Below are 56,130 nucleotides of genomic sequence, written 5' to 3' on the forward strand. Positions count from 1 at the left end.
AACAATTGATTCGCTTTTTTCATCCAACCAGTTTTGATAGTTGGAACGATAACTTTTCACAATTCCATAACCTTTAGAAATGGCAGCCCTTCGAAGATAAGAAGGAAACTTATAAAATGTTGCGTCAAAATCATACTTTGGGCAGGGGTTCGTTTTGGTGTGATGTGTTAATTTTTCTACAGCGTTTACCAACTCTTTTGTGCTTAAATTTTCTAAAACAGACCATTCCGTATTGATAACATCTACCAGAAAAGATAGTGCCTTCCGATAGATAGCAAGTGTAGGTTCGAAGGTTTTCGAACTGTGAGAGGTTATTTTATTTTTAATCGTTTTCGTCTGTTGCATCAACCAACCCTCCCTTATATATGTGTTATAATCACATTATAAAACAAACCGTTTTAAAACGGTATCCTCAAGATATATACGAACGGAATTCGCTGTATTCTTAGCGCCATATTATTGGAAACCTTATTTTTGGAGTAGAAGCTATCTTATCCTTTCGACAGGAGGAGCTTCTTTAAAAGTAATCAAAAACTATATCGAAAACCAAGACCGTGAAGGCTGACCCCCACTAATTGCTTTTCAATTTGAAGGGGACTGCGCCTTCACTTTTTGTTCAATAGGGGGATCTACTTCATAGCCATCTTCCTTCAGTTGTTTATTTTTTTGATCCACCTTCTCCCTGTTTTCTTGAGGGAACCCAATATGAAACGTCTTCGAATATTGAACATCTTTTCCTTTTTAAGCGCAAAAACCTAAATAGAACGTTGTTTTTTGACAGAGAAAAAATAACAAATACCGCCGGCCATCCAAAATGGCTCCCAAAATACTAATCTCCAAAAGGTTGCATGAACTTCTAAATTCATATCTAAAATAGCAAAGGCACTCAGCGAAATAGTGATAAAATTTAATAAGCCATATAAAAATAAGAATACCCCTGCAATTTTTATAAGGTAATAAAGTACTTTGGAAATAGCGGCGTTTCTCCATGGAACAGGTAGAAGTAATAATAACACTGCTCCTAATAATTTCGCAAAGCCCGTCAGCCACACAATCAGAATAAAAGAAGGCTCCGGATCAAATGACATTTCGTAAATCGCTCCCCCTAGAGATCTCACACCAAGCATTCCACCCATTGCCCAATAAAAGCTCATACCAGCAAAAATAACTGACCAAACAACTCCTAAAGTAAGCCACCATGTGTTAACTCGCAAAGTCAATCCTCCCCTTTACATAGTTAATCTTCCTCCCAATTTTGAAGTAATGTTTTCAGATAGCCGGGCTTCTGCTTTAATAATTTTGATAAGAATAATAGCTGTGGAAAAGGCTCTAATACTAAATCCTTGTTAAATCCTTCTGTTAATATCGCCCGGCCTTTTTGCTGTATCAGTTCATTTAACGTTATTGTCTGATTACAAATAACTTCCATCTCTTTTGGAGACAGCATTAAAATCCCTTTTGACTCTGAAGAAGGCATTGGCTTACTCTCTGCAAAAGACATATACATAACAGTAAATCCTTCTTTTTGATTTCCCTTAATCAGAACGGGATTGATCTGCTCTTTTAGCTGGACGGTACCTCCTTTTTCATCCCAATTATTCAAAAGGTATGTGACCGGAGAGTCTACCGGGGTTATTTGCATAGCAGCCTCCTCCATCACTTCTCTTTCAGCTGTCTCTAAAGCTTCTTCTCCTTTTTCTCTATGTCCCCCCAACCGCACGACACCAAGTTTATTGCCTTTTTTCGTCGGACCAACTTGAAAAACAAACAGATCATTATAAAAAACATAAGCTCCTGCTGTTCTTACATTTCCCATAATAGTATCCATCATGCTCAGCGCCCCTTATATCTGAATTTTCAAAAATACTTTCAAATAAAAAAACCAAGAATTTATAATCTCTATACATTCTTGATTCTCCATACTCTGTCTCTGCTTAAAAACTATACTCTCAACATGCCCCGGAATCCTCTGGAACCATAGTAAGAATCCGCTCCATTATGATATAAGAAAACACGGCCAAAACGAAAATCGCAAAAGACCGCTCCGCCAAGTTTGCGAATATCATCCGGTGTCTTCACCCAGGTCGATGTTTTTGCATCAAATGTTCCCAGCTTCTGAAGCTCCCGGTATTGTTCTTCTGTTAAAATCTCAATACCCATTTCTGCCGCCATATCTATCGCATTATTTTCCGGCTTATGCTTTTTTCTCGATTCCAGCGCCTCACGGTCATAACAGATACTTCTTCGTCCTTTAGGGCTTTCTTTAGAGCAGTCAACGAAGATATATTCATCCTTCTCCTTATCATAGCCGACCACATCAGGCTCTCCTTCCGTTTTTTCCATTTTGTATAGAGTGCTTAGTTTTTCCGGATTACTTTCCAGCCTTGCTTGAATTTGATTCCAGTCAAGGTCTTCATGACGATCTATATTTTTCTCAAAGCGGACCTTTAATTTGTTCAGTAATTCTTCCTGTTCTTCTTGAGAGAGTTCTATTTTATTTTCTATTGTCATATCTATTCTCCTTTTTGCTTCTTATTTATTCATTATTATATCCATATAAGTTAATAATTTCATTTCTTAGTATATAGATTTTTAGTTTAAATTACATACGACATATCCTATAGTTATTTAAAGAAAAAATCGCCCATGTAAAAACATGGACGATGATAAAGGCTAAAGGTTGAATAACGCCAGGATACTATAATAATTGTTTTTATCTAAAAAGAATACTAGTGTGGTCTTACTTCAGTACCTTCACCCCAAGTATCGGTGATAAATATTTTTCGCTTCCAGCTGATCCATTGTCCCATGAACCAATGCTCTTCCGTCCTGAAAAAGAACAATCCGGAAAGAATCCACTTCAAATGAAAGCAAATAAGGATTTTGAAACAATTTAATTTGTTTATTTTTCTGAAGCTCTTTGGCCACTTCATCCAAATCTGCTCGTTTACGATTAGGACGCAGCTGGACTGTATTTCTTCCACATAGCACAGCTGTTTTCAACCGGGAATTATAGGCTAAGTTTGGATAACTTCTTTTCGAGGAGCATGATGGGCAATCTGGTTTGCGTAATGCTGCTGCCTCCATTTCCGTATGCTCATTTTTCCAAAGATCAAAGGATATAAGCTTCCCTGATAAAGCTGCTTCATTACCTGTTAATAACTTCAGCGCCTCTGTTACTTGCTGGGAAACTACCTTTTGCACAACAGGCTGGATAATACCGACACTGTCACAGGTAGCTCCGTTAGCAGGAATATACTCCTGCAGACATTGTAAGCATGGCGTTTTTTCAGGAAGTACAGTAAAGGTAACTCCGTAGCTTGCTACAACTGCTCCGTAAATCCAGGGCTTCTGATACTTCTGTGCGATATCATTCAGCAAAAGTCTTGTCTCAAAATTATCGGTAGCATCAATGATTAAATCTGTCTCAGGTACGATTTGCCTTAGTATATCTATCTCAGCATCTCCAACAATTGCGTCTATTTTTACATGGCTATTCACTCCAGAAAGCCTCTGTTTGGCAGCAACCGCTTTTGGCATCTTCTGCTCCACGTCCGCTTCACTAAACAGCTGCTGCCGCTGCAGATTACTTTCTTCTACATAATCCCGGTCAATTATTGTTAGCTGACCAACACCGGCACGGGTCAACGCTTCAGCACTGCTTGATCCCAATGCACCTGCACCGACAATCAGCACATGGCTCCGGATCAGTTTTTCCTGACCGGCTTCCCCAATTGGAGCAAATAATATTTGGCGGTGATAACGATTAGTTTCCAACGCTGATCCCTTCCTCAGGGCTGCTGGCTACTGCATAGTCTTTCTTAGGAATCCTTCCTGCTTCATACCCGAGTCGGCCTGCCTCTACTGCATATTTCATCGCTTCAGCCATTTTCACAGGATCACCCGCTCCAGAAACTGCTGTATTCAATAAAACGCCATCCGCTCCCATTTCCATGGCATAAGCTGCATCTGCCGGCGATCCGATACCTGCGTCAACAATAACAGGTACTGATGACTGCTCGATAATAAAAGAGAGATTTAACGGATTGATAATCCCCTGACCACTTCCAATTGGTGAAGCTCCGGGCATCACTGCATGCGCACCTGCTTCCTCCAGTTTTTTGGCCAGCACAACATCATCTGATGTGTAAGGAAGCACGGTAAATCCTTCTGCCACCAGCTCTTTTGTAGCTTTTAATGTCTCAATGGGATCTGGAAGCAACGTTTTATCACAGCCAATAATCTCCACCTTCACCATATCACATCGTCCCGAAGCAGCAGCTAATTTTGCGATGCGCACCGCTTCCTTTGCATCCTTTGCCCCTGCTGTATTCGGTAAAAAAGTATACCTGTTTACATCAATTTTTTCTAAAAAATTCGGCAGTGAAGGATCGTAAATATTCATCCTTCTTACAGAAAAGGTGAGTACCTCTGTCTCTGATTTATCTACCGCCTGCTTTTGAATATCGAAATCTGGATATTTCCCTGTTCCTAAAAATAAACGAGATTTAAATTGATAGTTTCCAACTTTAAGCATTTGCTTAACCCCCTCCAACAAAATGAACGATCTCAACCTTGTCTCCATTTTCCAGTACTGCTCTTTCATGCTCTTCCTTTTGCAATATTTGCTGATTATGCTCAATGATCAAAGGTTTATCTTCCAATTCCAGAAAATCAATTAAACCCTTGATGTGCTTTACCTCTTCCTGAATTTCTAATCCATTGCCATTCACTGTTATTTTCATTGTGACTCACCTGCCTTTTCCAGTTTATTGCCTTGACGATTCAAGCTAAAGCTATCGTAATAAAATGGATTAACCGGTTTATTCTCTATTAAATCTGCCATATAGATTCCAGTGATCGGCGATAGCAGTATGCCATTCCGGTAATGTCCCTTTGCCGTATATAAACCAGCAACACCAGGAATCTCTCCCAAGTATGGAATTTCATCAGCTGTGGCAGGTCTGACTCCCGCCCAAAAACTGCTTATCATCGCTTCTCCCAGCTGCGGAACCATTTTCTGTGCTCGTGACAATAGCTTGTGAACGCTTGCAGCATGGACATGATTATCTGTTTTGCCGGATATGGAAGACGCTCCAACAATCACTTTTTCTCCTTGCTTCGGTACAAGATAACAGCCATCCATCCAAAGTGTAGATTGAAATAAATGCTCTTCCAATTCCAGCAGCAGACATTCCCCCTTCACTGGAATAGTGCCATAACCTCCTGGCAGCAGTTCATCTCCAAATGCTCCTGTTGCAATAACGACTTGATCAGCATAATAAGCTTCCTTTGTTGTCTGGATTCCATGAACTGCTCCATCTTCTATCAACAGCCCAATTACTTTTTCCTGCTCATGTAAAACTGTACCATGATGATAGGCAGCCAGAGAGAAAGCCTCCGTAAGATAACGGGCAGAAACCTGACCATCATTGGGCAGATAAAGCACAGCATGAAGATTCTCTGTTAAGCCTGGTTCCATCTTTCTTGCTTCTTCTGGTGACAGCAAATAAGCAGGATTATCCTCTTCTCTCTGAAATGCAGCGATTGTTTTCAGCCTGTTGTACTGGTGCTGATGAAAAGCAAGCTTCATAATCCCCTTATGAATATACTGAATATCAATCCCTGACTTTTCATGCAGCTCTTCGGATAAACTTTCAAATAATGCTCTGCTCTCCTGTGCAAATCGGAAAAGAGGACTCTTCTCTGTAAATTCTCCTTGAGCACCCAGCATTCCAGCCGCAGCACTTGATGCCTCACATCCGATTTGACCCCTTTCTATCATCAGCACACGATAGCCTCTTTTAGCCAGCTGATAAGCAATAGAACAGCCAATTACTCCTCCGCCAACAATAATTTGATCAAACTGTTTTTTCACCTTCACCCACCTTCCCAAGTATCCAACACATGCCGGTAAGCCTCGACAGTTTGCACGGGGTTATCCGCCTTCCAAATACCAGACATTACAGCGATTCCGGCAGCTCCTGCTGCAATAACTTCTTTTGTCCGCTCAGGAGTAATTCCGCCAATAGCATAGACTGGAACGGATAATACATTGGTGATTTCCCGAAGGTCAGCTAATCCTCTCGGCTGCTGATTCGGCTTGGACCTGCTGGAGTAAATATGGCCATACAATAAGTAATTTGCACCTTCCCGTTGAGCCTGTTCTGCTTCCGGTAAGGAATGAACAGATTTCCCTGTTAAAAGCGTAGAAAAGCAATTTTTCACAAGCGGCACGGAAGGACTGTGATAAGCCAGCTGAACACCTGCACACTGTTTCATCACAGCAATATCAGCCCGGTCATTTACAACTACTTTCTCTAATGGAAATTCGATGCTTTCTAATGCCTCGATTATTTCCAGGATTTCTTTTGCAGTCTTCTTTTTTTCACGGATATGCAGAAAATCAATACCTCTATGAATCCGCTTAATTATTTGCAAATGCTGTTTAGAAAAATTCCCATCACTGACAAGATGTAATTGGCTGCCCATGCCCATTGCTCCTTTCTTTCATTTCCCGAGAATCAGCGGAAGAAACGAAAAAGACCACTCATCCATTGGATAAGTGGCCCTGATTATATAAAAATTCAGCGATCGAATTATATATCGTCATGTTCCTGCCACTTCCCTACGCTAGTGCTAACCAGATCAGGTTCAAAGGGTCCGAATAATCGTCTCAGCCAAAGGCTCCCCTAGTGTTGACTATTTAATTTTCGAATTACAATTAAAGAATAACACATAATTTTTTATTTTCAAAGTTATTTTTACAGTCTCTCTTTTTTCTGCTAATGAATAATTTGTCTAGCCTTGCTTTGCGTAATTAACAGAAGCAGCATACAAATAATAAGCTAACCCCGTTTGTTGATGCTCTAACATATTTTTGTGAAATTCATCAGTAATAAAAAACCATGTTGATTCAACAAACCCTTGTGAGTCTACTTTCATAATGTTGGCATTGATATACTTAATATGCTCAGAGATAAGCTGCTTCACCCGTTCATCATTTACTGCCCATCCCTTTTTTAAAGCAAAAGCCATTTTATCCATAAACGCTTTCGATTCTCTGGCGGATTCATTTAATTCCTCCGCTTCAATATTGTCTACAGGAATTTCGTATTGATAGGTTTCCTGCAAATATGCATTTTGCTCTTTCAACTGTTCCTGCCATTGTTCTTGATTTAACCCTTTAAACATGTTTTGGTTATCCATTACTTCCCCACGCTCCTCAAAATAGATAGTTTCGTTAAGAGTATTTAATATCAGATTCATTCGTTCTCTCTTGTCTTCTATCAGTTTCTTTTGTTCCATTAACATATCGTAGCGGCTTTTTTTCTCATACAATATTTTCTGAATAGACTCTAATGGAAAATCTAATTCACGATAGAACAAAATATGCTGTATTTTTTCTAATTCGTTTTTTCCATATAAACGATATCCAGCTTCTGTGATTTCTCCCGGCTCTAACAGTCCAATCTTGTGATAATGATAAAGTGTTTTGATTGTTATACCGGTTAAATCAGCTACTTGTTTAACCGTCAGCATAGGAAACTCACCTCCTCATAAATAAACAATAGACTCCTACCTAAGGTAAGAGTCAATTACTATTTTGATATTATGTTAAAAAACATTTCTCAATAAACCATTAAAAAAATCCCCTATTGCTATTTTTGCTAACAATAGGGGATCAATACATTTATTTCTGCTACTCTGTCAATCCTTCAATTTCCATCACTTCAATGGTTGCTGTACCGTTATCCAGCAGCTGTGCTTCTGCCTCAATATTATCTCCCTGCTCCAGAAAGATTGCCAATGGAGCCTTGCTGGCATTTACAGTATAGATCGTTGTATCGTCTTCAAGTAAAAATTGGATAATCTGCCCCTGCTCTGTTGAGTTCACCACCACACGGCTGACGGTCCCTTGAACCGTCTCAGTGACAGTATCACCAGTAGCTCCCGTGTTTCCAGGATCCTGTAAGAGAGCCATCCGATAGGCGTCCAAAGCAGCATTTGCGGTATCACCAAACACGACAAAGTCTGAATCATTCGCTTTAATGTAGGCATACTGCTTATGCAATCCATTCGGATCCAGTACATTGACAACCCAGGTTGGATTCCCGTCAACATTGTATAGAACAGGCATATAGCCTTCCCATTTCTTCTCCGGGAATTCCTTATTAACGATTTGTTTTGCACCTTCACTGTCCATAATACCGTTGTTCTTCTCACCGCCATAATAGGTCAGCTCTCCGGTTCGTGCATTAACTAAAGTATAACCTAATGCAGAATCAATATTTTCTTTCGGAGAAGTCATATCGGTAAAATAAAACATATCTCCATTCTCATCAAACATTGGTGTCACGCCAGATTCCGTGCCAGATTGGTTAGGCAGCTTCACATCTCTCTTGCCGAAAACGCTGTTTAACCAGCCATGAACATATTTTCCATAATAATCATTCGTTAACGTAGCCATATCGGAGCTTACAGATCCCTCGATGAAGTCTGGAGCATCGTCTGTCTGATAGGCATTCATTTCTCCGGTAACCGGATCAATCACTACAACCTGAAGCTTATCTAAATTAGGTTTATTTGTAATGTGCATCGGTTTATAAATGGTTTGCACATACCAAGGCTTTCCGTCATCATCCACTTCAATTTGTGCCTCTCCACTTTGTATATACTGCGGAAATTTATTATAGATTACACGCTTTACATACTTATGAAAATAACTGGAATTTGTATATTCCATAGGTTCCTCTTCAAACGTCGGCTGGGCATTTACATTTGTTGCAGAAATCGTAAAATATCCGGCTGTTTCTTTCCCTCGAAGAAACTTCCAAAAATCAGCGAATTCAACAGGAGCAACATAAACAATTTCATCCCCCACCTGCTGTACCTGTAACTTGCCCAGGTCATAAAATTGCGCATTCGGCACAACACTCATTGCCTTTTGAATTTTATTACGTGCAAATTCAGGAGCAACTGTAATTGGCGTTTCATCCTTTGATAAAGGCTTTGCCTCAGCCTCTTCTTTTACAGTAATCGTATTATGAGCGTTATCCAATACTGTAAAGCTTGTAATGATAACAGCGATAAATAATAATAGTCCTAATCCAAAAATGCTGAACAATGGTATAAATAGCTTTTTCTCCATAAAATTATTTGGCTTTAATATTGCCGCCAAAGCCGGTATAAGAATAATAGCTGTAATTAAATTAATCACCAGCATATTCGGAACAGTAATCGCCGGCATCATAAAATAGTTGACAGCGACCATAACGATAAATCCAAAAATAAATAAACCAAAAGCAAATTTCAGCACCCGTCCTGTAGGTGCGGATGATGCAACAGCTGCTACCACTGCTCCAATCACATATAATATCAAGCTCATTAAAGTTGCTAATAAAATTCCCATTTGCTGCTCTTCCTCTCTTATTGCTGCATCTATATTACGATAGAGCACCAAAAAAGGATTCATTTTTTATGTAAGTTATTACCGGGATTTCTTAGAAACTGTTAATACTAATAAAAAAGACAGTACCCTTTACTAATAAAGGTACTGCCTTTTTCTATACAGCTGATTATTGATTTCCTTTTTTAACCCATTCAGCAGCAGTAACTGTACGCTCAGCCTGATGCTTAACAGCAGCTTGTACATCTTCAACCATTTTCCCGTCCTGATCCACAGTAACGCTTGTGCCGTATGGATTCCCGCCAGCTGCGAATACAGCTGGATCAGAATAACCTGGTGGTACGATGATAGCTCCCCAGTGCATCATGCTTGTGTATAATGAAAGAATTGTTGCTTCCTGACCACCATGCGGGTTCTGTGCAGAAGACATCGCACTGACCACTTTATTAACTGTTTTTCCGCTCGCCCAAAGTCCGCCTTGAATATCTAAGAATTGTTTCATTTGCGAAGGCATGTTTCCAAAACGTGTTGGTGTGCTGAAAATAATTGCATCTGCCCACTCAAGATCTTCTGAAGCTGCAACGGGAACGTCTTTTGTTGCTTCAACAGTTGCTTTCCATACCGGGTTTCCTTCAATAACTGATTCAGGCGCTAGCTCCTGCACTTTTAATACTCTTACTTCAGCACCTTTAGCTTCAGCTGCTTCTGCTGCCCATTTTGCCATTTGGTAGTTGGTACCACCCATACTGTAAAAAATAACTGCTACTTTTGTATTTGACATACTTTCCATCTCCTTTGATTCATTCGATTTTCCAAATAATTTATCTAAAAATCCCATTTGCTGCACACCTCTTTCAACGCAGGCCCTGTCCTCCGATATCTGACATCACTCTTTTTATGCCTCATTCATTAATTTTTATACCAAATACCATTTATTTTGCTAAATCAGCATACTAAGGTATCAGGTTGGATCATGAGGCTTTATAAGCTTCGCCGATGATTCTCAGAAAATCCAGGGGCCATATGAGAACAATGATTCGTTTTAAAGATAATTATTCTTTTCAATTAACTTTAATTCAATTTTGTTTAATTCATTTATATTGAATTAAATATAATTATAGCCTCTCTATTTTTATTTGTCAACAAATGATTAACTACACCTTTTGTAGCGCAAATAAAGAAACAGTCTACAATGAACTCACGTAGTACAGACTCTATTTAAAATTCCCGTATAAATTAGCGTAAATCAGAGAACATAAGGCTAAGCTTCGATCAAAATGATTAAAAAATTGAGGTGTTATATATGAACCAGCCTTACCAATGCCCGAGATGTAAAACAAACCGTTCCCGCTTTAATATCATCGAACAGGTAGCAAAGCCGGTCAAATTGGATGCTAATACGGGTGCGGTGTTAAACGATTATGAGCAGGATCCATTAGAGGTCTTTCATATTGCTTACAATGGCCCTGACAGAAGGATACAATGCGGAGCATGTGGTTTAATTGAGGATGAGAATACTTTTGCAAATACAAATACGCAATAATTACAAATACGGAGGATGGATATAAATGACCAAAAATCGAAAAGGACCAAAGCAACAGGAGCAGCCTGATTTACCTCAAAGTCCAAAGCAGCCTTATGGTGAGCCTTTAGCAGGATCTCATAAAGTGAAAAACAAAAATCATTCCAGACAAAAAAATAATGCGTCACATGATATGTGACGCATTACCAGTTATATAATATACCATTTTACTTCGGCATTATAAGCCTCGAGACATTAATTATTTTTGTCTATTAAAGCTTGTAGCGTTACTTCAAGACCTTTTTGAAAAGGAGTTGCTGGAATGGCACCAATTCTTTTTTCATATTTTTCTCCGCTCAAAACGAATCCTTCTTTGGTAAGGTACATGATTTCAACTATTTCTCTCATGAATTCATCGAACAAACCAAGCAGACGGATAACATTTTTAGTCAAAGGAATAACAGCCTTCTGGTTTCCTGTTACTTTCCGGGCGATTCGGATAATCTCTTTACCTGAAATCAATCCGGCTCCTGGTATATTCCAATTTTCACCATAGGAATCATCTTTTTCTGCTATATTTACAATCATTTTAGCCGCATCTGGTAAATAAACATATTCACGGGGTGTTTTTAAATTCCCAATAAAAATGGATGTTTTACCTGCAGCCACCCCATCAAGTGTAGGCTGTAAATAAGAATTTTGTGATGTTGGTCCATAATAATCCGGTAATCTGACAATTAGAGCCTTTGCCCTCTTCCATTTCCCGCTAAATATCAGCTGCTCGAATGCTACTCTAAGTTTACCCTTTTTCGTATGCGGATTTTGAGGATGATTTTCGTCTCCTTTCGCTACCTGATGTCCATATACATAAATCCCATCAACAATCACAATTCTTTTTCCCAAAGCGTCTGCCGCTTTCATTACACTTTCTCCCAATGGCATCAGTTTTTCTGCCATTTCCTGATATTTAACATTCGCACATTGAAAGATAACATCTGCATCTTTAGCAGCGTCTACAATTGTTTGGTAATCAAATATATCTCCCTGCTTATAGGTAAGATTCAAATGATGATTGTGCCTGGCCATTAATGCTTCCAATTTATTTTGGGAACGCCCGAAAGCAATGACTTCTATTCCTCTGTTTAACAGTTCCGAAACAATCACTTGACCAGTTCCTCCAGTGGCTCCTAATACGATTGCTTTTTTCATTTTCAAAACTCCCTTCCATTTAGTTAGTGATTAATCAATAAATAACTAATAAAAAATAAATAATCAACTTTATTGATTACTTATTTTCTTTTTCATCAATCAGCTCAGGAAGGTCTAAGAAATAAGATATATTACAAAGCATTCCTCTTGCCAAAAACGTACTGGCTTCTCTTTCCGCATCCTTTATTCCGGCAGTCTTGAATCTTTCCAAAGTATAGCTTCTAATTTGAGATAATCCTTTTTTCGCAATGTCCTGTATAGGCTTTTCGGTTACAGAAATACCTATTACCTGCACAGCAATCTCATTAGGATGTGACTCGGACAGCTCCTCATAAGCTTCAATCATTTTTCCAACAAGCTGATCCGGATTTGCTTCCACATTTTTAAATGTTTGAAGAATCCTTTCAAATGCCCGATCTAATGCGGCGATAAATAATTCTTCTTTTGTTTTGAAGAATCTAAACACATAAGGCTGAGAGATAGCTGCTTTTTCCGCAACCTGAGCGGTAGTTGCATTATAGTAGCCTTTTTCTGCAAATACTTCCAATCCTGCCTCCAGGATCTCTTCCTTACGATTTTCCTTTGTTGATTTTGCCATATTAGTGCACCTGCCCAAATTTAGTGATTAATCAATTACAAAAATAGCTTAACTCTTTTTTTAACTCAATGCAAGTATGATACAAAAATTTTTAATAAAAAATGAGAGGTATAAACTGCTGGAAAGCTTTAAAAAGAAATTGATTCCACTCGTTTCTTTCCCGGAAAATATCCAGGCCATATCTAGATTTAATTCCACTATTTCCAGTTACTCTCTCACTTCTGATTACTAGCTTTATTCAGGATAACATATACAGGTCGTTCGTCAGCAGATACATTCATCAACAATAGCAATTAAAAAATGCTGTAAAAGGTATTTGACATCCATTTTATCTTATTTTACAATAAAAGTGTAAAATATGTTTTACAATTAGATTTGAATTTGAAGGTGCTGTTTATATGCAAAATAGAATAAAAGAATGTAGAGAGAAGAAAGGGATTTCTCAAGGAGATTTAGCTGATTTATGTCATGTAAGCAGACAAACTATTAATGCAATTGAAAATAACAAGTATGATCCGAGTCTAAAATTAGCTTTTAACCTGGCGAAAATCTTGGAGGTTAGAGTCGATTGTTTATTTTTAAATGAGGAGGATGTTTCATGACCACCCGAAAAATTGGCGCAATCATATTTGGTATTACTACTCTGATTATGATAGGATACACCATCTATAGATTATTAACAGGAAAAAACGTTGGCTTCAATGAAATCATTGGAATTTCAATAGCACTAATGCTGTTTTTCTCTGTAGCTGCCTGGGGAAATAAAAAGGAAAAAGACGGTATATATCAGGATGACGAATTGGGGCAAAAAATTACAGAAAAAAGTTCAAAAATAAGTTATTTTATTCTGCTCTTTGTTATATTGGCCGCTGTGGCAGCTGATCAATTAGTGAATGGAATGGTAAATATATTTTTGTTGGCTGCGTTAGGTTTAGGAATAATCATATTACCTGTTGTTGAATATGTTATTGTCAAAAAATATCAGTAGGTTTCCATTACTGACTACGTAAAAAAGCTTCATTCTTTATTGAATGGAGCTTTTTTATATCTATTTTTGTCTTTTTTAAGGTATTCCATTTTCCCAGTCACTAGATATACTTCCCATTTCAATCAAAGTCACTTTTAACAAACAGCAAATACCTTTATTCTTCCGTAGGATTCTCCGGCCCATTTAATTCTAATTGATAAAAAGCTAAATCTCTCCATTGGTTAAATTTAAAGCCGGCGTTCTTTATAGTTCCTGCATGTACAAATCCAAATTTTTTATGCATAGCAATGCTCTTCTCATTTGCTGCATCAACCCCTGCAACCATTGTCTTGTATTCTCTTTCTCTGGCTACAGCAATAATTTCTTTCATTAAAGAGCTGGCAATCCCTTTTTTCCGATACTCTTTGTCTACATAAACAGAATGCTCAATAGAATATTTATAAGCAGGCCAGACTCTAAAAGGACCAAATGTTGCAAATCCTGCCACTTTGCCATTTTGTTCACTTACGAGGATTGGATAACCCGCATCCATTTTTTGTTTATACCATTCCTGCCTGTTTGCCAGAGTCTGCGGTTTATAAGTATATACAGCAGTAGTATGAAGGATGGCATCATTATATATATCTAAAATGCCTGCTAAATCTTCTGGAGTTGCTTCTCTTATCATCTTATTCTTCCTTTCAAATCGTAATAACAAATCGTTATTAAAATATATGGATTATTTTATTTTTCATTATAAGTTAAATTCAATATAATACAATTAACACTTGCAAAATTAACCCAGGGTTATATTTTAGGAGGAGCAGTTATGAAACATCATGTAAAAGATATTTGGAATGCAGATTTATACGATGGGAATCATTCATTTGTATCAAAGTTTGGCAGTCATTTATTAGAGCTTTTGTCCCCTGTAGAAGGAGAGCAGATTCTTGATGTGGGCTGCGGAACCGGAGACCTGGCAAATAAAATCTATCAGTACGGCACTTATGTAACAGGTGTAGATAAATCCGAGAATATGGTTCAGCAGGCAAATAATAAATACCCAGATATAACATTTATGGCAAAGGATGTTTTAGAGCTCGAATACAAAAATACTTTTGATGCTGTCTTCTCAAATGCAACACTTCATTGGGTAAAGCAGCCTGAGGAAGCACTTCAACATATTTATAACAGCCTGAAGCCCGGCGGGAGATTTGTTGCAGAGTTTGGGGGTAAAGATAATGTTCAAATCATTACAAATGAAATGATCCACCAGGTTAAACAAGCTGGCATTTCCTATACACCGGAGCAATTCCCCTGGTACTTCCCAAGCATAGGCGAGTACACTACCTTAATGGAGCAAATCGGATTCAACGTGACGTTTGCCCAGCATTTCGACCGGCCGACACCTTTAGAAGGAGACAAAGGATTGCGGAACTGGATGAAAATGTTCTGTGGAAATATCTTCGAAAACCAGCCGGCAGCTGTACAGGAGCACGTAATGATACAAGTAGAAAATAACTTAAAGGAAGCTCTATATCAAAATGGTCAGTGGGTTGCCGATTATAAGAGACTTCGTGTCGTCGGGGTAAAGAAGAGTTGAAAATACGATTGGTCCAGAACAGGGAGATAATTTGATTAAAACTATCTGGCAGAAATCTATTTTGAAAAAGATTTCTGCCTCATAGATTTACATATACTATAACCGGCAGCTTATTTAAAGAAACGGGAACGGCTCCACGATTTCCTCCCCCAGCAGCATATTCTTCACCTTGAACTGATTATTTTTTACTTCGTTTTCTCCGATAATAATCACATTGCGGATTTTTTCCTTATTTGCTCTTTCCAGCGCTTTACTTATCTTTTTATTCCCCATCTCCACCTCTGCTTTGTATCCTTTATTTCTTAAGAATTTCGATACTAATAAAGCTTCTTTTTGTGTGCCTAACGGGATAATATAATAATCTATTTCTTTGCCAGATTTTCGGCTTGCACCGGCTACAGACATGGCTGTATAAATCACATCCAGTCCAAAAGAGATCCCAACGGTAGAGAAGGTTTCATCCGTCCCCATCAGTCCGCCGATTGCATTATCATATCTTCCGCCGCTTCCTATGCTGGATGTAATAAACTGATCAGTTAAGAATACTTCATAAACAGTACCTGTATATATCTCTAATCCCCGTGCTAAAAATGGGTTAAATACACACTGTTCACTGATATCAAGATAATCCAGATACGACTTTAGCTCTTTCAGCTCCTGCAGCCCTTGTTTCACCTTTTCATTTTGGACGGAGAGTGATTCAAAGTAGCTGAAATTAGTGTTATTTTCATCCGTCAAAAACTTCCTGACCAAACGAATCGATTCACCTGACAACCACAGCTCATTAAGTTCGCCTATAACAGCATTCACTCCAATTTTTTCTAGCTTATCCAATATCAGCACCGTCTTGTTTATATTGGCTTCTTCTACACCAAATAGTTCAAGTACTCCAGTTAATAATTTTCTGTTGTTATATTGAATGTTCACTTTTAATCTAAGTTTATCGAAAGCATCCAGTGCCATCATCATTAATTCCGCTTCTGCTATTTGTGAATCTACGCCGACAATATCCACATCACACTGGGTAAATTCCCGTAATCTTCCTGTTTTTATTGGCCCGTCTCGAAATACCTTGCCAATTTCATACCGCTTGAAGGGCATTTTCAATGTCGGATTCATTGCTGCCACTTTTGCAAATGGAATAGTGAGATCATACCGTAACGCTAAATCTCTTTCTCCTCTGTCCGTTAAAGTATACATCTCCTCTAATATTTCCGCACCGCCACCATATTTAGAAGCAAGTAACTCCGTGTAATTTAAGATAGGTGTTTCCAGAGGCTGACAGCCGTATTGGATAAATACATCTTCCAATGTCCTTCTGATATTTCTTCGTATACTTTCCGACTCTGGTAAATAATCCTGTGTTCCTTTTACATTTTGATAATTCATCTTCTTCATTTTCCTGGCCTCCTGTTTTATAGACAAAAATCGCATTTGAGTTAAGTGTTAAACTTAATTCAAATGCGATTTCATGAATAATAGCCTTCCTAATTCGATTTTTTTAAAACTTAAAATCGGTTAGCAAGGCTATCTGATATGATGTAATTGTGAGAATGAATATATTGTGTTGACAAAATCCATAATGTTCACCTCTGATTTTGGATAAGTCTATCACATTGCTTTGCCGTTTTCAATAGTTTGGTTTGAGAGGTGTTTGACTTGTTAATGGAAAGTCAGCTTATTTAACGACTTTTTCAGTTACTATAATCCCGTAATCCTCAGAACAACTCATATGCTCTGGCAAGTTCTAACGCCTGCAATCGGTTTTTAACCTGTAATTTGCTGTAAATATTATTAATATGTGTTTTTACCGTTGATAGAGAAACATTCAATTCCTCCGCTATTTCTTTATTAGATAACCCTTTATCCATCAGATCGAGGACAGATTTTTCCTTTATCGTAATCGATGGCTTGTAGCTATTTTCCACAAATGATTTATTCATTCCTTTGTCCAAAGGGAAAATAAGACGATGCAGCCGTTTCACGTAGGTTAAGGGAACTTTTTTATCTGGTTGACGATGCTGATTTTGACGCATCTTAATATATTGATCCAATAATTCTCCCAGTGGCGCTCCTTCATCAACAAAGGTGCGAATATAGTTTTCCGGATAGGCCAAAGCGAGCGCTTCCTCCAATGTCTCCATAGACTGGGCAATTTTCCCCTGTAGTGACAGCATCCTGCTCTGAGAAATAAGCAATCGGATTCTGTTACCTTGTCTCCCTATTTTATTTTCGATCTGAAACAGTCTTTCTATTAAAGCAGCCGCTTTTTCCATTTGCCCACGTTCTATCAAAATAGTGGCAAATAAACTGTATTCCCTCGACATAGAGAGCGGTATTTCGTCCGTATAGTTTAAGCCGCTTGTTTTTAGCCATTGATTGACCTGTTTTTCATCCTCTTGTATTTTCGCTAATGTTGCCTGAAACAATACCACTCTCTTGGATAAATGCAAACTCCCTTCTGTTATAATTTGTTTCTCTAATTTTTGTATCTTATTATTTGCAGTATCCCATTCTCCCTGCACTGCCGCTATACTGGCAAGCCAAAGCTCTGCTATGATTATCAGGCTTCGATTATCGCATGACTTTCCGATATCATATGCACAGCGCATATGCCGTTCTGCTTCCCTCAAACGATTACGCTCATAATGTAATTTACCTAAATCGATATGAAGATGCGCAACAAAGTGGGCATGTTTCGTTTCAGACCAAATATCCAGCAGTGAAATTACTACCTGTTCGGCCAATCTGAGACTATTGTCAGATACATAAATTTCCCAAAGCGGATGATAACCAACCCGATCGTTGCCAAAACCTACGAACAAATCTCCCGGAGGATGCTTTTCAACATATTCCTTTGAATATTCCACGGTGAACTCAAAATCCCGGTCCAAAAATGTGCGAAATGCAGTTAAAAAAGCCAGTCCAGCCTGCAGAATCTGACTTGTTTCAGAGGAAAGCGAATGAACATCCTGCTCCAGCTTGTGAACAGCTTTCCAGTATCCTTTGGTAGCAGCTTCCGTCCGTCCTGATAAATATTGAGCAGCAAGTTTTGTCAGCAGCATCATTGGTTTATCAAACAAAAACGAATCCGGGATAACATTCAGCCAGACACCAAGCATTGTCCATTCCTTGATAGCTTTTCCAGAAGCCATTTCTTCCAGCAGGGAAAGTGCAGATTCATATTCCTTTGCCATCAGATAGTGGTCAATTGCCTCATCTGCATATCCTTTTTCCTCCAGCCATTTTCCTGCTGTAGTATGAAGCCTCTGCCATTCATGCGGTTGACTATATTTCAGCTGTCTTATTAAAAATGCCTGAAAGAGATGATGATATCTGTACCATTCCCGCCTCTCATCCAAAGGTACAAGAAACAGGCTGTTTTGATCCAAAAACTGTAAATATACTTCACTCTCAATCTTTCCCGTGACAACCTCGCAAAGCCCTCCTGTCATCCGGTTTAAGATTGACGTCTGCATTAGAAATTGTTGAATTGTCTCAGGCTGAAGCGAGAATACTTCTTCCAAAAAGTAATTGGAAATATCACAATCCATTCCACTCATTTTCTGGATAAGCGCCTCTGGGTCAGCCTGTTTCGGCAACGACATGACCGACAGCCGCATTGCAGTTGCCCATCCTTCTGTACGTTCTTGTACTGCCGCTGCTTCCTGAACAGACAGCTGCATATCACAGCTCTTTCTAAAAAAATCAGTTGTTTCTTCTGTATTGAAGCGTAAATCATCAGCTTCCAAGCCATTCAGCTTATTATTCGCCCGTAATTTTGAAAGGGAAAGTGCAGGTGGTGTCCGGCTTGCAATATAGAGATGCGTATGAGCAGGCAATCGCTCAATCAGATATAAAACGCCCTTCAGAATCAATGCATCTGTAATAAGATGAAAATCGTCCCATATGATAATCTGCGTCTCTGATAAACGGTGCAATTCGTTAATAAGTGCAGCAATCAGCGAGTCTCCTGCTGTATCTTCAGCGGCATGCCGCAGTACAGCTTGTTCATCAAATTCTGGGCAGGACTGCTTCAGTGCCGCAATTGTATGCTCCCTGAAACGGACAGGGTCATTATCTCTCTGGTCAAATGACACCCAGGCAACAGGTTGACTGAGCGTTCTCGCCCACTCACTGAGCAATGTTGTTTTTCCATAGCCGGCAGGTGCTACAATCAAGGTAAGTTCATGATTCACCCCTTTATCTAAACGTTGAAAAAGACGTACGCGCTCTACAAGGGGTAATCGATGTCTGGGTATATGTAATTTAGTGGCAATGATAGTCATGTGTAATCACTCCCTATTTGTATCTATTTCTAAACATACAAGAAGTTATTGACTATTACTTTTTTACTATTATATCAGAATTAATTTATTTGTCCTGTATTATCAGAAAATACCTTTTGTCACAGGATTCGCATTGCTATTTTTCTCTCTTTTACATCAAAAAAAACGAAACCCCATAGAGTTTCGTTTTTTTGATAGAAAGCTTTAGCCAGGCTGGTTAATTTCATTTTCTCAGCCTGCTATTTGAGTCCTTCATCCATGTCTTTTCTCGGTGTTATACCAGAAGCGTAATCAAAATAAAAAGTACGCTTTCCTTTTTTAAAAATAACGAAAGCAGCATGAATAAATAAAACAATCCACATTATAATGAGAAAGCCGAACACAGCCATTGTAAGCCATACATGATAAACATACAGCTCTGAATCCATATCCGGTTCAATTGCTGTCAATATATTTAAAAATGCGGATAATATCCACGGGACATAAAGGGCAACCATCCTTTTCAACATAGCCTGCCATTTAGGTACGTCACCCTCTGAGTCAGTAAGTTCAAAACGCAGGATACCCGTTCCTGCTGTTCTCCCGTCCCATACAAGCGGGACAATAAAGTAAACAACAAAAAAGCCTGCTGTTTTATAAATAAATTCTATCATTTCATTTGATGTAAAAAGTCCTAATGTCATATTCCAGCTGACATGAACCAGCATAAAATCAATGAAAACTGCTAAAAGTTGGGCTAATGGACGAACAACTTGACTCTCCTGTATTTTATCCCTCTTAGCAAGAAGATTCTTTTTAGACGGGAATAAAGCCAGTATCATTGGAGCAATAAGAAATCCGAATAACGCCCCAGCACTATTTAAAATCAGATCATCCACATCAAATATACGGTAAGGACAATTATATATCCCGTAAATGCCTGTTACCTGTGTAATCTCAAAGAACAGAGACAGACCAACCCCCAACCCTAATGCACGCTTCCAATAGCGTTTATTCTGCAAAAAGTATCTTAGATAAACGCCAAATGGCAGGAGTAACAGGATATTAAAAGCTGCTTGTAAAAATGCACTCTGTTTAAGTATCTGCATATAGGTCACAGGCTGTGTCCAAATAATTTTACTGCTGTTTATGGTATCTGTGATAAAAGAAAATGGTGCCAGTGAATAATGCACTGTGTCAGACGGCTGCAAAGCACAGGTATTTCGAGTATCCGGCAAAGGCAGAAGTACTAAAAATAAAGCCGATAGCAGATAAAAAATAAAAGAAAAGGCTACGATAGAAGCCCAAATACTTAAAAAACCATATTTTCTATATACATAAATCAGCCAGGGGATTGTGAGAAATATGGACAGCAGAAGAAACATGATAACAGCTGTCTGTATTGGCATGATGTATACCGACATATGTACACCTCTTTCGTAAATCATGAATGAATCTATGACCTCTTTTAAATAAAGGTTAAGCAAAAGTATTCAAGTTATTCTTTGTTTTACTTTAAAAAGGATGCTCTGTCAAATATAGCGATAAGGATCATTCCGTTTACGTTTATTCCATTTTTAATTAGCACAACGCTGTTCTTTAACCTCAAAAACCCGTTCCAGACCTGATAAGCTGAAACGGGTTTTTAAGAAATATATAGTGAATCTGTCTTCTTGAAGAGCTATCGAATCTCGCTTAGACGATTTTAAGATATGCTCCATTCATATTACACTTTCTTTTTATAGAAAGAGGAGAATAAGAATAGAACAACACCCAGCAATACAGCAATTCCGCCAATAATTCCAAAGTACATAATCTCTGTTTCCGGACTATATAGTTTAACGATTTGCGCGTTTATGGCCTGTGCTGAAGCATTGGATAAGAACCATAGACTCATTGTCTGTGCAGAGAATGCCGCAGGAGCCATTCTTGTTGTGGCTGCTAAACCAACTGGTGATAAGCATAATTCACCAAATACCACAATTAAGAAGCTGAGTACCAGCCAAATTGGACTGACAAGTGCATCAGGTCCTGCGTAAATTGCTGGAATGATCATAATCAAGAAAGAAAGACCGGCAAAAACCAAGCCTAATGAGAATTTTTTGTGTGTGGACGGCTGCCTTTTGCCAAGCTTCATCCACAGCGCTGCAAATACAGGTGCTAACAATACAATAAATAATGGGTTGAATGATTGGAACCAGGATGATTGCAGGGAAAAACCGGCAAATGATAATCTGGTCCGTTCATCTGCATATTGCGCCAGGATAACTGCCCCTTGCTCCTGAATTGCCCAAAATACCATTGCTGCAAGGAATAGTGGAATATAAGCAAGTAAACTCTTTTGTTCCTGACTGGTTGTTTTCTTACTGAAATACATCACTAAAAAGTAAAGAATAGGAATAATTATCCCTAGTATACTCACTAACATGATAAATCCATCAATAGTTAAAATACCGTTAGAAATTAGAATAGCACCAACAATAACAATTACTATTGCACTGATTCCAAATTTTAGAATTACAGATTTCTTTTCTTCCGGTGATAACGGATTTGGCACATAAGAACCGGCAATCCCTAAATATTTCTTTCTGGTAGCTAAGAATATAATCAGCCCAACAAGCATACCTAGTGCCGCTACCCCAAATCCAAGATGGAAATTATATTTTTGCCCGAGTGTTCCGACAATAAATGGTGCAATTAAACCACCAAGGTTAATTCCCATATAGAATATACTGAAACCGGCGTCGGTACGCGGATCTTCTTTATCATATAAATCTCCGACAATATTGGATACATTCGGTTTTAACAGCCCAGTACCAATAACAATTAAGCCCATCGATACAAACAGAGCTGTGACTCCTCCCGGAAAGGATAAGGCAATATGACCTGCCATAATCAATATTCCGCCATAGAAGACAGTTCTCTTTGTTCCAAGCAGACGGTCAGCAATCCAGCCGCCGATAATTCCTGACATATATACAAGTGAGCCGTAAATAGCCATGATGGAAGCAGCTGTTCCTTTATCCAGATTCAGCCCGCCATCTTTTATTGCATAATACATATAGTAAAGTAAGATTGCTCTCATACCATAGTATGAAAATCTCTCCCAAAACTCTGTGAAGAATAATGTAAACAAACCTTTAGGGTGTCCGAAAAAGCCTTTTTGCGGAATACTTTTAAGGATATCTTCTGAATTTTTTATTGTCATAATATTTCCTGTCCCTTTCTATTTAAATTGATTCACCCTTCGCAATTCATAGTATGGTTCCAAATATTATTCCAGCACCAAAGTAGAAAAATTGATACGCTTAAATAAATATTCTAACAATTAAAAAATACCTCACCGTCTGGTTTTCGTTTACTGAAATCGTAAAACTGCCAAATAGAAGAGGTACCCTTGATTGATGACCATATAAGCAAATGCTAAAATGAAATAAAATCAACTTTAAAAAATAAACATATATAAATATTTATGTCATGCAGGAATGACACTGTTTTCTTAAATTGCACTGCTTCTATTTTCAAATGGATTTCTAATTCCTGCTTTGAAAATAAAACCTTTTTCGCATACTTGCTTTTGGCTCGTCAGGTGGTACTGCTTCTCCTGTTTATTTCCATGCGTAAAAGTCGAATATTGAATATGATAACACTATGAAAGTTTAATGTAAATTAATTGACAAGTGGTTATTTTTTCAATTTTTTCATCATATATTCACACGGTACCAAAAAAAGGAATTTTTTCAAACGAATAATGTACCAAAATTTCTATTCCGTAAAAGATACCGTTATTTTTTTGAACCAATATAATTTTCCAACATGCAAAATTAATGGTATAGTTATCATAGGGATTGTAAAATAAGGTACGGTCCTTAAAATGTTTTTTCAATATTTATCAATCATACTAATAGAAATCGAAGCACAGTCCTATTTTCGCAGCGAATATAGATATAAATTGATTATACCCAAAAGGAGAAAACAAGTGGAAAAAACAGTAGAATCCGGAATATCCAGTGCAATCGGCAAATTATTTCGAGATAATTTCGGAAAAGGACCGGAGGCAATTTTTGTATCTATAGCAAAACCATACATTACTATTTATTTACGAAACTTTTTAGCTCCTATGGAAAAAATTCTGCTGAAGCAGGAAAATGAATTAAAATTCCAGGAAACCCGTGACCTGTTAATGAAAGAACTGACTCCGGAGATACAATCTATTATTTCTTCACAGGCAGGAGTACAAGTAGACAAAATCTACTACGACTGGTCGACAGAAAATAGAAACGGAGTTCTCTTTGCAGAACTTGATTCCAACCTGGATGAAACAACAGGGGACTATCTCAGTTATCCAGCCAAAAAACAGGTTCATGCGGAGATTAGCCGTTTTACCCAAAAAGCGCAAAAGTCTCCAAAAAAGCTTACATCATGTATGCTTAACTCTCGCACATTAGTTTCCAGACGGGAGGATATTTTTGTTCTGATTGAACAGGAGCTTATCAGCTCCGGCTTTGAAAACCAGCTCAGGCTGTCAAAACGGAAGCTGGAAAAGAGTTTAATTGATAAAAAATTCTTAGAGTCTGTGCTTCATCAGGAAATACAAGATGTATTCGTAGACTGGGATTTTGAAAATGATACAGGCTTTGTTATCTTTATACTTAAACCAAAAAATAATATGGTGGAAATGTCTAGACAATAGAGCTAAGACATAAGCCGAAAGGGATATCTTATCCTTTTCGGCTTTTTTTAAAATTAAATAAAATACTAAAAAGGAATTCAGACTGTGAGAACAATGATGAAAGATACACTATTAACTAAAAAAGGGGCAAACTGGTATTTGGTTTTCATTCGCAATAATGCTGATTGATTCAGGTATACATCTCCAGCGATTTCCAATCGTTCTTAATCTGAAGCAAGGAATATAAAACTTTATCAAGAACTGGAGGACTAGACTATGAAAACTCAATCAACTGTGAACATCAATAAGGAATTAGATATTGTCCAGGCCAGACAGGTAGGCCGGGATATAGCAAAACAGATTGGCTTCAGCACGGTTAATCAGGCGCGTATTACCACGGCAATATCTGAATTAGCCCGCAACATTTATTTATATGCAGGTAAAGGGCAGATTTCTTTTGAAGTCATTGTCTCATTTAATCAAAAAGGCATAATTATGATCGCTGCTGACTCAGGGCCGGGAATAAACGATATCAGGCTGGTACTGCAGGATGGCTATACCACTTCAGGTGGGCTTGGAGCAGGGCTCCCCGGAGTAAAGCGCCTGATGGATGAATTTGATATCCAATCGGAAAGCGGACAAGGCACAACAGTTAAGGCTATTAAATGGGTCTGAAATTTAACACACAAAGCTAAAAATATGCTGCTGTTTTCAACAAATAGCATCCCATTATTTTTAGTTGCCGTGTTGGTTTATATATTATTTATTGAAGAGTTGTCTTACTTCATTTTTTATTAGCCCTTTTACATATAAGAGAATACAAGCTTTAAGGCGTTTTGAAGCTCTTTCCATTCGTTAGCCGTGTATAACTGCTCCCTTCGCCGGTTTGCAAAGTTATTGTACATTCCCCACTCCTATTTGTCAGGTTTTTATGTATTTTGTTCTTCTCTCAATCCTTCTAACAAATGCCGTAAAACTGTCATTGCTTCTTTTATTACATCTGTTTTTCTGTCAAGGTGATTAGCAATCCATAATACCGCTTCATTCATTGATCCAGAAAGACAATGTGTCATCGCTTCTACAGAAAGAGGCTTTATTAAATTTTGCTCCTGCATTGATTGTAATTGTTCTTTTAAAGAATTCATTGAATATTTTTCGTCCATTTTCCGGAATGTATCCCAGCCTAATACTGCTGGTCCATCAATTAAGAGGATACGCTGGTTATGTGATTCTACGGCTCCTTCCAGAAAAGCCTGACAACCATTGACTAATTGATCCCAGCTATCCTTACTTTGCGCTGCAGCTGCCTCTACATAGCCTCCTACTTCTTCCTGAACTGCTTCAAATACGGCAAGAAAAAGCCCTTTTTTATTCTTAAAATGATGATATAAAGCGCCTCTTGTTAAGCCTGCTTCTTTTACGATTTCTTCTAAAGAAGCATTTGCATATCCATATGCTGTAAAGTGATGCCGTGCTATGTTTATTAAGTTTTGTACCGTTTGCTCTGTTTCAGCTTTATTTTTCTTCATGTCGCCTCCCCTTTCTGCTCAACTTGATACAACAATTCCACTGCATGTTCATTCTTTGACTTTATTAATGTTCTGAATCCAATTTTAATCATTTCCGGATTTATATTCTCCTTTTTTAATACATATTGCTCCATCCATTGGAGAACTGCTTCAGGATTCTCTTTTGTTAAATCATTTATGTGATTGGCTACAGATTTTTGAACATAACGTGATGTGTCACACATTAATTTTTCTAATAGATATAAATTATTACGTACATCATTCTTTATTGGAGGCATCTTTTTAGCCCATGGAAGGCGCGGCCGGGTTCCTTCGCTTACTAAGCGTCTAATGTGCGGATTAGAATCTCCTATCCAATTTTGAAAATACTTCATGCAACGATCAACGTCCGCCATCAAATAGGCTCTGATGGCGTACTCCGATGTATGGCGCTTCGTAATTTCATACATGCCTTGAAAGGATAAATCAAAATAATCTAATCCATATTTTTCAACAAAAAAGGCAACAGGCATCAAGAAATAACCGTTGGTAAACATCCCTTCTTCAGTTTCATTTTCTGGTCCCAGAATATTTAATAAAATAGCCAAAGCTTCTTCGTAATCTGCAGGAAGATATTGCTTTAAAGTGTCCGTTATTACTTCCACACGCGCCTTCAGTTCTTTCTCCGCTACTTCTGCCCTCACCGCATCTACAAAATTATATTTAGAAAAAGCAGGATAATGCGGCTCAATTAAATCAGCCAGCCTGAGAGCCAGTTCTTTATCAAAATAATATTTTAAAGCTATATACTCGCTCATGATCATCCCTGTTCTTCCGTTTCTTTATAATGATTTTGAAAGGACTTATCAGGAGGTATAACTGTAATCACATCAATCAATACACCACTTGGATCACTCGTAATAAAATGCCTTTGACCAAATGCCTCATCACGTAAATCGAGATGCAAAGGCAATTTGTTTTTCTTAATTAACCGGTCATATATTTCATCAACATTTTCTACCTCAAAATTAAGAATTAGACCCTGGACAATATTTCCAAAGGAAGAAGGTACAGTTTCATGGTCTGCCTGAAGGATTGCTAGCTCCCCTCCTGTTTCTTCCTGCTTCAAGCTTATATACCAATCCGCTTCAAAAACAATGGAGAATCCAAAATGCTGTAAATAGAATGCACTGGTTTCGCTTACATTCTTCGTCATCAATACCGGATAAAAACCGCTAAGCTTCATTTTCTTCACTCCTTGTTATAATTTAGATTTATTTTAACATACGTACAGTATGTATGTAAATATAATTATAGAATCATATTTAATTTTTAAAACCTTATACTTTAATGCTAAACCGATCCCATGTATCATGTTTCTATACAAGCAAGATGATGCGAATCAATTGTTAAAAAAAAATTAACTGGTTTGATACTGAATTTCCAACAATAAAACAAGCAAAGTGTGATAAAAATTTCTTTCCATTCATTTACCTTACTGCAAATTAATGATACGATATTTTAAATTTAACCTTGAAGGGAGAAAACATGATGGAAAGAAGCCAGCAAATTGTTTGTGAAAAAAGGTCCTACTCCAGAGAATTTCATTCACACCAGCATGAATTTGGACAGTTTCTCTTCCCGCTGCACGGTTCTTTGGATATCCGGACACAGCAGCAGAAAATAAACCTCGGACCAGATTACTGTTTCTATCTTCCTCCAAACTTTCACCACAATTACCGTTCTGTAGACAGAAATGAATTTTTAATATTGGATATTCCCTTGCATTATTTACCGGATAGCACTGAAAGCATGCATATCCGATTAGATAAACACTGGACTTCTATCCGTTATTTATTGCTGGAAGAGGCAGCTGCGAGAAATGGTCTATCTCCCTTGTCAGATTTAACCAGGTACATTGCAAAAAAACTGCAGACTTCCAATCCGCCTTCTATTGATTATATTCACAGGCATTTCAAGGAGCCGATCCGGGTAGAAACTCTGGCAAAAATAGAGCATTATCATCCAGTTTATTATTCGGAATGGTTTAAGAAAAGAACCGGTAAAAGTCCGAAAGCTTATATTTTAGAGCTTCGTTTACAAGAGGCAGAGCATTTATTGCTTTCAACCGGATGGTCCATGTCCCGGATCAGTGAAGAATTGGGCTTTGAGAATGCTTCTTCCTTTACAAGATGGTTCGTCAGGCACAAGGGAACAGCTCCAAAAAAATACAGATTTCTTTAAAACAGATAAAAGGATATTAAACCAGGTATAGAAAACACAGCGAAAATTTTCTATGATGAATTTAATATTCTTTTTTGGAGTGGGTCAAATGCAAGGAAAACTTTCCGCTTTGCTAATCCTGCTGGCAGCTGTACTCTGGGGAACAACAGGCACCACGCAAGCTTTTGCACCTGAAAGTGCGCATCCTATAGCGATTGGAACAATCCGCTTAGCTATCGGAGGGCTCTTTTTATTATCTCTGGTTCTTTTGTTTGGCAAATTAGAGTTAAAAAATTGGCCAAAGAAAGCTACTATTTTAGCTGCTTTGAGCATGGCGCTATATCAGCCATTGTTTTTCTCTGCCGTTACTATCACCGGAGTGGCTATCGGAACAGTAGCAGCAATAGGAAGTGCACCGATTTTATCAGGTCTGCTGGAATGGATATTTTTTAAATCCCGTCTATCAAAAACCTGGTGGTGCTCCACTATTCTTTCCATTTCCGGCTGTATTCTTTTGTTTGTAAACAGAGAGGCGGCCTATGTAGATCCTGTCGGCGTCATCATGGCTTTGGGAGCAGGACTTTCCTTTGCCATTTACACACTTGCCAGCAGAGATATGGCTCAAAAATTCCCATCCTTAAATGTTGTTGCTGTTATTTTTACGCTCAGCGCTATTTTCTTAGCTCCGTTTTTATTTATCTTTGATATATCTTGGGTGATGAGCTTGCAGGGGATTGGTGTAAGTATGCAGCTTGGAGTTATAGCTACTGGGATAGCCTACTTTCTTTTTGCCAAAGGACTGGCTAAAGTTTCTTCCTCAACTGCGGTAACGCTTGCCTTGGCAGAGCCTTTAACCGCAGCATTATTAGGAGTATTTCTATTAGGAGAAAGCTTAAATACAACCGCCTGGCTAGGTATCTCACTTTTAGTTATGGGGATTGTATTATTAATTGGATCATCCAGCGCGATGAATCGTAAGAATAAATCTGCAACGATGACCTCAGCTTAAATAAATTGATTAAAGGAGACAACATAAAAATGGCAACGATAGAGGATTTTTTAAAACTGGATATTCGAATTGGCACCATTCGATATGCTGCACCTTTTCCTGAAGCAAAAAAGCCGGCAATCCAATTAGAAATCGATTTTGGAGAAGAGATTGGAACAAAGTATTCTTCCGCTCAAATCACACGCAGATATACTCCTGAACAGCTCAATGGGCGTCAGGTTGCAGCTGTCGTTAATTTCCCGCCAATGCGTATTGTGGGGTTCAAATCAGAGGTTCTTGTTATCGGCGGTACTCCAGAAGATGGAGATGTCGTTCTTCTGAGTCCGGATGAACACGTTCCAAATGGCACACGAGTCTCTTAAAATAATTAAAAGGCAAGAGGAACATCTCCTTGCCTTTTAACTATTTTGTACTTGTCGCAATAAACAGAGAGGCATCCTGCTTCATGAAGATATTATTCCCATGATGAAAAGTATTCATTTCAATATTTTGGAAACCAGCATCGTTTAATACATTGCTTATTTCCTCTTTAGTAAAACCATTATGCACTTTTGGATGCTGGATTCTTTCATTTTTATCAAAATCGACGATAATAAACATGCCGTTTGGATTTAGCATTGTGCTTAATTTTTGCAGAAGCGGCCCTATATCTGGAACATGCAGCAGAACAAGCGATAAGATAATGACATCTGCATTTAAGTTCAAACCGTCATCTTCCGCTAAATTAAATTCTACTGCTTCAAAATGAGTTAATTGCTGCTTCTCTATTTTACTTTGAGCAACCTGAATCATTTCTTGAGAGGAATCAACCAGCCATCCCTTTTTAAATTGATCAGCGAGCTGAAATGTCACCAAGCCTGTCCCTCCGCCATAATCCATAACAGAATGATATTGCTTACCGGCCAAAACTGTCTTTATCTCCCCGGCAATAATATTTGCCAGCTTTTTTCGATCTTCTGTATCATATTTTTTTGCCATCTGATTGAATACATTCTCTTCCATCTTCTGCCCTCCATCTAAATGTCTTTCATTTCTTTATAGATTTTCATTGGTTTTTTAATATACCATAATTCCATATATAAACAAGAAATAAGCAAGAAGGCATAACCTTCTCATTAAATATCATCGCAGAAGCAGCTTTACGAAGACTTCATTTTATAATTCAAACAAACGATTGATTTACTGCTGGGATGCTAATAAGAAGATCCTCCCTTGATTAAAAAATCTGCTATGTTATCATTGCCTCAGTATGAAATAAAGGAGTTTTACCCGTGAATGTTCCAATTCTTTATGAGGACAATCATTTACTTTTTGTAGAAAAGCCTGTCAATATTCCCGTACAGGAGGACAGATCAAAGGACCAGGATTTGCTTAATCTTTTGAAGGAGGATTTAAAAATCCGCTACCAGAAACCGGGGAATGTTTATCTGGGAATGGTTCACCGTCTGGATCGCCCTGTAGGAGGAGCAATGGTATTTTCAAAAACATCCAAAGCCGCTTCCCGCTTATCTGACGCCATTCGAAGACAGGCAGTAGAAAAGAAATACTTAGCTGTGGTAAGAGGAAAGCCAAAGAAAAAGTATGGATTATTAAAAGATTATCTGGTAAAAGATAAACGTGAAAATAAAGTGTACACAGCACAACCAGATGATAAGAACGCCAAAAAAGCAAAATTAGAATATGAAGTTATCGGCAGTAAAGAAAACTTAAGTCTGCTTTCTATCAAACTGCATACTGGCCGGCCGCATCAAATTCGTGTTCAGCTCTCTTCCCGCGATTTACCGCTCTATGGAGATCAAAAATACGGTGAAGAGGTTAATCAAACCGGAGAACAGATTGCTTTATGGTCAGAAACGCTTGCAATAGAGCACCCGACAAAAAAAGAAGAGATTAAGGTTAAGTCTCAGCCGCCGGATAAATACCCGTGGAATCTTTGGTAAACTCGTATATCAGGTAAGCGTTTGTTAACGAAAAGAAGTAAAGAAGCTTTGGTTACAGCTTCCTTTACTTCTTTTATAGCATTTTTTCTGCCTATCGTTTTTTTCACAAGCTTATTCTCACAACTGCCTCTTGCTAACGTTTAATAGTCTGATATATCAATAAAACTTTTCCTTCCTTATACCTTTTTAAATACGCAGCCTGTAAAAACGCGCATATTGCTCATTCATATAATCCAAACTGTAAGAAAAATCCTCGGCAACCCAGTGCATAATCATACCGACAAGCGCATTTGCCTGGTAAGCAGTATAGAGCTGAATATCAATATCTTCATTTTTATACAGCTTTAAAACTTCACCAAGCAGCAGCTTTATTTTGTCATAAAATAAGTAGTAATAGGAAAGTGATGCCTTATTTGAAAAAACAATTTTATAAAAGTCACCGTATTTCTTTACATGATGGAAGATGCGTAAAGAAGATGGGTCCACCTCATGCGGCTGAACCTGCAAATCCTGGTAAGCCCCTTGATAAGAATCCTCTAAGTCTTCCATAACTACTTTAAAATATTCTTCAAACAGACACTCTTTCTGCTCATAATGCAGATAAAAGGTCCCTCTGTTTACTTTTGCCAGTTTACAAATTTCAGAGACCGAAATGGAATCCAGCGGTTTATTCTTCAAAAGTTTTACTAGAGCCTCGTGAAACGTCTTCTTTGTTTTAATAACTCGCAGATCATTTAAATTCAAGCTGATTCACCTCTTAATAGACATTTTTCACAAAACCGTTCATTAAGCAACATTCCTGATTTTTTTGGTTATTGAATCAAAATTCCATCGTATGCTACTATTATAATAGACAGTTGTACATTAAAACAATATTTTATTTAAAATGGTAGTTTGTAAGCGCTTTTTTAAGATAAAGAGAGAGAGAATAAATAATGGACAACTGGTCTATACTTTACAAGCTATTAAAAGGGGGATTTTTCGTGAGCAAGGTTTATTTAATTACTGGAGCAGCAACTGGTCTTGGACGGGCGGTTGCATTAAAACTGGCAGAACAGGGGCATCGTTTAAGCCTGGTGGATTATAACGAAAAGGACGGACAGGCTACTGCTGAAGATGCTAAAAAGCTGGGTGCCGAAGTTATTTTTGTAAAGGCTGACGTTTCCAATGAAGAAGATGTAAAAAATTATGTAGCACAAACGGTTGAGGCTTTTGGAACCATCGATTATTTCCATAACAATGCCGGAGTTATGATTCCATTCCGTCTGCTTCATGAGTACTCAAGTGAAGAGTATGACCGCTTAATGAATATTAATGTAAAAGGGGCATTCTTAGGAATCAAATATGTTATTCCTGTGATGATAGAAAATAACGGTGGTACCATCATCAATACTGTTTCATCCAATTCCTTTAAACCGACAGCCTTTAACGGTGTCTATGCTGCTTCCAAGCATGCACTTGCCGGATTAACAAAATCGATTGGACAAGACTATCAGGATTTAAATATTTTTGCAGTAGGAGTTGCACCTAATACGATGCAGACGAATATTTCTGCTGCCGCATCCACTACTTACACAGAAGAAATTGGTGCGGGTATTGCTGCCTCTACAGGACCTAATATTCCGGCAACTGCGGAAGAAATCGCAGATGTTGTTATTTTTGCTATGAACGGAGCCAAGACTTTAAACGGATCTACTGTCAATTGCGCAGGAGGACAAATCTATAATTAATTTTCAAACTGCAGAAGGCTATAAAATATGGAAAGGGGCCAAATATCTTCTAGTATTTGACTCCTTTTTGTTTTTCCGGATTTTCTTTATACTTTTGATAAGCTAAATATTGCATAGCACTTTCCAAAGGTCCATTCATACGAAGCTTTTCTAAAACGGCTGCCAAAACCACAGCTACTATCCATATAGCTATAGCAATAATTGTCACTCCACTGTTGTCTAATGTCCCGCCTAAATCAAAAAATACCTGAGATAACAGGATAACCAGCATGGTTTCGTTAAAAATGAAAAAAGTGAGTGAACGCTTCCCTAAGGCAACCAATGAATAGGTTAACCAGCCAGGATTTTTAATATGGTTACCTATTACTCCAAACAGAGCTGCATAGCCTATTCCAGCTGCTATTCCTGTTATGATATGAATCCCCCATATAATCCCTGCTGTTTGAAGGCTTGGCCACCATACTTTATCAATCATCAGTAAGGGTAATGCTCCGATAATGGATATCATTATTCCTATCATAGCGATTTTCTTTAATGTCCTATGTTGAAGCTGAGAATTAACCAGCAAATGTTTTTTGCCGGCCCACATGCCTATAAGAACAGAAGGAAGAACAGGAAAAAGAAAATGGATAAATATCGGGATGATTGGAAAAGAAAGAGCGGCTTCTATAAAGAATTGCAGATACCCAATATCCGGTATCACTTCCACTCCGAATCCATAACTGCCCATTTCTTTCAAAAAAACGCCCCATAATAAGGGAAGATAGAGCAAAATAATTACAGTGATAAAAATGGCAGCTTTGATTAAGGTCTTGTTATCCCTCGCCAGCAGCCAGGCTGTTAAAAGACCAGCAATCCCATAAGCCATCAATATATCCTGCCCGCCGATTACAACGGCAAATATAATCCCGAATAATATTAAATACCAGCACCTTCGCCGAATTGTTTTAAGTGCTGCTTTTTGGGAATTCCCTCTTAAAATTTGTTTCTCAAAAATCATCATCAATCCATAACCAAATAAAACCGCAAACAAAGGACGCGCACGATTGTCTATAAATAATTCTCCAAATGTATTGACGATTGTATCGATAAAAGTAATGTTTTCCGGTCGGCTCATTACACCAGGCTCAGCATTATATAAAAATAAGGGCGCATGAGCAAGAACAATTAATAAGAGCATCCATCCCCTGGCTAAATCTAAGGAAATTGCTCTTTTTTTAGAAGTTTGAGTTTCTCTTTGTATCTCCAATTTATGATCTCCTTCACACGAAATTGGTTAAACATATAATTTTTTGGTCGATTAATCAATTTAATTTTAACATACCGTTTTTAAACTGTCTGCTCAAAATTTATTTCTTCGCCATAAAAAAACGTATTGGATGGAATCAAGTTTAACCTCAATCCATCCAATACGTTTATCTTATTCCTCTTCCGAAGAATGCTTTCCCATTTTTTGATATATTGCTTCTCCAACCAGACCTGCCCCTATTCCTATCATTGTCCCCGCCGGAATATTCCCTGTATAAAAACCGATACCTATTCCCAAGCACATAAAACCACCAATAACCATACGAGCCCTCCCCTATTAAAATAATGGAGTATATATATCATTATTGTAACCTGAATCAATACTGGATTCATCTTTTTTTGAAAATATCTGTATATTCTAACTCAAAAATAGTTGAAGTCCATTTGTTAATCACAACCACCATTTAATAAATATTTAATAAATCCTTTAGATTTCTTTAAGCTCTTCATCCTATTATATGAAGCAGCACTAGAAATAATAGTTCTATTCAAAAAAAGAGAGGAGTTTTCTTATTGTCTATTGAAAGGATAAATAATTATTTAGGTGTGCCTTTATTTACTTTAATCATGCTTTCCCTGCTAGGTGTTCCTCGTGTCATTGCCCACGATCTATCTATTATGGAGGAGGGCAGCCTGGTAAACAGCATATTGGTCTTTGGCCCAATTATTATATGGATTATGTATAGCCTTTCGAAAAATATAAAGAAAACCTTTTTATCCCTGTTATTAATCGGTTTTTTCTATGGGATATTTTTAGCAGTGGTTCATCAAATTTTATGGAGCACTGCCTTAGATACGCCTATTCAATTTGGGGGCAACTTAAGTAACCTGCCTCAAATCGCAGTAAACCTCATTGTCCGTATATTTGCGTTTCTCAGCAGCGTAACAACCGGTATCGTAATAGGTGCAATCACAGGAGCAGCCGGTTCTCTCGTGAATTTTATTAAGAATAGTATTACATCGGGATAAACAGGTGGTTAAGGACAAAAATGACGAAAAATAAACAAAGCTGATAAAATGGAGGAAGAAGGCTTGTAAATGTTGCTCATATAAAGGAGAAGGATATAAATGACGGATTCAGGAAACTGGAAAAATAATGCTCATGGCCATAAATTTATCACTTCCTTCAGCGGAGGAAAGGACGGATCTCTGGCTCTTTATAAATCAATGAAGGCTGGGGAAGCTCTTGGACTCATTGTCATGATGGAGGAAGAAGGAAATCGCTCCCGTTCTCATTGCATGCCTCCAGCGATTATACAAGCCCAGGCTGACTCGATTGGATTGCCGGTATACACTGCCGCCGCAAGCTGGGCAGATTATGAAAAGGTATTTATTGATCTTTTAAACAAAGCAAAAAAGCAAGGCGGAGAAGTACTGGTTACCGGCGACTTGGATATGCCTGCGCATGGCTGCTGGCACGATGAAGTCACAAAAAAAGCTGGATTAAAGCTGGCCATGCCCCTATGGGAAATGGATCACCGACAAGCTGTCAGAGAATTCATCGACCTGGGATTTGTTGCGACAGTTGTGACAGTTAATCTATCACTTGGTATGCAGGAAAAAGACTTAGGAAGAACATTAGACCACGAATACGTGAGAGAGCTTGAAAATCGTGGTATTGATTCCTGCGGAGAAAGCGGAGAGTTCCATACGACTGTATTGGATGGCCCTATCTTTAAGCATCCTGTTTCTGTTCGTAAAGGCGCGGTTCTCAGAGATGGAGATTATGCTTTTTTACCTTTAGAGCTGAATTAAATAATGAAGATTTATACAACAGTCTTAAGACTAAAAATCGGAATGAGATTTTAGCTCATTCCGATTTTTTGCTTTTAGGAGCTAACATTCACTAATCATTAACATATTCCCGTCCGGATCTTGAAAATTAAAGTAATGGTTATGTTCAATCTCCGTTATCACATGCACACCTTTATTTTTCATATATTGAAATGCTTCTTCAATGTTTTTGGTATTCAGATGAAATGCAGGTACTTTAAAAATGTTCTCTTTTGCGTAAATCTTACTATCCAGCACAATTCCTGTTCCTTCCATAGGGATAACATATAAATGACCGAAAAGTATTTCTCCATCCGCTTTTAATCCTAAAATATCACAATACCAATCTCTTGCTTTTTCAATATCACTGACCGGGATAAATACTGTTCCAATTTGGTTTAAGATAGGATTGTTCATTAAAGTACCTCTCCTCTATTTTTTAAAATGAATTGTTACGGTTCGCTTATTCCCATTGCTATTAGCAGTAAAAATCCATACGCTAAAACCAATCCATTCCCCAATATTCCGATGATTAAATAGACGACACGTTTAGATATGACCCAAGAGAATACTGCTAATAATATACCAATGATTGAAAACGCCCCAAAAATTTTAATAATAAAATAAATATCTGCATTTGGTCCTCTGTCTATAAAAAATATAATGATACTGATAATTACCGTTATTATGGATGAAATCCCCAATATATTCCCGGTTTTCTTTTATTCAAAGTAAGACCTCCCTTATTCATTATGCTAAGCTCACATCGTTACAATCTCTCCAGCTAGTTAAAATAAAACTTAAGGGCAACTTCTTTCGAAAGCTATCCTTTTTCTTCTAAAAGTTTATTGATTTAATGCAGAATTCCAAGCGTTGTAAAATTCTTCTATGGTTGAATATCTCTTATCACGATTCGCTTCGACTGCTTTTGCGGCGACTTTATAGAGTTCTTGATCAGCTTCCCATTTGGAAAAGGAGCGGTCCATTTCACCGCCAATTAATCCAAACACAACAGCTCCAATATTGTAAACATTTGTAATAGAATCAATAGGTGCCCCAATTTTATATTCCTCTGGAGATTTTGTGCGTTTTGAACCCCAGAATTCCTCTCCTATCTCATTAACAGAAGGAGCTTTCCTGTAAAAATCAATATCACATATTTTCATTTCGTGGTTCTTGAAATCATATAAGATACTTCCATCGTAAAAATCTACAGCAACATATTTTTGAGATTCCACATAGGTATGGAATGAAAATATAGCATCAATAACTTTTAAACGTTTTTCTATTTTTAAATTCTTAAAACGATAAAAAGGGGACTCAGTATTGGTATATTTTGCTGCCCCGCCAAACAGCCAATGAGCATGTAAACATTCCCCTTCAAACCATTGAAATATTATGGCATACCCTTTTTCAATAGAAATATAATCGACTAATTTTATTAAATATGGATGTTCAAGAGACTGATAAACTGGTATTGCCCTTTTCAGCCGTTCTATAGCATCGTCGGGGTTTCCTGTAAAATCAACCGGTTTTGCTCCAGCATATTTCACAAAATACTTTTGCCCCTCTTTCTCTACACCAAAGCTTATATTTCCAGAGTCTTGCTGGTCAAAAACACAAAACACTGTACCGAACTGCTTTAACCAATTAAAATTATGTTCTTCCTGCAGTTCAAATTCCACTTTGTCAATCTTCTTCATTATTGAATTTATTTGTTTAATATTCCCCAAAGTATATGATCCTCCTAAATTATAGATAGGGACCACGCAGTTTACAGGGGCCTGATACGCTTCCCTTAAATGAATTGCACCCCACTCTTCGTTATCATTATTTTCATAAAACAACGCCTCCTTTCAAAATAATTACATCAGACATTCCTATCTAATATAAACTTTTTATTTCACTCAGGGTTTCCTATTTCCCAATGAATCATTGTTTCTGTTGAATTTATTTTTTTCATTCCTAATTTTTGCAGCACGCGAATAGAACCATAGTTATCAAGAAGTGTTTCAGCTATTACCCTGTCTACCTTTGATGTTTTAAAAGCCCAATGGATCAGCACTTCCATAGCTTCTGTTGCATAACCATTTCCCCAATAGCTTTCCAGGAACCCGTACCCTGCTTCCACTGTTCCATTTTCGTCCGGCTTTCCCTTAAATCCTATATCACCGAGGACAATTCCGTCTGATTTCCGTACGACAAGCCAGGTTCCCCAATAAAGTAAAGAGGAATCTTTCTTTAACTTTTTCAAATAAGTTGAGATTTGCGGTCCGTTATCATATTTTTGATTAATGGCGATTTCAACCGTTTCTTCCGTACATGGTATAACCTTAAGTCTTTCCGTTTCTAATTCCATGACTAGTTCTCCTTAAAAATAATAAATACGTAACCTTATTTAAAATCCGAGGATAACATTCCATACACTAAGCTGTCTGTCCATTCCCCTTTACTCCAGTAATCCTGGATAAAATGCGCTTCTTTCCTCATACCTATACGCTCACATAATCTTTGCGATGCTTCGTTTCTTGCATCCAGATTAGCCTGTATACGATGTACCTTAAATTCACTAAACAGCTTATTCACTAAAACACTCACAGCTTCTGTTGCATAGCCTTTTCCCGAAGCTTCTGAAGAAAAGGTGTAACCAATTTCAACTGTATCTTTCATCTCTGTATACCATACAGTCAAATCACCGATTACTTTTGTGCCGCTTACTACCGCCAGGCTTAAAGGGGTTTCTTTAGTCAGTACATTATTCTCCAGCTTTCTCTGAAACTCCTTCTGTTTATTTTCATGCGCCCACTTATCATTCAAGAGATATTTACAGGTAGCATCGTTATTATAAATATGAAATACATCCTGTAAATCTTCTTCATTGAATGGTCTGATTAATAATCTTTCCGTTTTAAATTCCAAAGAAATCCCTCCTTAGAATACGCCGCTTTCCATAATTGCAATCTAAATCTGTCTCCATAATTGTATCAAATTATTTGCTAAATTTCCGATTTTTAAGAAAAAGGATGTTTATTTGATAAAATATTTTACAAAACACTTTAATATGCACTTTACAATAGTGTGTGTCATACACTATAATGAATATAGGAGTTGATTACATGACTGATGCGAAGGAACATTTAGATAAAATCATGCAGGAATTGCGTAGAGGAACCATTACAATTGGCGCACTAAGTCAGCTTTCAGAGCCGCAATACGGGTATTCCCTCGTAACGATGCTCAGTGATAAAGGGATACATGTTGAGCCTGGAACATTATATCCCTTGCTGAGAAGATTGGAAAAACAGGGACTACTGGAAAGTAAATGGGATACAAACGAATCAAGGCCGAGGAAATATTATTTACTGAGTAAAACTGGAAAAGAGGTTTTTGATTTACTGGTTACAGAATGGAAAAGTATTGCTGCAAGTCTGGATCAGATCATAGAAAATAAGAGAGGTGACGAAAATGGAGATGATTAATCGGTATATTTATGCGGTTACTCAAAAGCTGCCCCAATCGCAGCGGGAGGATATTGCAATTGAACTGCGCGGGTTAATTGAAGATATGCTGGAGGAACGGGCAGGGCAAGGGAACGGTAAAGAAAATGATGTAGAAGAGGTCCTGCTGGAACTGGGCAGCCCAAGGTCATTAGCTGATAAATATCGGGGGAAAAAGAAATATATCATTGGCCCAGAGCTTTTTGACACCTATATTTTAGTGGTGAAGATTGTTCTCATTGTTATGAGTTCTTTAATAGGTATTGGATTTATCATCCAAACTATTTTAGAGCCAATGTCTATTTTAGATCATTTTATTGATATGATTGTTTCTGCCGTTACAGAACTTCCACAGGCTTTCGGCTGGGCGACATTCTGGTTTGCTATCGGTGAGCTGTACGGTGGAACAAAGCAAAAAGATTTAATCGGAAAGGAATGGAAACCCGCTGACTTATCGCCCATTCCAGATGAAAAGAGACAAATCAAACGCAGCGAGTCGATTGTCGGAATTATTTTCTACACGATTATCATTGTATTTCTTGCCTTTTCGAATGAGTACTTTGGAATTTGGGTGTTTCAGGATGAATTTAATGGTGTTGTTCCATTTTTAAATGAACAAACCTATGGCTCCTACTTATTGTTTATTTTTCTCATATTTGGAGCCGGAATTATCAAAGAATGCCTTAAGCTCGTTGCCGGGAAATGGACGTACAGGTTAGCTGCTTATACAACAATTGTAAATGTCATATCGATGGCAGCAATACTGTTTATGATTAGCGGACCTGATTTTTGGAACCCTGAATTTATGAACCAATTAGTAGAAGCTGGTGTGGTTACGGCCGGTTCTGAAGCATTTGATACAATAACCACGATTTGGAATCAATCTACATTTTGGATTCTTATTCTATTTATTGTCGGTTTAGTGTGGGATCCTGTGGATGGATTTATAAAGTCACGAAAAAAATAAATGCTCGCTGATGACGCATGGTTGAATGAAAGACAATTCAACCATGCGTTTCTTTGTCTTCCAAGTAACATATTATCTACATTTTTATTCTCATAAAGTTCTAACCAAATTTTAATCGGCTTCTTATTAATTTTACTTAAGCTAGTATACAAAAGGAGGTGAAAAAATTGGCAATAGAAATTTTCAAAAGGAAAGAGCAAAAATACCTGATTACTCTGGAACAATATTCACTCCTGCTGGAACAAATAATGCCTTATATGCGATCAGATACATTTGGTACAGATGGAAAATATATTGTCAGCAGCTTATATTTTGATAGCAATGATTACAAAATTTATTTTGAAACAAAGAATAAATTAGCTTTCAGGCAAAAGCTTCGCCTGCGCACCTATAATGAAACAGGCATTGATGAAACAGCTTTTTTTGAGGTAAAACAAAAACATAACAATGTAGTCAACAAACGCAGGATGTTACTTCCATTACAAGAAGCGTACCTCTATATGGAAAAAGGGGATGAGCAGCATTTAAACAGCTTTCATACATCTAATGTACAAGTACTTCGTGAAATCGATCATTTTCGGTCATTATACGAATTAAAACCGGAAATGGTTGTTAGTTATGACCGCCATGCACTTCACGGAATAGACGATCCTGATCTGCGTATTACATTTGATTTTAACTTACGCTGCCGCAATGATGATCTGCTTCTGGAACATGGTTCTGACGGAGAATATTTTATTGATCACAATCTCATTGTATTGGAAGTAAAAGTAAATGATAGTGTCCCGTTATGGTTAACCCGCGTTTTACAAGCGCTTCAATGCGAACAGCGAAGCGCCTCTAAATACTGTACCAGCATGGAATTATTGCAGAGAGATCAACTGCCGACTGGGATTGAAAAAGAATATGTATCAACGGGAGGGATATAGAATGGATTTTATTAATAAAATATTCGATTTACAAGCTAGTGAGCCATCTAGCGTTTATATGATATTACTTGCATTAGTCATGGCAACCTTACTGAGCTTGATTATTACGAAGGTATACATAATCACATTCACAGGTGAACGCTATGCACAATCATTCGTGCACACCATTATTATTTTGAGCATTATCGTCTCCGTGATTATGAATGTTGTTAGTGACAATGCCGGCGTTGCATTTGGCTTATTTGCTATTTTTTCACTGATTCGCTTCAGAAGTGCTGTTACCAATGTTAAAGATATTGCTTATATTTTCTTCGGTCTTTGTGCCGGCATGACGTGTGGGCTTTTTCGATTTGACCTGGCAATCATACTCACTTTATTTGCTTGTTTAGTACTTTATTTGCTTTACAAATTTGAATATGGAAAAGGGAAAGATACACAAATTTTGAAGGTAACTGTACCAGAAAACTTGAATTATGAAAATTTAATGCATGACGTACTTGCTGACTATACGTTAAGTGCTTCATTACGCCAGGTAGAAACTACTAACCTTGGTACAATGATTTTGTACACTTATGCTATTCGTATGAAAAATGAGGTGACTGATAAAGAATTACTGGATCATATTCGTGAAAAAAATGCTAATTTAAAGGTTTCCATCACTTATATAGAAAGCACTGATGGGTAAGTAAGCCAGATATAAAAACCCCTTTTAAAGTGAATTTCTATTCAGTCGGGGCTTCGCTAATATCTGAATTGCACTCTATATTACCCGACCTGCCCTATCCGCAGCTACTTGAAAGAATCAAGCTTATACTGGCAGTAAATCCTCGCTTATTATTCTTCATTATTTTAAATTCTTTAAGTGAGCGTTTTACTGTCAGTTAAATTGAAATAATCCTTCCATGCAGCATCATTGAGATATTTCTTCTTAAACTGTTTTCTTCTAATATCATGTGAAACATTTCACATGATTGCCACATCCTATACATTCACTTCTGTTTATTCCTGCTATACTAAAGATAGAAACATTGATCAATCATTCACAAACAAGGAGGAGTTCACATATGAAAAACGTATTTATTTTGGGAGGAACAGGATTACTCGGGTATCATACCGTTCGGGAATTATTGAAACGGGATTACAAAGTATCCACAGTCGCACTGCCTCCAATGCCGGCGCCGGAACTGTTACCACCGGAAGTGGAGTGTCATCTTGGCGATATCAATGAAATGACCGATGAACAAATTTTAGATATATTAGCTGGTAAGGATATGTTTATTTATGCCGCGGGAGCTGATGAACGAATGGTTCCTGAAATACCAGCGACTCATTTTTTCTATGAAGCGAATGTGATTCCAACTCAGCGGTTAGCTCGTCTTGCCAGGGCCGCCGGGGTAAAAAAATTCGTCATTTATGGTTCTTACTTTGCTCATTTTGCGGAAGAATGGCCAGAGCTTAACCTGAAAAAACAGGCCTATCCAAGAACGAGACTATTACAGGAAGAAATAGCCTTCATGGAAGGAGAAGGCCAAATGGATGTTATGTCTCTGCGTCTTCCATATATCTTTGGAACAATGCCCGGACGAACACCATTATGGGCGATGTTTCTTCCGCAAATCCAAGGAAAAGAAATTGTTCCGGTACTTGGCGGAGGAACAGCTATGGTTACTGTGCAACAGGTAGCTGAAGCAACAATCGGCGCTTTGGAATATGGCAAACATGGAGAACATTATGCTATTTCCGATACAAATATGAAGCATAAAGATTTCTTCCAAATGATTGCTGATGAGCTTGGACAAAAAGAAACGGTCGTCCAAGTCGTTCCAATCGAACAAATAAAGCCTGCTATGGCACAATATGATGAAAAAACAGCGGCTGAAGGAAAAGAACACGGCATCCATCAAGCCGTCACTGCAGAAATTCAAAATCGGGATGCGTATATCGATCCGAACGATACAATGCCGCTCTTAAAATACAACAAAGCAGATATCCGTCAGGCGATAGTGGAGACGATTGAGCGGTGTCTGGAAGATACGAAAATTAATATGTAAGTAAGGGGTATCTCTTATTTTCAAATCCGAACGGTCCATTAAAATGGATTCGTTCGGATTTTTCTATAAGCCGTTGAACGATACTTTCTTCTCCTATTTCGTATATTAGTAGAATACTGAAAGGTTTAGCATATTATTCTAGGTTAGAGCAGGAGCTTAGAAATAGTGAATAATATCACTGTAATAAATATCTGGATTTCTATAAATATTACATATCCCTTTTTGGCATTTTTTGCTGGTTCATTTGATAATATTTGATTACTAAATATTCGGTGGAAAAACAGCTAACATTAACGACCAGTAATAATGCAACTGTTTTTATAGATACTAACAGTTATTTAATAAAGATACTATTTTCAAAATACAGTGAATCACTCATAAATTTCTTCCGTATCTGATTCAAATACAACCCCATCTGTTGTTTGCACAGTTAAGGGCTCTGTTATTTCATCTAAGCCAATATGAATATAGCCAGTTTTACCATTGCTTTCACCATCAACAATTTTCACAGTGACTTCCGTAGCTCCCCATTTAGACACCTTCTCCACTTCAACAGTTTTTCCCGCATACTCTTCACCTAACTTCAAAGAAACCTGCTTTCTTCCTTCAAGAATAGTAGAAACTTCGTAATAGCTGTCTTCCCCTTCTACAATATCTGTTTCTCCATCATCAATAACCCAGTAGTTATCCTCCAAATAAATACTTAACCCTATCACTGCAAAAAGTAATATAGGTAAAAGAATAAGAGTCCATGTATCTTTTCTGGTAAATGACCTCGCAAAATTCCGCTTAGTTAACAAAGGCATGAGGAGCGTCCCTGCAATACTCACAATCAGAAAGCCCACTCCCAAAACGCCTATACCCATCCCTTCAAAACCTCCAACTATAATCACACTATATGCAACGATAGCAAGACTGAAAAGAAAGGTGACAATGGGCGCTGTATAATATTTTCCGCTCTTTTTAGAAGCAATGAACGTAAACAGAAACACGATTATTCCAAAAAAGATTCCCATCAATAAAATATTACTCATATCGATCCCTCCAGTTCCTTAAATAAAGGATTGTAAAATATTTCCGAACAGGAAAATAATAATGATGTCAGCCGTTAAAGAAATCCATAGCCATTTCTTATTAAAAAAAGTAAATGTGAATACGAGCAGAAAAACAGCAGCGGGAAAGTAAAAAAGTAAAATTCCACCTTGAAAAGCTGCTATCATTTGATCAAGAGATTCCAAATCATGGAATCGGAAACTTGAATAAGAGATATAAAACAGAATAATGATCCTCACTGCAATCAATAACAGTTTTAACCCTGTATTAAACTGCACTAATTTCTTTAAAGGCTTTATTTCAACGTCTTCGTCATACGCATGTTCAGGAATTTCCTTATCCATATCAACCATTTCAGAATATAACTTCTTACATTTATCACATTCTTCAATATGCTCCAATACAATTTGCTTCGTCTCTTCATCCAAGTCATCAATAATTGGGATTAGTTCCTGAGATAATAGGTGAATTTTTTCTTGGTCGTCCATTTTATCACCCCTTTTTTATCATTTGCTTCCGCATTCTGAAAACCTTTGACTTTAATGTAGAGATTGGTAAGTTGAGTAATTCGCTGATTTCCTGATAATTATATCCGTAATACTCTTTCGCAAGGATGATTGCTTTATCTGTATCGGATAACCTGCCAAGAGCAGATTCTAAACGGTCATGTATCATAAAATCCACCTCTGGCGTGTGATTGTCAATTAATAGGGATTCGATAACACGATCATTATGAAGCAATGCAGGCTTCTTCTTTTTGTAGTAATCCAGCAGTGTATTCTTTGCTCCTCTAGTCAACCAGCTTTTCATATAATCTACCTTATAGACACTGGTTGGGTTTATCAGTATTTTTGAAAAAAGTTCCTGAATAATATCATCTGCGATTTCATCACTTTTTGTCAGACCTATTAAAAAGTTTTTTAAATAAGCATAATGCTCATTATAAATTTCCTCTATCATCTCTAATGGATTGATTTTTGACATAAGTAAGCCTCTCCATATCATCTCCTGTATAAATGAGACGAATCACTTAAAATAAAGTTGCATTTATTTTTTATTTTTCAAATGAAACTGGAATTAAATTATTCTTTTCTATAAAAATACCCTTTGGACTCATCCTATCCAAAGGGTTAAAAGGGTGCAACTTTATTTTAATTTTAAAGAGGTAACCTGCAAACAATAACTATAAGGACAACGTGTTAAGCTTGCGTTCATTTATCAACAGAAGCTCTATCCCATACATTCTCCGCTATTTGAATAATATGCTTCACCTTATTCCACTGCTCTTCTTCTGTTAAAACATTTCCTTCCTCTGTGCTGGCAAAGCCACATTGCGGACTTACTGCTATATTTTCTAAAGGAATGTATTGGTTGGCTTCTTTAATTCTTCTATTAATTACATCCTCATCCTCCAGCTCTGGAAACTTAGATGTAAACACGCCAAGCACTACTTCTACATCACGGCGTTGAATATTCTCCAATGGTTTAAAATCACCACTCCGCTCATTGTCATACTCCAGGAAGAAAGCATCGTAATTTAACTTATCAAAGGATGGTGCAACATAATCATAACCGCCGTCAGCATGGATATGTTTTGACTTAAAATTGCCCCGGCACATATGAACAGATACAAGTAAATCAGCTGGTTTATCCTCTAATGCATAATTGGTTGCATCAATAATAAGCTGAAGTACTTCATCTTTTGATAAATCAGTAATTCCTGTCATTAAAGATACAAAGTTCTCATCAGCAAAAGTAGTCAATGTTGTTTCATCGAATTGAATGTACCTGCAGCCAGCATTATATAGTTGCCGAATAACCTCACGATATGCTTTCCCCAAGTCACGGAATAATGCATGTGCGTCAGCATATACTTTCTTTTCATTTTCTGTTACATTTCGGTAGAAAATAACACCTGGAGCTGGAATAGTGACTTTAGCAACTTGTGTCCCATCACCATATTTCTTCACTAGGTCATTAAGATATAAGAAATCATTAATAAGGGCATTATTTTCATCAAATTCAATTTTATCCTTAATTTCATAGCTCACTCTGCGAACTTCAACACCATCAGCAAACTGTAAGCCTCGATCTATTTCTACTTTTTCTATTCCTTTTAAACTGACAAAGAAATCCAGATGCCAAAAGCTTCGTCTAAAATCTCCATCTGTAATTGCTTTTAACCCGACATCAATCTGCTTCTTAACAAGCTTCTCAATTTCCTGATCCTCTACTTCTCTTAACGCCGCTTGATCAATTTCTCCGTTTGCATAGCTTGCTCTCGCCTGTTTAATAACTTCGGTTCTTAGAAAACTTCCAACATGATCTGCCTTTAAAGGTAACTTGCTTGTCATAAGTATATACACTCCTCCAAGTTTGTTTTCTTAATTACAAGTAAGTATACGTGGTTACTTCGATATATACTAACACTTAAAAACTATCAGTTATCATAGCTTGAAGCTATGATAACTGATAGTTTTTTCACTCATAATAAAAGACACTGACTCTTATATTTGAATCAGTGCCTCTCTGTTATTAACCATTATTTCCTTAATATCTTCTCCATTGACTTCCCCTTCGCCAACTCATCAATCAGCTTATCCAAATAACGAATCTCCCGCATCAACGGGTCTTCAATATCTTCTACCCGCACTCCACAGATCACGCCTTTAATCTGAGAGCGGGATTCATTCATCTCTGGAGCTTCGGCAAAAAATGACTCGAAGGTAACCTCATTTTTGATTTGTGCTTCGATTCCTTCCTGGCTATAGCCTGTCAGCCAAATGATAATTTCATCGACTTCTGCCTTTGTACGCCCTTTCCTCTCTGCTTTGTTCACATAATGAGGATAAACACTTGCAAAAGTCATTGTATATATACGATGTTTAGCCATAGCACTGCCTCCCTTTTATTGTTCAGTTACTGTATCTTCTGCTTCCAAATGAAACGTATCAAGCAATTCACGAACTTCATCCGTTGTTTCTGTACTCATTAATTGATGTCTTAATTCGCTTGCTCCCCGGAACCCGCGGACATAGATTTTAAAGAACCGGCGTAATGGCTTGAACGCCCGGGGCTCCAGCTCTGAATATTTATCATGCAGATCCAGCTGTAGCCTTAATAAACCCAGCAACTCCTCACTGCTATGCTCCCGCGGCTCTTTTTCAAATGCAAATGGATTTTTAAAAATACCGCGTCCAATCATCACACCATCTATACCAAACTCTTCTACAAGCTTCAGTCCTGTTTCCCGATCCGGAATATCTCCATTGATCGTTAACATCGTATCAGGAGCAATCTCATCACGAAGCTTCTTAATCTCTCCGATTAGTTCCCAATGGGCATCGACTTTACTCATTTCTCTTCTTGTACGCAAATGAATGGAAAGATTCGCGATGTCCTGCTTAAATACATGCTTTAGCCATTCGCGCCATTCATCTATATTCGAATAACCCAGCCTTGTCTTAACACTGACAGGAATTCCGCCGGCTTTTGCGGCCTGGATAATTTCTGCTGCTACTTCCGGACGAAGGATCAGCCCGCTCCCTTTTCCTTTGGAAGCAACATTAGGTACGGGACATCCCATATTAAGATCTATGCCTTTATATCCCATTTCCGCCATGCCGATACTCATTTCCCGAAAATTATCGGGTTTGTCTCCCCAAATATGGGCTACCATCGGCTGTTCATCCTCTGTAAAGGTCAAACGTCCCCGCACACTATAAATTCCCTCTGGGTGACAATAACTCTCCGTATTCGTAAACTCTGTAAAAAACACATCCGGGCGGCCGGCTTCAGCGACAACATGACGGAAAACAACATCTGTTACATCTTCCATCGGTGCCAATATAAAAAACGGTCGTGGTAAATCACGCCAAAAATTATTTGCCATTTCTTAATTCCAATCCTCTCATTTATGGTTGGATAATAAATTACACACTTATCCAATATATATAGTAAAGCAGTAATAGACGCTGCTTCTTTTTTAATTTGTCCATGATAATATTATCACAAGAGGGTTGGTGTGTACAAAAAGACAGAATTACGATGTGCACGCATTCAATCAAAAAAAGAGCTTTGGCATTTTAAAGCCAATCTTTTTGCATACTCTTTTCTATGCATTCTCGTTAAATCATTACTATTTTCATTCTAAATAGTTCTCCTTGAACTGCGGACTAAGCTCACTCCACACATCAAATTTATTACCATCTAAATCCCCAAAAACAAAATTCCTTCCCGTATGTCCTCTGTTTTCAATCTCTCCAATTCTAACCTCACTGGCCGCCAAATCTTCATGCAATGCTTGCAACGATTCTAGTCCATCTACTTCAAATGTTAAGGAAAAACGTTCCTCACCATGAATATCAATAAAATTTGAGGTTTGACCTTTGTCTGATTTCACCAGAAAAAAACTTTGGTTTGCCAGGTTTAATATAGCTTTATCCTCATCTTTATAAGATACATCTGCGCCTAATTTATTAACATACCATTCAGATGATTGCTCTATATTTGTTACCGGAATATAAGTAGTTCCAACCCTTAATAATTTTTCACTCATTTAAAATCCCCTTTTCATTTTTGATATTTATTTCATTTACTTTTTTGATATCAAATAAGGCATTAACACCGGATAGTCGGCGAATAGTTATCTTTTTAAAAGTAATTGCTTCATACTTTTTATAATACCCATGTGCAGATTTTCGTGATTCATATGAAAAATAAACAGCTCACCTAATGTTTCCATGCCCAGGAAAGGCTCTTTAAGTGGATCGCTTAGGTGCCCTTTACATGCCTGTTCAATAACAGCCGGCTGATTTTCCAACTGCATTATTATCTCCTTCATTGACGGAGGCTGTTTTGTCCAATGCACTGGTTTGCTGCCTCTTGGAAACAGCAAATGATAAGACAGAGGGAGCTGTCTCTCCTTATTAACTCCTGGAAACATTGTATTATCCCATCCTGCTAAAATATGACCGGCATTCCATCGAATACTATTATTATGCCCCTCTGGTACCTGATCAGCTAATTCTTCAGGAATGGTAAGAAGAAACTCCACAGTCCAGTCACGCCATAATTTCATTTGCTGAAATAATTGTTCTTCCTTCATCATATTTTCTCTCCTCTCAAACTCCTATAATTCTTGATAAAGATTCATGCTGGTTAATATAAAGAAATCCTACTCCTCAAATAATCCTCTTCTAATCAAATTAGCAGTTACTGGCGCTCTTCCCAGCTCTCGTGACCATACAGACAGCTGGCCGATATGATGTATTTCATGCGCAATGACATGACGCATAATTTCTCCATACTTAAAATGAACTGTTTTCCCGCTGGAATCCGTTTCTGAAAGTATTTGATGCTCCATTTCGCTGGTCCAGGAAGTAACAAAAGGTTCAACCTCCTGATGACACATCCTTGAAAATTCCTTGACTTTTGCCAGACTTGCATAAGATTCAAACGGTGGCTCCTCAGGACAGGGCTCACCTTTTAATTCTAAAATCCAGCTGTATTCCACGTCTATAATATGAAACAACGTGTAGAGGATACTTTTCACTCCCCCCACCCGCTCCTTTAATAATTCTTCTTCGGAAACATTCTCACACCACTTAAACCAATCGTCACGAACCTGCCAGTTATATTGAAATAGTTTTAACACGATAAAGTCCTCCATCTCAGAATCATTTTGTATTATAATATTTGCTTTAAAACCTGAATTTTCATTAACCAATCACACGATATAGTTTATCAGGAAACAAGGCTCATAAACTCCTCAACATCCTTCACACATAACTTTATCCCATTTTCCCAAAAATCCTTTGAAGTAATATCCTCTCCCAAATGCTTCATCACTAAATCTTCTATAGACATACTTCCTGAATCCCGAAGCAATGCGATATAATCCTTTTCAAATGACTTTCCTTTTTCTTTCGATTTTGCATAAAGGCTGAGTGCGAAAAAATATCCAAACGTATATGGGAAATTATAAAACGGTGATGTTGTAATATAGTAATGCGGTGTCCATATCCAGGAACGCAAAGAAGGATTGTCAAATGACCCGTCATAAGCCACATCAAAGGCTTCCTGCATTAGTTCATTTAAACGTTCAGCCGAAAGCCTTCCGTTTTTGCGTTCTTCATAAAAATTCTTTTCAAACAGGAAGCGGGAATGAATATTCATAAAATTCATCACGCTTCGTTTTAATTTTTCATCAAGCAAAAACAATTTTTCTTCCTTCGACTCTGCTTTTTCTAATACTGCGTCTAATAGGGTTTGTTCTGCAAAAAAGGAAGCTGTTTCTGCGATACTTAACGGATATTGTCTATTAATTCCATCCACTGTTTTCATGGCATCATTATGAAAGGCATGACCCAATTCATGTGCCAAAGTTAATACATTTGTGATCCCTTCTTCATATGTCATAAAAACCCTTGACTCGCCGGTAAGAGGAAAGTTCGCACAAAAACCTGCAGTCGATTTATTTGTACGGTTTTCAGCCTCTACCCAGCCTTTATCAAATGCTTGCCGGGCAAAGTCTCCCAGTTCATTTCCAAAGCGGCTGAAGCTTTCCAAAATAAAATCCACTGCTTCCTCATAGCTCAGCTTCTGCTTGCTCTCACCAATCGGTGCCCAAAAGTTATATGATTGCATTTTTGTATCGCCATACATTTTTGCTTTTCCCTTTAAATAATTGGTAAATGGCTTTTTATATTTATCTATAACAGACCACATCGCATTTAATGTTTGCACTTTCAGATGATTTTCTATTAAAGGCTCTGTTAATATATGAGGAAGCTTCCTGCTTTTATACACCTGCAACCGGAAACCTGCTATGTTATTTAATATCTGTGCAAACAGCTCTTCTTTTTCCTGTAAAGCTTCCTCTAAAGCAATATGGGCTGCTTTACGAATGTCTTCATTAGAATGAGATCGTAAATTAAAGGTTTGACCGACAGATAGCTCCTTGGATTCTTCTCCGAATGGTACATTAATCTTTATTCTTCCTATTAGAGAATTGTAAAACTGCCGCCATGCATGGTAGCCATCCATCATCAAGTCTGAAATCAGCATTTCTTCCTTCTCGGAAAGTAACATTTTTGCTTTTTCCCGCCAGACTATCAGTACAAATCTACATTCCGCCAAAGCTTTTGTTTCTATTATTTCTGTCCAATTATCTTCATCAGTTTCTAAAATAATATGTTGGAATTTTTTGATTACTGATTCAAAACGGGCGTTCATCACAGAAATAACCTCTCTAAGAACTACAGCACCCTGATCTTTTGTGTTTTGCGCGGTAAGACATGTTATAAAAGAATTGGCTTGAGATAACTTTTCTTGGATATCTCCTATGTTCTTTATGACAGATTCAAGCCTCAATGATTCATTTATCTCTATAAGATTGCCAAAGAGATTTAATTTTTCTTCGAGTCCATTAATTTCCAATTCTAATTGTTTTACGTAGCTATCAAATGATGGTGACTCGCTTCCGCCTGGAAATAAATTATCCAGATTCCACACTTGTTCATATTTTGTTCCAGTCATTTTTATCCTCCCGTTATTTTACATTTAACAAGAACATATATTCCTATATTAACATATTGAAGATCACTTTGTATTGAGGAATTAGTAATTGCAAAATTTTTTTTATTCCTATCTCCCAGTCCTGTTGTTATGCCTGATTCTATTGTTCTGCGGTGATTTGACTTTAATGGAGTGTGCAAAGTATTTCCTCTAAACCACTTTCCCATGACTTTAATAACAAATTTATGAGGAAGTATATCGCGTTTGAAGTCTGTCTATTTACATCCTGTTCCCCTCGTATTAAGATAGTAAAAGTGTCTAATCATTAATAACTGGAGGTACGATGACTTCATGAGTGACAGAAACAAAGGAATATTGCTGTTATTATTCTCGGCAGCAGGATTTGCGTTAATGGCTATGTTTGTAAAGCTCTCTGGGGATATACCTACCGTACAGAAATCCTTATTTCGCAATGGCGTATCAATGATTATTGCATTAGGGTTTGTGATATATCATAAAGAACGGCTTTTTGGTAAAAAGGAAAATCAAAAATATTTGATGCTTCGTTCTGCATTGGGAATGACAGGCGTATTACTGAATTTCTATGCAATTGACCATCTTGTTCTTTCTGACGCAGATATGTTGAATAAAATGAGTCCATTTATCACTATCATTTTGGCTGCGATTTTCTTAAAAGAATATGTGATGCGTTTCCAGGTAGTTGCAGTTATTATCGCGTTTCTCGGAACGTTATTTATTATTAAACCAGTCTTCAGCCTTGATACAGTTCCATATGCAGCCGGGATTTTATCTGCTGTTTTCGCAGGTGGAGCTTACACTGTTTTACGTGTGCTAGGAAATAAAGAACAATTTTATACAGTTGTGTTTTACTTCTCTGCATTTTCAACAGTTATTTTATTACCATTTGTCATCTTCTTTTACGAACCGATGACAGCACAGCAATGGATTTATCTGCTCGCTGCGGGAATGTCGGCAACGATTGGTCAGTTTGGTATTACTATTGCCTATAAATTTGCACCTGCCAAAGAAATATCCATCTTTTTCTATTCTACCGTTGTGTATTCTGGTATTATTAGTATTCTGTTATTTGGACAAATCCCTGATTTTTGGAGTATCCTAGGATATCTGGCTATATTCGGTGCATCATTTTATATGTTCTTGAGAAACAATCGAGATTTGAAAGAAGTCGAGAATATAAAGCGATAGTCAGAAAGCGCTATGCCCTCTTTAGCAATGTACGAAGGCATAGCGCTTTTATATCAACTACCAATCCGTATTATTTCCTTTATCTCCGTCCCCATTTTTATTTATTTTTATGCAAATGATTATTTAGCGTGGTTTCCACTTTTTTAAAGTAAAGGAACCATCCAAACCAGTTTAATAAATATAATAGGCTAAATGACAAGCTGCTTCCTATAACAACCGGTGTATTAAGCGGTATCCAGCCAACCATACCAGCAATAATAAGCCAGACACTATAAGAGAGAAGAAAATGGATAATGGACTTTTTAACGAGATTGCTGCCGCTGTCTCCAAAAATAAGCGAAGAAATACCAAAATATATTCCTAATAGCATACTGGCTCCCATATGCATCCATATTTCTGAAACGCCGGCTTCATATTCATTCAATTTCATAATAGTGAGGGCAATAAATGTTAAAATACCTCCAAAAGCTATTCCCACAACAGACCGCTTCAAAGCTTCAAGTATCATTTTACTGCCCCCCTTGAATCAATTTTTCTTTAATGGCATTTACATACTTCCGTGTAATATATTCCTTGTTGCCGGACTGAAAATAAACACATAAATTCCCGTTAAAGGATGCTTCAAATTTTTCAATACGATGAATATTTCCGATAACAGATTTTGAAAAGCGCATGAAACCATAGGGGATCAGGAATTCTTCCACTTCATACAGCTTCATCTTTACTTCAATATGCGAACGCTTGGACACAGCATATATTTTTCTTTTTTCGGCATGAATATAATCTATTTCCTTCGGCTCCAAAAGCACCGTTTGCTCTTCATCTATACCGGGTAAGCGCTGCTGTTTTTTCTTATTAATTATATTCACGAGCTCCTCCAGCTCCTGTGTCCATTCCTTCGCTTGAATGGTTATCCGCGTCTCTTCATGGCTATCATCGATATCGATGTTTATTTTCATTCCATCTCCCCCATATATGCTCCATTTCTTCCGCTATTTTACGGCTCTTTTCAGAAAATAGGGATAGCGGATGATGGCAATAATAAATGCTGCCGCCCCAATTGCAAATAATACACCCAATGTTTGGAGAAGTTCCGGCACCTGAGTCGTTCCTGCCATGGCATCCTGAAAAGACTGGTGTGCCCAGTACTGAGGCAGAAAGTGAGCGATTGTCTGCATAAAGACCGGCATCATCTCAAGCGGCATCCATAGCCCGCTCAGCATTGCTCCTCCCAGAGCAATAATTTGCGTGATTGCAATTCCCATATTTTCTGTATTTACAGTCAGCGCCATTGCGAGCCCAATTGCTGTCACTGTAAACGTAATGAACAAGGACAAAATCAACAAAATGATTGGCTGCCCCAATGAAACATCATAAACCACTTTTCCGAATAAAAATAACACAACAATCTGAATAATCACGATAAAAGTAAATGGAAGCCATTTTCCAAGCAGGTAATAATAGCTTTTGAGCGGTGTACTTGCAAGCCTGGCTGTCATCCCCTTATTCCTATCTTTAATAAACACCTGCACCATCGAAATCATAATAAAAAATACAAACATCACGATATATCCCGGCACAATGGATTGAATAATTTCTTGATTGACTGCTTCATTATCACCTGTTGTAAATACAGAAATAAATAAAATAGTAAATAGAATAGGCAGAATCAGCATCCAAAAGGCAAGCCCTTTATCCTGTAAATGCTTCTTTAATTCAACAATCATAATTGCATTCATTGTAACACCTCCTTATTTAGTCTCTCAAGTTACTTCCAGTTAATCTGAAAAATACATCTTCCAGCCTGGGATGAACAAGCTCCATTCTTTCTACATCAAGTCTGTTTTCTCTACAGTAGGAAATAATATGCTCCATCGCCGCCAGGGCTTCCTCTGTATAAAGTATAAATGCGCCTTCTTCCTGCGAAACCGTTCCATATTGTTCTAATTTATCCTGTGGAATACCGCTTCCTTTTACATAAATGGAAGGAACAGCATATTGCTGTAGCAATTCACTTATCGCGCCGTTTTCAATCATTTCTCCGCGATCAAGAAAGGCAACGTAATCACAGAGTTTTTCAACCTCTTCCATATAATGACTGGCATAGATTACTGTCTTTCCAGCTGTTTTCAGATCTTCAATCATTTTAAAAATATATTTTCTTGATTGAGGGTCAATGCCGACAGTCGGTTCATCCATGATAATCAGATCCGGATTATGCATCAGGGCACACCCAATATTCAGCCTGCGCTTCATCCCTCCTGAAAATGCAGATACTTTATCCTTACTCCTCTCACTGAGACCGATTAGTGCCAGCACCTCTTTTATCCGCTGATTCAGGCTGTTTCCTTTTACATTGTATAACCTGCCAAACAGCTGTAAATTACTGAATGCTGAGATGTCCTCTTCTAAAATAATATCCTGTGGAACATAGCCTAATTTCTGCTTTGTTTTGTCAGTGATTCGTTTTTCATTAAATTCAATTTTTCCTTCATAGTCACGAATAATGGATGTAATCATTTTAATTAATGTGGATTTCCCTGCGCCATTGGGGCCGACCAGCCCATAACAGGTTCCTCCGGGAATGGTAATGGAAACACCTTTTAAGGCTTCCGTTTTATCATAATGCTTTGTTACGTTATTGATTGTCAGCATGGTCACCATCTCCTTTCAATTCTATTATGACAATGGACAGGGATGCTGCGGAAGAGGATGGTATAACATGCTGAGTTATATGTATGACATGCTGAAATACCCGCATAAAATATATACGGGTTAGTGATTAGACTAGTGACGTGTATGCAACTGTAAGCAAGCTCATCTTATGTAACCTGCTTTGGATTTACTAACTCCTTTTCTTCGTAAAACTTCAAGGTATCTCTGGATACACCTAGAAATTTAGCTACTTGGCCAATTGTATACATTAAATCCTCCTCATACCGCTTCTTGTTTTTCTAAACCGAATCACATTTGCAGTCAAAACTTTGCACACTGCACAACAAGGTTTCCTGTCATGATGCTAAAAAAAGTGTTTTTATTTATCAGCTTGGTTTTGCCCATATCAGATACAAGGCACCTGCCAAGTAACGCTCTTCTTTGATAAGCTTTACGTCAGAGCTATCTACAATATCAGAAATATCCCTGTTTTG

64 protein-coding genes, 3 pseudogenes and 1 riboswitch (1 of these 68 running past the window's edge) are annotated in these 56,130 nt (G+C 37.7%); of the genes and pseudogenes, 21 read left to right on the forward strand and 46 right to left on the reverse strand.

The features are described 5' to 3' along the window. Positions 1-345, reverse strand: a pseudogene (locus tag BN1068_RS23785) (RNA-guided endonuclease TnpB family protein); the annotation flags it as partial. A 58-nt stretch (positions 346-403) separates the two neighbouring features. Here BN1068_RS23785 and BN1068_RS21750 point away from each other — a divergent pair. Then, a pseudogene (locus BN1068_RS21750) lies at positions 404-565 on the forward strand (transposase); the annotation flags it as partial. Between the two features lie 190 nt (positions 566-755). On the opposite strand, the gene BN1068_RS21755 reads toward BN1068_RS21750, so the two are convergent. From BN1068_RS21755 to wrbA, 11 genes are all read right to left on the reverse strand, one after another. Next, positions 756-1,214, reverse strand: a complete 459-nt coding sequence (locus tag BN1068_RS21755; RefSeq protein ID WP_077604905.1) for a DUF3995 domain-containing protein — start codon at positions 1,212-1,214, stop codon at positions 756-758. 23 nt (positions 1,215-1,237) lie between these two features. Next, positions 1,238-1,828 (reverse strand): NUDIX hydrolase, encoded by a 591-nt coding sequence (locus tag BN1068_RS21760; RefSeq protein WP_077605197.1) that lies wholly within the window; start codon positions 1,826-1,828, stop codon positions 1,238-1,240. 113 nt (positions 1,829-1,941) lie between these two features. Continuing rightward, complete coding sequence (locus tag BN1068_RS21765) at positions 1,942-2,511, reverse strand: DUF4256 domain-containing protein (protein WP_077604906.1); 570 nt, start codon at positions 2,509-2,511, stop codon at positions 1,942-1,944. 243 nt (positions 2,512-2,754) lie between these two features. Then, positions 2,755-3,777: a ThiF family adenylyltransferase gene (locus BN1068_RS21770; protein WP_077604907.1), complete on the reverse strand. Its 1,023-nt coding sequence runs from the start codon at positions 3,775-3,777 to the stop codon at positions 2,755-2,757. Next, positions 3,767-4,537, reverse strand: coding sequence for a thiazole synthase (locus BN1068_RS21775; RefSeq protein ID WP_077604908.1), 771 nt, complete (start codon positions 4,535-4,537; stop codon positions 3,767-3,769). The genes BN1068_RS21770 and BN1068_RS21775 overlap by 11 nt, the downstream gene beginning before the upstream one ends. Positions 4,538-4,541: 4 nt before the next feature. After that, complete coding sequence (gene thiS / locus BN1068_RS21780; protein ID WP_077604909.1) at positions 4,542-4,745, reverse strand: sulfur carrier protein ThiS; 204 nt, start codon at positions 4,743-4,745, stop codon at positions 4,542-4,544. Continuing rightward, a complete protein-coding gene (gene thiO / locus BN1068_RS21785; protein WP_175637226.1) occupies positions 4,742-5,878 on the reverse strand; it encodes a glycine oxidase ThiO in 1,137 nt (378 codons plus the stop codon). Before thiO ends, thiS begins: the two co-directional genes overlap by 4 nt. A gap of 2 nt (positions 5,879-5,880) precedes the next feature. Further along, positions 5,881-6,492, reverse strand: coding sequence for a thiamine phosphate synthase (locus BN1068_RS21790; protein ID WP_077604911.1), 612 nt, complete (start codon positions 6,490-6,492; stop codon positions 5,881-5,883). 116 nt (positions 6,493-6,608) lie between these two features. Beyond that, positions 6,609-6,704: riboswitch (TPP riboswitch) on the reverse strand. A gap of 97 nt (positions 6,705-6,801) precedes the next feature. Then, positions 6,802-7,542 (reverse strand): MerR family transcriptional regulator, encoded by a 741-nt coding sequence (locus BN1068_RS21795; RefSeq protein WP_077604912.1) that lies wholly within the window; start codon positions 7,540-7,542, stop codon positions 6,802-6,804. 160 nt (positions 7,543-7,702) lie between these two features. Continuing rightward, entirely contained in the window at positions 7,703-9,412 is a 1,710-nt protein-coding gene (locus BN1068_RS21800) for a YeiH family protein (protein WP_077604913.1), read from the reverse strand. Positions 9,413-9,578: 166 nt separating this feature from the next. Next, complete coding sequence (gene wrbA / locus BN1068_RS21805) at positions 9,579-10,190, reverse strand: NAD(P)H:quinone oxidoreductase type IV (RefSeq protein WP_077605198.1); 612 nt, start codon at positions 10,188-10,190, stop codon at positions 9,579-9,581. Positions 10,191-10,712: 522 nt separating this feature from the next. Between wrbA and BN1068_RS21810 the strand changes: the two genes are divergently transcribed. Further along, positions 10,713-10,952: a DNA alkylation repair protein gene (locus BN1068_RS21810; protein WP_077604914.1), complete on the forward strand. Its 240-nt coding sequence runs from the start codon at positions 10,713-10,715 to the stop codon at positions 10,950-10,952. 25 nt (positions 10,953-10,977) lie between these two features. Further along, positions 10,978-11,130, forward strand: coding sequence for a small acid-soluble spore protein P (locus tag BN1068_RS21815; RefSeq protein ID WP_077604915.1), 153 nt, complete (start codon positions 10,978-10,980; stop codon positions 11,128-11,130). Between the two features lie 56 nt (positions 11,131-11,186). On the opposite strand, the gene BN1068_RS21820 is transcribed toward BN1068_RS21815, so the two are convergent. Beyond that, positions 11,187-12,140: an SDR family oxidoreductase gene (locus BN1068_RS21820; protein WP_077604916.1), complete on the reverse strand. Its 954-nt coding sequence runs from the start codon at positions 12,138-12,140 to the stop codon at positions 11,187-11,189. Between the two features lie 76 nt (positions 12,141-12,216). Further along, on the reverse strand, positions 12,217-12,738 hold the full coding sequence (locus BN1068_RS21825; protein ID WP_077604917.1) for a TetR/AcrR family transcriptional regulator: 522 nt from the start codon (positions 12,736-12,738) through the stop codon (positions 12,217-12,219). Positions 12,739-13,136: 398 nt separating this feature from the next. On the opposite strand from BN1068_RS21825, the gene BN1068_RS21830 reads away from it, so the two are divergent. After that, a complete protein-coding gene (locus BN1068_RS21830) occupies positions 13,137-13,340 on the forward strand; it encodes a helix-turn-helix transcriptional regulator (RefSeq protein WP_077604918.1) in 204 nt (67 codons plus the stop codon). Beyond that, positions 13,337-13,726, forward strand: coding sequence for a hypothetical protein (locus BN1068_RS21835; protein WP_077604919.1), 390 nt, complete (start codon positions 13,337-13,339; stop codon positions 13,724-13,726). Before BN1068_RS21830 ends, BN1068_RS21835 begins: the two co-directional genes overlap by 4 nt. Positions 13,727-13,880: 154 nt before the next feature. Here BN1068_RS21835 and BN1068_RS21840 read toward each other — a convergent pair whose 3' ends face one another. Continuing rightward, a complete protein-coding gene (locus tag BN1068_RS21840; RefSeq protein WP_077604920.1) occupies positions 13,881-14,393 on the reverse strand; it encodes a GNAT family N-acetyltransferase in 513 nt (170 codons plus the stop codon). 141 nt (positions 14,394-14,534) lie between these two features. On the opposite strand from BN1068_RS21840, the gene BN1068_RS21845 reads away from it, so the two are divergent. Next, a complete protein-coding gene (locus BN1068_RS21845) occupies positions 14,535-15,308 on the forward strand; it encodes a class I SAM-dependent methyltransferase (protein WP_077604921.1) in 774 nt (257 codons plus the stop codon). A 114-nt stretch (positions 15,309-15,422) separates the two neighbouring features. Here BN1068_RS21845 and BN1068_RS21850 read toward each other — a convergent pair whose 3' ends face one another. The 4 genes from BN1068_RS21850 to BN1068_RS21865 form a co-directional block, all read right to left on the reverse strand. Then, positions 15,423-16,706 (reverse strand): histidine--tRNA ligase, encoded by a 1,284-nt coding sequence (locus tag BN1068_RS21850; RefSeq protein WP_077604922.1) that lies wholly within the window; start codon positions 16,704-16,706, stop codon positions 15,423-15,425. A gap of 320 nt (positions 16,707-17,026) precedes the next feature. Further along, the gene (locus BN1068_RS21855) at positions 17,027-19,597 is read right to left on the reverse strand and encodes a winged helix-turn-helix domain-containing protein (RefSeq protein WP_077604923.1); all 2,571 of its coding nucleotides are present in this window, start codon (positions 19,595-19,597) and stop codon (positions 17,027-17,029) included. Between the two features lie 239 nt (positions 19,598-19,836). Continuing rightward, complete coding sequence (locus tag BN1068_RS21860) at positions 19,837-21,000, reverse strand: VanZ family protein (RefSeq protein WP_077604924.1); 1,164 nt, start codon at positions 20,998-21,000, stop codon at positions 19,837-19,839. Positions 21,001-21,302: 302 nt separating this feature from the next. Next, positions 21,303-22,784: a peptide MFS transporter gene (locus BN1068_RS21865; protein ID WP_077604925.1), complete on the reverse strand. Its 1,482-nt coding sequence runs from the start codon at positions 22,782-22,784 to the stop codon at positions 21,303-21,305. A 771-nt stretch (positions 22,785-23,555) separates the two neighbouring features. Between BN1068_RS21865 and BN1068_RS21870 the strand changes: the two genes are divergently transcribed. Beyond that, positions 23,556-24,269: a Na-translocating system protein MpsC family protein gene (locus BN1068_RS21870; RefSeq protein WP_254846851.1), complete on the forward strand. Its 714-nt coding sequence runs from the start codon at positions 23,556-23,558 to the stop codon at positions 24,267-24,269. Between the two features lie 255 nt (positions 24,270-24,524). Next, positions 24,525-24,923 carry an anti-sigma regulatory factor gene (locus BN1068_RS21875; RefSeq protein WP_077604927.1) on the forward strand — a complete coding sequence of 133 codons (399 nt, stop codon included), beginning with the start codon at positions 24,525-24,527 and terminating at the stop codon, positions 24,921-24,923. 254 nt (positions 24,924-25,177) lie between these two features. Here the strand turns inward: BN1068_RS21875 and BN1068_RS21880 are convergent, their stop codons facing one another. Genes BN1068_RS21880 through BN1068_RS21890 form a run of 3 tightly spaced genes read right to left on the reverse strand, consistent with a single transcriptional unit; the run spans position 25,178 to position 27,002 of the window. Next, positions 25,178-25,777, reverse strand: a complete 600-nt coding sequence (locus BN1068_RS21880) for a TetR/AcrR family transcriptional regulator (RefSeq protein WP_077604928.1) — start codon at positions 25,775-25,777, stop codon at positions 25,178-25,180. After that, positions 25,774-26,574: a DNA alkylation repair protein gene (locus tag BN1068_RS21885; RefSeq protein ID WP_077605199.1), complete on the reverse strand. Its 801-nt coding sequence runs from the start codon at positions 26,572-26,574 to the stop codon at positions 25,774-25,776. Before BN1068_RS21885 ends, BN1068_RS21880 begins: the two co-directional genes overlap by 4 nt. Before the next feature lie 2 nt (positions 26,575-26,576). Next, a complete protein-coding gene (locus BN1068_RS21890; protein ID WP_077604929.1) occupies positions 26,577-27,002 on the reverse strand; it encodes a VOC family protein in 426 nt (141 codons plus the stop codon). A gap of 305 nt (positions 27,003-27,307) precedes the next feature. Between BN1068_RS21890 and BN1068_RS21895 the strand changes: the two genes are divergently transcribed. From BN1068_RS21895 to csaA, 3 genes are all read left to right on the forward strand, one after another. Further along, on the forward strand, positions 27,308-28,000 hold the full coding sequence (locus tag BN1068_RS21895; protein WP_077604930.1) for a helix-turn-helix transcriptional regulator: 693 nt from the start codon (positions 27,308-27,310) through the stop codon (positions 27,998-28,000). Between the two features lie 88 nt (positions 28,001-28,088). Beyond that, positions 28,089-28,988 (forward strand): EamA family transporter, encoded by a 900-nt coding sequence (locus tag BN1068_RS21900; RefSeq protein WP_077604931.1) that lies wholly within the window; start codon positions 28,089-28,091, stop codon positions 28,986-28,988. Between the two features lie 29 nt (positions 28,989-29,017). Then, positions 29,018-29,350 (forward strand): chaperone CsaA, encoded by a 333-nt coding sequence (csaA, locus tag BN1068_RS21905; protein ID WP_077604932.1) that lies wholly within the window; start codon positions 29,018-29,020, stop codon positions 29,348-29,350. Between the two features lie 40 nt (positions 29,351-29,390). Here the strand turns inward: csaA and BN1068_RS21910 are convergent, their stop codons facing one another. After that, positions 29,391-29,990 carry a class I SAM-dependent DNA methyltransferase gene (locus BN1068_RS21910; RefSeq protein ID WP_077604933.1) on the reverse strand — a complete coding sequence of 200 codons (600 nt, stop codon included), beginning with the start codon at positions 29,988-29,990 and terminating at the stop codon, positions 29,391-29,393. Between the two features lie 269 nt (positions 29,991-30,259). Between BN1068_RS21910 and BN1068_RS21915 the strand changes: the two genes are divergently transcribed. Beyond that, positions 30,260-30,928 (forward strand): RluA family pseudouridine synthase, encoded by a 669-nt coding sequence (locus BN1068_RS21915; protein WP_077604934.1) that lies wholly within the window; start codon positions 30,260-30,262, stop codon positions 30,926-30,928. A gap of 186 nt (positions 30,929-31,114) precedes the next feature. On the opposite strand, the gene BN1068_RS21920 is transcribed toward BN1068_RS21915, so the two are convergent. After that, on the reverse strand, positions 31,115-31,672 hold the full coding sequence (locus BN1068_RS21920) for a TetR/AcrR family transcriptional regulator (protein WP_077604935.1): 558 nt from the start codon (positions 31,670-31,672) through the stop codon (positions 31,115-31,117). A 239-nt stretch (positions 31,673-31,911) separates the two neighbouring features. On the opposite strand from BN1068_RS21920, the gene BN1068_RS21925 reads away from it, so the two are divergent. Next, complete coding sequence (locus tag BN1068_RS21925; RefSeq protein WP_175637227.1) at positions 31,912-32,658, forward strand: SDR family NAD(P)-dependent oxidoreductase; 747 nt, start codon at positions 31,912-31,914, stop codon at positions 32,656-32,658. A gap of 49 nt (positions 32,659-32,707) precedes the next feature. Here the strand turns inward: BN1068_RS21925 and BN1068_RS21930 are convergent, their stop codons facing one another. Further along, on the reverse strand, positions 32,708-33,907 hold the full coding sequence (locus BN1068_RS21930; protein ID WP_368483302.1) for a DUF418 domain-containing protein: 1,200 nt from the start codon (positions 33,905-33,907) through the stop codon (positions 32,708-32,710). A 171-nt stretch (positions 33,908-34,078) separates the two neighbouring features. Beyond that, positions 34,079-34,228 (reverse strand): hypothetical protein, encoded by a 150-nt coding sequence (locus BN1068_RS23790; RefSeq protein ID WP_175637190.1) that lies wholly within the window; start codon positions 34,226-34,228, stop codon positions 34,079-34,081. A 251-nt stretch (positions 34,229-34,479) separates the two neighbouring features. Between BN1068_RS23790 and BN1068_RS21935 the strand changes: the two genes are divergently transcribed. Together BN1068_RS21935 and BN1068_RS21940 are read left to right on the forward strand one after the other, a co-directional pair. Next, complete coding sequence (locus BN1068_RS21935; RefSeq protein ID WP_254846852.1) at positions 34,480-34,935, forward strand: hypothetical protein; 456 nt, start codon at positions 34,480-34,482, stop codon at positions 34,933-34,935. Between the two features lie 99 nt (positions 34,936-35,034). After that, positions 35,035-35,721, forward strand: coding sequence for a Dph6-related ATP pyrophosphatase (locus BN1068_RS21940; RefSeq protein WP_077604937.1), 687 nt, complete (start codon positions 35,035-35,037; stop codon positions 35,719-35,721). An 81-nt stretch (positions 35,722-35,802) separates the two neighbouring features. On the opposite strand, the gene BN1068_RS21945 is transcribed toward BN1068_RS21940, so the two are convergent. From BN1068_RS21945 to BN1068_RS21965, 4 genes are all read right to left on the reverse strand, one after another. Then, on the reverse strand, positions 35,803-36,156 hold the full coding sequence (locus tag BN1068_RS21945) for a VOC family protein (RefSeq protein ID WP_077604938.1): 354 nt from the start codon (positions 36,154-36,156) through the stop codon (positions 35,803-35,805). Positions 36,157-36,584: 428 nt separating this feature from the next. Further along, positions 36,585-37,442: a serine/threonine protein kinase gene (locus BN1068_RS21955; RefSeq protein WP_077605202.1), complete on the reverse strand. Its 858-nt coding sequence runs from the start codon at positions 37,440-37,442 to the stop codon at positions 36,585-36,587. A gap of 200 nt (positions 37,443-37,642) precedes the next feature. Continuing rightward, the gene (locus tag BN1068_RS21960) at positions 37,643-38,098 is read right to left on the reverse strand and encodes a GNAT family N-acetyltransferase (protein WP_077604940.1); all 456 of its coding nucleotides are present in this window, start codon (positions 38,096-38,098) and stop codon (positions 37,643-37,645) included. A 35-nt stretch (positions 38,099-38,133) separates the two neighbouring features. Then, the gene (locus BN1068_RS21965; protein ID WP_077604941.1) at positions 38,134-38,658 is read right to left on the reverse strand and encodes a GNAT family N-acetyltransferase; all 525 of its coding nucleotides are present in this window, start codon (positions 38,656-38,658) and stop codon (positions 38,134-38,136) included. Between the two features lie 197 nt (positions 38,659-38,855). On the opposite strand from BN1068_RS21965, the gene BN1068_RS21970 reads away from it, so the two are divergent. The 5 genes from BN1068_RS21970 to BN1068_RS21990 all read left to right on the forward strand — a co-directional run bounded on the left by BN1068_RS21970 (position 38,856) and on the right by BN1068_RS21990 (position 43,183). Beyond that, positions 38,856-39,218, forward strand: coding sequence for a PadR family transcriptional regulator (locus BN1068_RS21970; RefSeq protein WP_077604942.1), 363 nt, complete (start codon positions 38,856-38,858; stop codon positions 39,216-39,218). Beyond that, positions 39,205-40,203: an HAAS signaling domain-containing protein gene (locus tag BN1068_RS21975; RefSeq protein ID WP_077604943.1), complete on the forward strand. Its 999-nt coding sequence runs from the start codon at positions 39,205-39,207 to the stop codon at positions 40,201-40,203. Before BN1068_RS21970 ends, BN1068_RS21975 begins: the two co-directional genes overlap by 14 nt. Before the next feature lie 167 nt (positions 40,204-40,370). Further along, positions 40,371-41,132 (forward strand): polyphosphate polymerase domain-containing protein, encoded by a 762-nt coding sequence (locus BN1068_RS21980; protein WP_077604944.1) that lies wholly within the window; start codon positions 40,371-40,373, stop codon positions 41,130-41,132. Between the two features lies 1 nt (position 41,133). Next, on the forward strand, positions 41,134-41,817 hold the full coding sequence (locus BN1068_RS21985) for a DUF4956 domain-containing protein (protein ID WP_077604945.1): 684 nt from the start codon (positions 41,134-41,136) through the stop codon (positions 41,815-41,817). Between the two features lie 379 nt (positions 41,818-42,196). After that, positions 42,197-43,183, forward strand: coding sequence for an NAD-dependent epimerase/dehydratase family protein (locus tag BN1068_RS21990; protein ID WP_077604946.1), 987 nt, complete (start codon positions 42,197-42,199; stop codon positions 43,181-43,183). Positions 43,184-43,554: 371 nt separating this feature from the next. Here BN1068_RS21990 and BN1068_RS21995 read toward each other — a convergent pair whose 3' ends face one another. The 10 genes from BN1068_RS21995 to BN1068_RS22040 all read right to left on the reverse strand — a co-directional run bounded on the left by BN1068_RS21995 (position 43,555) and on the right by BN1068_RS22040 (position 51,775). Beyond that, on the reverse strand, positions 43,555-44,217 hold the full coding sequence (locus BN1068_RS21995) for a YesK family protein (RefSeq protein ID WP_077604947.1): 663 nt from the start codon (positions 44,215-44,217) through the stop codon (positions 43,555-43,557). Positions 44,218-44,235: 18 nt separating this feature from the next. Beyond that, on the reverse strand, positions 44,236-44,724 hold the full coding sequence (locus tag BN1068_RS22000; RefSeq protein ID WP_077604948.1) for a hypothetical protein: 489 nt from the start codon (positions 44,722-44,724) through the stop codon (positions 44,236-44,238). Positions 44,725-44,728: 4 nt separating this feature from the next. Next, positions 44,729-45,220: an RNA polymerase sigma factor gene (locus BN1068_RS22005; RefSeq protein WP_077604949.1), complete on the reverse strand. Its 492-nt coding sequence runs from the start codon at positions 45,218-45,220 to the stop codon at positions 44,729-44,731. A 227-nt stretch (positions 45,221-45,447) separates the two neighbouring features. Next, on the reverse strand, positions 45,448-46,590 hold the full coding sequence (locus BN1068_RS22010; protein ID WP_077604950.1) for a 5-methyltetrahydropteroyltriglutamate--homocysteine S-methyltransferase: 1,143 nt from the start codon (positions 46,588-46,590) through the stop codon (positions 45,448-45,450). A 188-nt stretch (positions 46,591-46,778) separates the two neighbouring features. Beyond that, positions 46,779-47,129 (reverse strand): DUF2200 domain-containing protein, encoded by a 351-nt coding sequence (locus BN1068_RS22015; protein WP_077604951.1) that lies wholly within the window; start codon positions 47,127-47,129, stop codon positions 46,779-46,781. 15 nt (positions 47,130-47,144) lie between these two features. Beyond that, complete coding sequence (locus tag BN1068_RS22020) at positions 47,145-48,128, reverse strand: tRNA dihydrouridine synthase (RefSeq protein WP_077604952.1); 984 nt, start codon at positions 48,126-48,128, stop codon at positions 47,145-47,147. Between the two features lie 252 nt (positions 48,129-48,380). Then, positions 48,381-48,794 (reverse strand): VOC family protein, encoded by a 414-nt coding sequence (locus BN1068_RS22025; RefSeq protein WP_077604953.1) that lies wholly within the window; start codon positions 48,792-48,794, stop codon positions 48,381-48,383. Positions 48,795-48,881: 87 nt separating this feature from the next. Beyond that, entirely contained in the window at positions 48,882-49,346 is a 465-nt protein-coding gene (locus BN1068_RS22030; protein ID WP_254846853.1) for a DinB family protein, read from the reverse strand. A gap of 66 nt (positions 49,347-49,412) precedes the next feature. Beyond that, positions 49,413-49,892 carry a DinB family protein gene (locus BN1068_RS22035; protein ID WP_077604954.1) on the reverse strand — a complete coding sequence of 160 codons (480 nt, stop codon included), beginning with the start codon at positions 49,890-49,892 and terminating at the stop codon, positions 49,413-49,415. A gap of 89 nt (positions 49,893-49,981) precedes the next feature. Continuing rightward, positions 49,982-51,775 (reverse strand): M3 family oligoendopeptidase, encoded by a 1,794-nt coding sequence (locus tag BN1068_RS22040; protein WP_077604955.1) that lies wholly within the window; start codon positions 51,773-51,775, stop codon positions 49,982-49,984. A 330-nt stretch (positions 51,776-52,105) separates the two neighbouring features. Between BN1068_RS22040 and BN1068_RS22045 the strand changes: the two genes are divergently transcribed. Then, positions 52,106-52,981 (forward strand): DMT family transporter, encoded by an 876-nt coding sequence (locus BN1068_RS22045; RefSeq protein WP_077604956.1) that lies wholly within the window; start codon positions 52,106-52,108, stop codon positions 52,979-52,981. A gap of 97 nt (positions 52,982-53,078) precedes the next feature. On the opposite strand, the gene BN1068_RS22050 is transcribed toward BN1068_RS22045, so the two are convergent. The 6 genes and pseudogenes from BN1068_RS22050 to BN1068_RS22075 form a co-directional block, all read right to left on the reverse strand. Further along, entirely contained in the window at positions 53,079-53,489 is a 411-nt protein-coding gene (locus BN1068_RS22050; protein WP_077604957.1) for a DUF3021 family protein, read from the reverse strand. Position 53,490: 1 nt separating this feature from the next. After that, a complete protein-coding gene (locus BN1068_RS22055) occupies positions 53,491-53,940 on the reverse strand; it encodes a LytTR family DNA-binding domain-containing protein (protein ID WP_077604958.1) in 450 nt (149 codons plus the stop codon). A gap of 33 nt (positions 53,941-53,973) precedes the next feature. Further along, the gene (locus BN1068_RS22060) at positions 53,974-54,720 is read right to left on the reverse strand and encodes an ABC transporter permease (protein ID WP_077604959.1); all 747 of its coding nucleotides are present in this window, start codon (positions 54,718-54,720) and stop codon (positions 53,974-53,976) included. 16 nt (positions 54,721-54,736) lie between these two features. Continuing rightward, positions 54,737-55,636, reverse strand: a complete 900-nt coding sequence (locus tag BN1068_RS22065; protein WP_077604960.1) for an ABC transporter ATP-binding protein — start codon at positions 55,634-55,636, stop codon at positions 54,737-54,739. Positions 55,637-55,812: 176 nt separating this feature from the next. Next, a pseudogene (locus tag BN1068_RS22070) lies at positions 55,813-55,905 on the reverse strand (MerR family transcriptional regulator); the annotation flags it as partial. A 117-nt stretch (positions 55,906-56,022) separates the two neighbouring features. Next, a protein-coding gene (locus BN1068_RS22075; RefSeq protein WP_254846854.1) for a class I SAM-dependent methyltransferase crosses the window boundary here: on the reverse strand, positions 56,023-56,130 show its end. Its footprint extends 528 nt past the window's final position; 108 of the gene's 636 nt are visible here — the last part of the coding sequence; its start codon lies beyond the right edge, outside the window; the stop codon is at positions 56,023-56,025.

The sequence above is a fragment of the Oceanobacillus sojae genome, assembly GCF_900162665.1.
GTDB classification, from domain to species: Bacteria; Bacillota; Bacilli; order Bacillales; family Amphibacillaceae; genus Oceanobacillus; species Oceanobacillus sojae_A.

Excerpts from the sequence above, each read along its gene's own strand:
- BN1068_RS22040 (WP_077604955.1), bottom strand. The coding sequence starts at position 51,775 with ATGACTGGAACAAAATATGAACAAGTGTGGAATCTGGATAATTTATTT.
- BN1068_RS21765 (WP_077604906.1), bottom strand. The coding sequence starts at position 2,511 with ATGACAATAGAAAATAAAATAGAACTCTCTCAAGAAGAACAGGAAGAA.
- BN1068_RS21910 (WP_077604933.1), bottom strand. The coding sequence starts at position 29,990 with ATGGAAGAGAATGTATTCAATCAGATGGCAAAAAAATATGATACAGAA.
- BN1068_RS21840 (WP_077604920.1), bottom strand. The coding sequence starts at position 14,393 with ATGATAAGAGAAGCAACTCCAGAAGATTTAGCAGGCATTTTAGATATA.
- BN1068_RS22000 (WP_077604948.1), bottom strand. The coding sequence starts at position 44,724 with ATGGACGACCAAGAAAAAATTCACCTATTATCTCAGGAACTAATCCCA.
- BN1068_RS22030 (WP_254846853.1), bottom strand. The coding sequence starts at position 49,346 with ATGATGAAGGAAGAACAATTATTTCAGCAAATGAAATTATGGCGTGAC.
- BN1068_RS21775 (WP_077604908.1), bottom strand. The coding sequence starts at position 4,537 with ATGCTTAAAGTTGGAAACTATCAATTTAAATCTCGTTTATTTTTAGGA.
- BN1068_RS22005 (WP_077604949.1), bottom strand. The coding sequence starts at position 45,220 with ATGTCAAAAATCAATCCATTAGAGATGATAGAGGAAATTTATAATGAG.
- BN1068_RS21830 (WP_077604918.1), top strand. The coding sequence starts at position 13,137 with ATGCAAAATAGAATAAAAGAATGTAGAGAGAAGAAAGGGATTTCTCAA.
- BN1068_RS21875 (WP_077604927.1), top strand. The coding sequence starts at position 24,525 with ATGAAAACTCAATCAACTGTGAACATCAATAAGGAATTAGATATTGTC.
- BN1068_RS21990 (WP_077604946.1), top strand. The coding sequence starts at position 42,197 with ATGAAAAACGTATTTATTTTGGGAGGAACAGGATTACTCGGGTATCAT.
- BN1068_RS23790 (WP_175637190.1), bottom strand. The coding sequence starts at position 34,228 with ATGGTTATTGGTGGTTTTATGTGCTTGGGAATAGGTATCGGTTTTTAT.
- BN1068_RS21835 (WP_077604919.1), top strand. The coding sequence starts at position 13,337 with ATGACCACCCGAAAAATTGGCGCAATCATATTTGGTATTACTACTCTG.
- BN1068_RS22055 (WP_077604958.1), bottom strand. The coding sequence starts at position 53,940 with ATGAAAATAAACATCGATATCGATGATAGCCATGAAGAGACGCGGATA.
- BN1068_RS21960 (WP_077604940.1), bottom strand. The coding sequence starts at position 38,098 with ATGGAATTAGAAACGGAAAGACTTAAGGTTATACCATGTACGGAAGAA.
- BN1068_RS21800 (WP_077604913.1), bottom strand. The coding sequence starts at position 9,412 with ATGGGAATTTTATTAGCAACTTTAATGAGCTTGATATTATATGTGATT.
- BN1068_RS21815 (WP_077604915.1), top strand. The coding sequence starts at position 10,978 with ATGACCAAAAATCGAAAAGGACCAAAGCAACAGGAGCAGCCTGATTTA.
- BN1068_RS21760 (WP_077605197.1), bottom strand. The coding sequence starts at position 1,828 with ATGGATACTATTATGGGAAATGTAAGAACAGCAGGAGCTTATGTTTTT.
- BN1068_RS21975 (WP_077604943.1), top strand. The coding sequence starts at position 39,205 with ATGGAGATGATTAATCGGTATATTTATGCGGTTACTCAAAAGCTGCCC.
- thiS (WP_077604909.1), bottom strand. The coding sequence starts at position 4,745 with ATGAAAATAACAGTGAATGGCAATGGATTAGAAATTCAGGAAGAGGTA.
- BN1068_RS21895 (WP_077604930.1), top strand. The coding sequence starts at position 27,308 with ATGGAAAGAAGCCAGCAAATTGTTTGTGAAAAAAGGTCCTACTCCAGA.
- BN1068_RS21790 (WP_077604911.1), bottom strand. The coding sequence starts at position 6,492 with ATGGGCAGCCAATTACATCTTGTCAGTGATGGGAATTTTTCTAAACAG.
- BN1068_RS22060 (WP_077604959.1), bottom strand. The coding sequence starts at position 54,720 with ATGAATGCAATTATGATTGTTGAATTAAAGAAGCATTTACAGGATAAA.
- BN1068_RS21945 (WP_077604938.1), bottom strand. The coding sequence starts at position 36,156 with ATGAACAATCCTATCTTAAACCAAATTGGAACAGTATTTATCCCGGTC.
- BN1068_RS22050 (WP_077604957.1), bottom strand. The coding sequence starts at position 53,489 with ATGATACTTGAAGCTTTGAAGCGGTCTGTTGTGGGAATAGCTTTTGGA.
- BN1068_RS21985 (WP_077604945.1), top strand. The coding sequence starts at position 41,134 with ATGGATTTTATTAATAAAATATTCGATTTACAAGCTAGTGAGCCATCT.
- BN1068_RS21970 (WP_077604942.1), top strand. The coding sequence starts at position 38,856 with ATGACTGATGCGAAGGAACATTTAGATAAAATCATGCAGGAATTGCGT.
- BN1068_RS21995 (WP_077604947.1), bottom strand. The coding sequence starts at position 44,217 with ATGAGTAATATTTTATTGATGGGAATCTTTTTTGGAATAATCGTGTTT.
- BN1068_RS21900 (WP_077604931.1), top strand. The coding sequence starts at position 28,089 with ATGCAAGGAAAACTTTCCGCTTTGCTAATCCTGCTGGCAGCTGTACTC.
- BN1068_RS21825 (WP_077604917.1), bottom strand. The coding sequence starts at position 12,738 with ATGGCAAAATCAACAAAGGAAAATCGTAAGGAAGAGATCCTGGAGGCA.
- BN1068_RS21850 (WP_077604922.1), bottom strand. The coding sequence starts at position 16,706 with ATGAAGAAGATGAATTATCAAAATGTAAAAGGAACACAGGATTATTTA.
- BN1068_RS21885 (WP_077605199.1), bottom strand. The coding sequence starts at position 26,574 with ATGAGCGAGTATATAGCTTTAAAATATTATTTTGATAAAGAACTGGCT.
- BN1068_RS21845 (WP_077604921.1), top strand. The coding sequence starts at position 14,535 with ATGAAACATCATGTAAAAGATATTTGGAATGCAGATTTATACGATGGG.
- BN1068_RS21855 (WP_077604923.1), bottom strand. The coding sequence starts at position 19,597 with ATGACTATCATTGCCACTAAATTACATATACCCAGACATCGATTACCC.
- csaA (WP_077604932.1), top strand. The coding sequence starts at position 29,018 with ATGGCAACGATAGAGGATTTTTTAAAACTGGATATTCGAATTGGCACC.
- BN1068_RS21820 (WP_077604916.1), bottom strand. The coding sequence starts at position 12,140 with ATGAAAAAAGCAATCGTATTAGGAGCCACTGGAGGAACTGGTCAAGTG.
- BN1068_RS21865 (WP_077604925.1), bottom strand. The coding sequence starts at position 22,784 with ATGACAATAAAAAATTCAGAAGATATCCTTAAAAGTATTCCGCAAAAA.
- BN1068_RS21955 (WP_077605202.1), bottom strand. The coding sequence starts at position 37,442 with ATGAAGAAGATTGACAAAGTGGAATTTGAACTGCAGGAAGAACATAAT.
- BN1068_RS22025 (WP_077604953.1), bottom strand. The coding sequence starts at position 48,794 with ATGAGTGAAAAATTATTAAGGGTTGGAACTACTTATATTCCGGTAACA.
- BN1068_RS21940 (WP_077604937.1), top strand. The coding sequence starts at position 35,035 with ATGACGGATTCAGGAAACTGGAAAAATAATGCTCATGGCCATAAATTT.
- BN1068_RS22045 (WP_077604956.1), top strand. The coding sequence starts at position 52,106 with ATGAGTGACAGAAACAAAGGAATATTGCTGTTATTATTCTCGGCAGCA.
- BN1068_RS21890 (WP_077604929.1), bottom strand. The coding sequence starts at position 27,002 with ATGAAGCTTAGCGGTTTTTATCCGGTATTGATGACGAAGAATGTAAGC.
- BN1068_RS21860 (WP_077604924.1), bottom strand. The coding sequence starts at position 21,000 with ATGTCGGTATACATCATGCCAATACAGACAGCTGTTATCATGTTTCTT.
- BN1068_RS22010 (WP_077604950.1), bottom strand. The coding sequence starts at position 46,590 with ATGACAAGCAAGTTACCTTTAAAGGCAGATCATGTTGGAAGTTTTCTA.
- BN1068_RS22015 (WP_077604951.1), bottom strand. The coding sequence starts at position 47,129 with ATGGCTAAACATCGTATATATACAATGACTTTTGCAAGTGTTTATCCT.
- BN1068_RS21810 (WP_077604914.1), top strand. The coding sequence starts at position 10,713 with ATGAACCAGCCTTACCAATGCCCGAGATGTAAAACAAACCGTTCCCGC.
- BN1068_RS22020 (WP_077604952.1), bottom strand. The coding sequence starts at position 48,128 with ATGGCAAATAATTTTTGGCGTGATTTACCACGACCGTTTTTTATATTG.
- BN1068_RS21795 (WP_077604912.1), bottom strand. The coding sequence starts at position 7,542 with ATGCTGACGGTTAAACAAGTAGCTGATTTAACCGGTATAACAATCAAA.
- wrbA (WP_077605198.1), bottom strand. The coding sequence starts at position 10,190 with ATGTCAAATACAAAAGTAGCAGTTATTTTTTACAGTATGGGTGGTACC.
- BN1068_RS22065 (WP_077604960.1), bottom strand. The coding sequence starts at position 55,636 with ATGCTGACAATCAATAACGTAACAAAGCATTATGATAAAACGGAAGCC.
- BN1068_RS21880 (WP_077604928.1), bottom strand. The coding sequence starts at position 25,777 with ATGAAGAAAAATAAAGCTGAAACAGAGCAAACGGTACAAAACTTAATA.